At 62.4% G+C, this 56,754-nt stretch carries 47 protein-coding genes (2 of these 47 running past the window's edge); 21 read left to right on the top strand and 26 right to left on the bottom strand.

From position 1 onward, the window contains the following. The 3 genes from ACZ445_RS19150 to ACZ445_RS19140 form a co-directional block, all read right to left on the bottom strand. Window positions 1-82, bottom strand: the beginning of a protein-coding gene (locus tag ACZ445_RS19150; RefSeq protein WP_058423900.1) for a cytochrome b. Its footprint begins 476 nt before the window's first position; only the first 82 of its 558 coding nucleotides appear in the window; the start codon lies at window positions 80-82; its stop codon lies off the left edge, out of view. 114 nt (window positions 83-196) lie between these two features. Further along, window positions 197-1,024, bottom strand: coding sequence for a phosphonoacetaldehyde hydrolase (phnX, locus tag ACZ445_RS19145; protein WP_464707446.1), 828 nt, complete (start codon window positions 1,022-1,024; stop codon window positions 197-199). Continuing rightward, window positions 1,021-2,142 carry a 2-aminoethylphosphonate--pyruvate transaminase gene (locus tag ACZ445_RS19140; protein WP_464707445.1) on the bottom strand — a complete coding sequence of 374 codons (1,122 nt, stop codon included), beginning with the start codon at window positions 2,140-2,142 and terminating at the stop codon, window positions 1,021-1,023. Before ACZ445_RS19140 ends, phnX begins: the two co-directional genes overlap by 4 nt. Before the next feature lie 110 nt (window positions 2,143-2,252). Between ACZ445_RS19140 and ACZ445_RS19135 the strand changes: the two genes are divergently transcribed. After that, window positions 2,253-3,110 carry a LysR substrate-binding domain-containing protein gene (locus ACZ445_RS19135; protein ID WP_464707444.1) on the top strand — a complete coding sequence of 286 codons (858 nt, stop codon included), beginning with the start codon at window positions 2,253-2,255 and terminating at the stop codon, window positions 3,108-3,110. Window positions 3,111-3,210: 100 nt separating this feature from the next. After that, window positions 3,211-3,918 (top strand): YebC/PmpR family DNA-binding transcriptional regulator, encoded by a 708-nt coding sequence (locus ACZ445_RS19130; RefSeq protein ID WP_058423896.1) that lies wholly within the window; start codon window positions 3,211-3,213, stop codon window positions 3,916-3,918. Window positions 3,919-3,961: 43 nt separating this feature from the next. Here the strand turns inward: ACZ445_RS19130 and ACZ445_RS19125 are convergent, their stop codons facing one another. Continuing rightward, a complete protein-coding gene (locus tag ACZ445_RS19125) occupies window positions 3,962-5,263 on the bottom strand; it encodes a protein kinase (RefSeq protein ID WP_310863697.1) in 1,302 nt (433 codons plus the stop codon). 39 nt (window positions 5,264-5,302) lie between these two features. Further along, a complete protein-coding gene (gene zapE / locus ACZ445_RS19120; RefSeq protein WP_310863698.1) occupies window positions 5,303-6,397 on the bottom strand; it encodes a cell division protein ZapE in 1,095 nt (364 codons plus the stop codon). A 215-nt stretch (window positions 6,398-6,612) separates the two neighbouring features. Between zapE and ACZ445_RS19115 the strand changes: the two genes are divergently transcribed. The 7 genes from ACZ445_RS19115 to ACZ445_RS19085 all read left to right on the top strand — a co-directional run bounded on the left by ACZ445_RS19115 (window position 6,613) and on the right by ACZ445_RS19085 (window position 12,912). Further along, window positions 6,613-7,110, top strand: a complete 498-nt coding sequence (locus ACZ445_RS19115; protein WP_445764758.1) for a Csu type fimbrial protein — start codon at window positions 6,613-6,615, stop codon at window positions 7,108-7,110. Beyond that, the gene (locus ACZ445_RS19110) at window positions 7,104-7,646 is read left to right on the top strand and encodes a Csu type fimbrial protein (protein ID WP_179029286.1); all 543 of its coding nucleotides are present in this window, start codon (window positions 7,104-7,106) and stop codon (window positions 7,644-7,646) included. Before ACZ445_RS19115 ends, ACZ445_RS19110 begins: the two co-directional genes overlap by 7 nt. Window positions 7,647-7,664: 18 nt before the next feature. After that, window positions 7,665-8,207, top strand: coding sequence for a Csu type fimbrial protein (locus ACZ445_RS19105; protein ID WP_058423892.1), 543 nt, complete (start codon window positions 7,665-7,667; stop codon window positions 8,205-8,207). A 2-nt stretch (window positions 8,208-8,209) separates the two neighbouring features. Next, window positions 8,210-8,698: a Csu type fimbrial protein gene (locus ACZ445_RS19100; RefSeq protein WP_058423891.1), complete on the top strand. Its 489-nt coding sequence runs from the start codon at window positions 8,210-8,212 to the stop codon at window positions 8,696-8,698. Window positions 8,699-8,723: 25 nt separating this feature from the next. Continuing rightward, window positions 8,724-9,512, top strand: coding sequence for a fimbrial biogenesis chaperone (locus ACZ445_RS19095; RefSeq protein WP_310863700.1), 789 nt, complete (start codon window positions 8,724-8,726; stop codon window positions 9,510-9,512). 71 nt (window positions 9,513-9,583) lie between these two features. Next, the gene (locus ACZ445_RS19090) at window positions 9,584-11,941 is read left to right on the top strand and encodes a fimbria/pilus outer membrane usher protein (protein ID WP_464708632.1); all 2,358 of its coding nucleotides are present in this window, start codon (window positions 9,584-9,586) and stop codon (window positions 11,939-11,941) included. Continuing rightward, window positions 11,938-12,912 carry a Csu type fimbrial protein gene (locus ACZ445_RS19085; RefSeq protein ID WP_464707443.1) on the top strand — a complete coding sequence of 325 codons (975 nt, stop codon included), beginning with the start codon at window positions 11,938-11,940 and terminating at the stop codon, window positions 12,910-12,912. Before ACZ445_RS19090 ends, ACZ445_RS19085 begins: the two co-directional genes overlap by 4 nt. Here the strand turns inward: ACZ445_RS19085 and ACZ445_RS19080 are convergent. After that, a complete protein-coding gene (locus ACZ445_RS19080; protein ID WP_058423888.1) occupies window positions 12,909-13,646 on the bottom strand; it encodes an anti-sigma factor family protein in 738 nt (245 codons plus the stop codon). The genes ACZ445_RS19085 and ACZ445_RS19080 overlap by 4 nt on opposite strands. Continuing rightward, window positions 13,643-14,149, bottom strand: coding sequence for an RNA polymerase sigma factor (locus ACZ445_RS19075; RefSeq protein ID WP_058423887.1), 507 nt, complete (start codon window positions 14,147-14,149; stop codon window positions 13,643-13,645). The genes ACZ445_RS19080 and ACZ445_RS19075 overlap by 4 nt, the downstream gene beginning before the upstream one ends. A gap of 167 nt (window positions 14,150-14,316) precedes the next feature. Here ACZ445_RS19075 and ACZ445_RS19070 point away from each other — a divergent pair, with 167 nt between their 5' ends. Both ACZ445_RS19070 and ACZ445_RS19065 read left to right on the top strand, forming a co-directional pair. After that, complete coding sequence (locus tag ACZ445_RS19070; protein ID WP_464707442.1) at window positions 14,317-15,399, top strand: catalase family peroxidase; 1,083 nt, start codon at window positions 14,317-14,319, stop codon at window positions 15,397-15,399. Next, window positions 15,396-15,935, top strand: a complete 540-nt coding sequence (locus ACZ445_RS19065) for a cytochrome b (protein WP_058423885.1) — start codon at window positions 15,396-15,398, stop codon at window positions 15,933-15,935. Before ACZ445_RS19070 ends, ACZ445_RS19065 begins: the two co-directional genes overlap by 4 nt. Window positions 15,936-15,953: 18 nt before the next feature. Here ACZ445_RS19065 and ACZ445_RS19060 read toward each other — a convergent pair whose 3' ends face one another. Together ACZ445_RS19060 and ACZ445_RS19055 are read right to left on the bottom strand one after the other, a co-directional pair. Continuing rightward, complete coding sequence (locus ACZ445_RS19060; RefSeq protein ID WP_058423884.1) at window positions 15,954-17,105, bottom strand: M14 family metallopeptidase; 1,152 nt, start codon at window positions 17,103-17,105, stop codon at window positions 15,954-15,956. A gap of 467 nt (window positions 17,106-17,572) precedes the next feature. Next, window positions 17,573-17,923 (bottom strand): DUF6124 family protein, encoded by a 351-nt coding sequence (locus ACZ445_RS19055; RefSeq protein WP_058423883.1) that lies wholly within the window; start codon window positions 17,921-17,923, stop codon window positions 17,573-17,575. Between the two features lie 132 nt (window positions 17,924-18,055). Here ACZ445_RS19055 and ACZ445_RS19050 point away from each other — a divergent pair, with 132 nt between their 5' ends. After that, window positions 18,056-18,688, top strand: a complete 633-nt coding sequence (locus tag ACZ445_RS19050; protein ID WP_058423882.1) for a LexA family protein — start codon at window positions 18,056-18,058, stop codon at window positions 18,686-18,688. Here the strand turns inward: ACZ445_RS19050 and ACZ445_RS19045 are convergent. From ACZ445_RS19045 to ACZ445_RS19030, 4 genes are read right to left on the bottom strand one after another with little or no spacing between them, the layout of a single operon-like run. Further along, window positions 18,685-20,610, bottom strand: a complete 1,926-nt coding sequence (locus ACZ445_RS19045; protein ID WP_464707441.1) for an acetyl/propionyl/methylcrotonyl-CoA carboxylase subunit alpha — start codon at window positions 20,608-20,610, stop codon at window positions 18,685-18,687. The genes ACZ445_RS19050 and ACZ445_RS19045 overlap by 4 nt on opposite strands. After that, entirely contained in the window at window positions 20,607-21,413 is an 807-nt protein-coding gene (locus tag ACZ445_RS19040; RefSeq protein WP_058423880.1) for a gamma-carboxygeranoyl-CoA hydratase, read from the bottom strand. Before ACZ445_RS19040 ends, ACZ445_RS19045 begins: the two co-directional genes overlap by 4 nt. A gap of 15 nt (window positions 21,414-21,428) precedes the next feature. Continuing rightward, window positions 21,429-23,036 carry a carboxyl transferase domain-containing protein gene (locus ACZ445_RS19035; protein WP_464707440.1) on the bottom strand — a complete coding sequence of 536 codons (1,608 nt, stop codon included), beginning with the start codon at window positions 23,034-23,036 and terminating at the stop codon, window positions 21,429-21,431. An 11-nt stretch (window positions 23,037-23,047) separates the two neighbouring features. Continuing rightward, window positions 23,048-24,211: an isovaleryl-CoA dehydrogenase gene (locus ACZ445_RS19030; protein WP_310863704.1), complete on the bottom strand. Its 1,164-nt coding sequence runs from the start codon at window positions 24,209-24,211 to the stop codon at window positions 23,048-23,050. A gap of 150 nt (window positions 24,212-24,361) precedes the next feature. On the opposite strand from ACZ445_RS19030, the gene ACZ445_RS19025 reads away from it, so the two are divergent. Then, the gene (locus tag ACZ445_RS19025) at window positions 24,362-25,999 is read left to right on the top strand and encodes an AMP-binding protein (RefSeq protein WP_310863705.1); all 1,638 of its coding nucleotides are present in this window, start codon (window positions 24,362-24,364) and stop codon (window positions 25,997-25,999) included. Window positions 26,000-26,540: 541 nt separating this feature from the next. Here ACZ445_RS19025 and ACZ445_RS19020 read toward each other — a convergent pair. The 3 genes from ACZ445_RS19020 to ACZ445_RS19010 all read right to left on the bottom strand — a co-directional run bounded on the left by ACZ445_RS19020 (window position 26,541) and on the right by ACZ445_RS19010 (window position 28,898). Further along, window positions 26,541-27,440, bottom strand: coding sequence for a hydroxymethylglutaryl-CoA lyase (locus ACZ445_RS19020; RefSeq protein WP_464703982.1), 900 nt, complete (start codon window positions 27,438-27,440; stop codon window positions 26,541-26,543). Window positions 27,441-27,456: 16 nt separating this feature from the next. Further along, window positions 27,457-27,849 carry a MerR family transcriptional regulator gene (locus ACZ445_RS19015; protein WP_058423875.1) on the bottom strand — a complete coding sequence of 131 codons (393 nt, stop codon included), beginning with the start codon at window positions 27,847-27,849 and terminating at the stop codon, window positions 27,457-27,459. Window positions 27,850-27,962: 113 nt separating this feature from the next. After that, window positions 27,963-28,898, bottom strand: a complete 936-nt coding sequence (locus ACZ445_RS19010; RefSeq protein WP_058423874.1) for a LysR family transcriptional regulator — start codon at window positions 28,896-28,898, stop codon at window positions 27,963-27,965. A gap of 151 nt (window positions 28,899-29,049) precedes the next feature. On the opposite strand from ACZ445_RS19010, the gene ACZ445_RS19005 reads away from it, so the two are divergent. Continuing rightward, on the top strand, window positions 29,050-30,279 hold the full coding sequence (locus tag ACZ445_RS19005; RefSeq protein WP_058423873.1) for an acyl-CoA dehydrogenase: 1,230 nt from the start codon (window positions 29,050-29,052) through the stop codon (window positions 30,277-30,279). A 121-nt stretch (window positions 30,280-30,400) separates the two neighbouring features. Here the strand turns inward: ACZ445_RS19005 and ACZ445_RS19000 are convergent, their stop codons facing one another. Together ACZ445_RS19000 and xthA are read right to left on the bottom strand one after the other, a co-directional pair. After that, window positions 30,401-31,732, bottom strand: coding sequence for a substrate-binding domain-containing protein (locus ACZ445_RS19000; protein WP_464707439.1), 1,332 nt, complete (start codon window positions 31,730-31,732; stop codon window positions 30,401-30,403). Between the two features lie 181 nt (window positions 31,733-31,913). Further along, the gene (gene xthA, locus ACZ445_RS18995) at window positions 31,914-32,726 is read right to left on the bottom strand and encodes an exodeoxyribonuclease III (protein ID WP_058423871.1); all 813 of its coding nucleotides are present in this window, start codon (window positions 32,724-32,726) and stop codon (window positions 31,914-31,916) included. Between the two features lie 168 nt (window positions 32,727-32,894). Between xthA and ACZ445_RS18990 the strand changes: the two genes are divergently transcribed. The 3 genes from ACZ445_RS18990 to ACZ445_RS18980 all read left to right on the top strand — a co-directional run bounded on the left by ACZ445_RS18990 (window position 32,895) and on the right by ACZ445_RS18980 (window position 39,008). Continuing rightward, entirely contained in the window at window positions 32,895-33,545 is a 651-nt protein-coding gene (locus tag ACZ445_RS18990) for a GNAT family N-acetyltransferase (RefSeq protein WP_058423870.1), read from the top strand. Between the two features lie 64 nt (window positions 33,546-33,609). After that, the gene (locus tag ACZ445_RS18985; RefSeq protein WP_464703980.1) at window positions 33,610-35,337 is read left to right on the top strand and encodes an autotransporter assembly complex protein TamA; all 1,728 of its coding nucleotides are present in this window, start codon (window positions 33,610-33,612) and stop codon (window positions 35,335-35,337) included. Next, window positions 35,337-39,008 (top strand): translocation/assembly module TamB domain-containing protein, encoded by a 3,672-nt coding sequence (locus ACZ445_RS18980; protein ID WP_179029294.1) that lies wholly within the window; start codon window positions 35,337-35,339, stop codon window positions 39,006-39,008. The genes ACZ445_RS18985 and ACZ445_RS18980 overlap by 1 nt, the downstream gene beginning before the upstream one ends. A 78-nt stretch (window positions 39,009-39,086) precedes the next feature. Here the strand turns inward: ACZ445_RS18980 and ACZ445_RS18975 are convergent, their stop codons facing one another. The 8 genes from ACZ445_RS18975 to ACZ445_RS18940 form a co-directional block, all read right to left on the bottom strand. Further along, window positions 39,087-41,573: a fimbria/pilus outer membrane usher protein gene (locus ACZ445_RS18975; protein WP_058423867.1), complete on the bottom strand. Its 2,487-nt coding sequence runs from the start codon at window positions 41,571-41,573 to the stop codon at window positions 39,087-39,089. 85 nt (window positions 41,574-41,658) lie between these two features. Then, window positions 41,659-42,402 (bottom strand): fimbrial biogenesis chaperone, encoded by a 744-nt coding sequence (locus ACZ445_RS18970; protein WP_058423866.1) that lies wholly within the window; start codon window positions 42,400-42,402, stop codon window positions 41,659-41,661. A gap of 58 nt (window positions 42,403-42,460) precedes the next feature. After that, window positions 42,461-43,051, bottom strand: coding sequence for a fimbrial protein (locus tag ACZ445_RS18965; protein WP_058423865.1), 591 nt, complete (start codon window positions 43,049-43,051; stop codon window positions 42,461-42,463). 84 nt (window positions 43,052-43,135) lie between these two features. Continuing rightward, on the bottom strand, window positions 43,136-43,780 hold the full coding sequence (locus ACZ445_RS18960; RefSeq protein ID WP_058423864.1) for a response regulator: 645 nt from the start codon (window positions 43,778-43,780) through the stop codon (window positions 43,136-43,138). 22 nt (window positions 43,781-43,802) lie between these two features. After that, entirely contained in the window at window positions 43,803-46,961 is a 3,159-nt protein-coding gene (locus tag ACZ445_RS18955) for a hybrid sensor histidine kinase/response regulator (protein ID WP_310863710.1), read from the bottom strand. Between the two features lie 51 nt (window positions 46,962-47,012). After that, complete coding sequence (pvrR, locus tag ACZ445_RS18950) at window positions 47,013-48,200, bottom strand: response regulator cyclic di-GMP phosphodiesterase PvrR (protein ID WP_058423862.1); 1,188 nt, start codon at window positions 48,198-48,200, stop codon at window positions 47,013-47,015. Continuing rightward, window positions 48,187-50,973, bottom strand: a complete 2,787-nt coding sequence (locus ACZ445_RS18945) for an ATP-binding protein (RefSeq protein WP_464707438.1) — start codon at window positions 50,971-50,973, stop codon at window positions 48,187-48,189. The genes pvrR and ACZ445_RS18945 overlap by 14 nt, the downstream gene beginning before the upstream one ends. A 54-nt stretch (window positions 50,974-51,027) precedes the next feature. Then, window positions 51,028-51,894 carry a fimbrial protein gene (locus ACZ445_RS18940; protein WP_259641563.1) on the bottom strand — a complete coding sequence of 289 codons (867 nt, stop codon included), beginning with the start codon at window positions 51,892-51,894 and terminating at the stop codon, window positions 51,028-51,030. Window positions 51,895-52,179: 285 nt separating this feature from the next. Here ACZ445_RS18940 and ACZ445_RS18935 point away from each other — a divergent pair, with 285 nt between their 5' ends. The 4 genes in view from ACZ445_RS18935 to ACZ445_RS18920 are tightly spaced (at most 15 nt apart) and all read left to right on the top strand, a layout consistent with a single transcriptional unit that may run on beyond the window. Then, entirely contained in the window at window positions 52,180-52,653 is a 474-nt protein-coding gene (locus tag ACZ445_RS18935; protein ID WP_058423859.1) for a MarR family winged helix-turn-helix transcriptional regulator, read from the top strand. Then, the gene (locus tag ACZ445_RS18930; protein WP_179040650.1) at window positions 52,650-54,101 is read left to right on the top strand and encodes an efflux transporter outer membrane subunit; all 1,452 of its coding nucleotides are present in this window, start codon (window positions 52,650-52,652) and stop codon (window positions 54,099-54,101) included. The genes ACZ445_RS18935 and ACZ445_RS18930 overlap by 4 nt, the downstream gene beginning before the upstream one ends. A 15-nt stretch (window positions 54,102-54,116) precedes the next feature. After that, the gene (locus ACZ445_RS18925; RefSeq protein ID WP_058423857.1) at window positions 54,117-55,316 is read left to right on the top strand and encodes an HlyD/EmrA/EmrK family protein; all 1,200 of its coding nucleotides are present in this window, start codon (window positions 54,117-54,119) and stop codon (window positions 55,314-55,316) included. Next, window positions 55,316-56,754: the 5' portion of a DHA2 family efflux MFS transporter permease subunit gene (locus ACZ445_RS18920; RefSeq protein ID WP_058423856.1), read on the top strand. Its footprint extends 91 nt past the window's final position; 1,439 of the gene's 1,530 nt are visible here — the first part of the coding sequence; the start codon lies at window positions 55,316-55,318; its stop codon lies off the right edge, out of view. Before ACZ445_RS18925 ends, ACZ445_RS18920 begins: the two co-directional genes overlap by 1 nt.

Raw genomic sequence — 56,754 nt, 5'->3', positions numbered from 1 at the left:
CCACCGCCAGTAGCACTACCATCAACCAGTGCAACGCAATCGACATGGTGCTGTAGCGTGTATCGGAGTTTTTCCACGGCATCGCTGGGTTCCTCACTCATCAGGGCGAACCTCCATTCTTTGGCGATGGAGTGCTTTAACTGTATGCCGGTTTTGAGCGGTTTGCCTTGGGTAAGTGCCGTGATGTTGACCTCTATCAGTCGCTCTGCGGCATTTCCCCACGGGCCAGGCGCGCATTGATGTCGGTGATGACCGCAGGCAGGTCGTTGATGGTGTCGATCAGGTAGTGCGGCCGTGAGCCTGCGAACATGGCTTCGATACGCTTGCGCTCGCTGGCCAGTGTGGCCGCATCCAGGGCGCGGAACTGCTCGTAGGTCAAACCCAGGGCATTACCGGAGCAAGTCAGGGCGACGGTCCACATGCCGGCGCGGCGGCCTTCGAGGATGCCCGGCACGGTGTCGTCGACCTTCACGCACGCCGCCACATCGTCGATGCCCAGCGCGATCACGTTGGCCAGGGCCTGGGCCGGCCATGGGCGACCGTTGGGCACTTCGTCGGTGGCAACTACATGGTCGGCGATATAGCCGTTGGTGGCGGCCAGGGCGACCACCTTGTCCATCACTTGCCTGGGGTAGCCGGAGCACGAACCGATCTTGATGCCTTGCACCCGCAGCCGGGCGATTGTGTCGAGGGCGCCGGGAATCAGCGCCGAGTGTTCGGCGATCTTCTCGATCTGCAACGGCATGAAGCGCTGGTAGATGGCCGTCACGTCATCGTCGGTGGGTGTGCGACCGAAGGCGTTGCGGTAGCGCTCGGCGACTTGCGGTTGATTGCACAGGGTGCGGATGTGGTCCCACTTGCCCATGCCCATCGGGCCACGGGCTTCTTCGATGGAAACTTGCACGTCGAATTCGGCGAAGGCTTCGACAAAGATCTGCGTCGGGGCAAAGGAGCCGAAGTCGACCACGGTGCCGGCCCAATCGAGGATCACGGCTTGCAGGGTGTTGGGGTTTTGATAGTTCATGCGTGTGCTCCAATCGATGAGAGGGTGATACCCATGGCCTGCAGTACGTCAGCGATGGCGCTGACGGCGGCGTGCATGTCGCTCGCGTCGACATGGCCGATGCAGCCCACGCGGAAGGTTTCCACCTGGGTCAATTTGCCCGGATACAGGATGAAACCCTTGGCCTTGACACGCTCGTAGAAGTCCTTGAACTGGTAGTGCGGGTCCTGGGGGGCGTGGAAGGTGACGATGATCGGCGCCTGGATGGCGGCCGGCAGGAAACTGCGCAGGCCCAGCTCGGCCATGCCGTCCAGCAGCGCCTGGCAGTTATTGGCGTAGCGTTGATGACGTGCGGGCAGGCCGCCTTCCTCGGCGTATTGCAGCAGCGCTTCATGCAGGGCCGCCACCACGTGGGTCGGTGGGGTGAAGCGCCATTGGCCGGTCTTGGTCATGTAGCTGTGCTGGTCGAACAGGTCCATCGCCAGGGAGTGGCAGTTGCCTTCGGCGGCGGCCAGCGCCTGTTGGCCGACGAAGACAAAGCCCATGCCCGGCACGCCTTCCAGGCACTTGCCCGAAGCGGCGATCAATGCGTCGAACGGTACTTCGCGGGCGTTGATCGGCAGCGCACCAAAGGAACTCATGGCGTCGACGATCAGGCGCTTGCCGTGGTGTTTCACCACCTGGGCGATCTCGGCCAAGGGGTTGAGAATGCCGGTGCTGGTTTCGCAGTGGATCAGCGCGACGTGGGTAATGGCCTTGTCGGCGTGCAGCAGGCGGTCCACATCGGCGGCGGTGGTGGGTTGGTCCTCGGCGGTTTCGAAGGTGCTGAACGCGCGGCCCAGTACTTCGCAGATTTTCGCCAGGCGCTTGCCATAGGCGCCGTTGATCAGCACCAGCACCTTGCCGTCGCGCGGGACCAGGGTGCCGATGGCGGCTTCGACGGCAAAGGTGCCGCTGCCTTGCAAGGGCACGCAATGGTGGCTGGCGACGCCGTCGATGATTGCCAGCAACTGTTCGCAGACGCTGGCAGTGAGCTGGTTGAAGCGGTCGTCCCATGACCCCCAATCCACCAGCATGGCCTGGCGGGTGCGGTTCGAGGTGGTCAAGGGGCCGGGGGTCAGCAGGATGGGCGTCGTCATTACAAAACCTCGCGAAGCATCGGTTGAATCTACGACGCCTAAATTGCAGTTTGGCTTGTTATCAATCAAATTGTTTGTTGTTATGCGAGCTATCAGTGAGGCCGATAGCTATGAACCTGTTCCAATTGCGCGCATTCGATGCGGTGGCCCGCGAGGGCAGTTTTACCCGTGCCGCTGCGCGGCTGTTCATCAGCCAGCCGGCGGTGACCGGGCACATCAAGGCCCTGGAGGAGTATTACCAGATCCCTTTATTGCGCCGTACGGCAAGACGGGTGGAATTGACCGAGGAAGGCGCGCGCCTGGCGGCCATCACCCGGGCGATCTTCGGTCTGGTGGACGAGGCGCAGAGCCTGCTGGAAGCCAATCGCCAATTGCTCACCGGGCGCCTGGAAGTGGCGGCGGACGGTCCGCACCTGGTGATGCCGATGATCGCCAGCCTGCGTGCGCGCTACCCGGGCATCACCGTGAACCTGCGCCTGGGCAATGCTCAGGAAACCCTGGCGGCGCTGTTGTCCGAGCATGCGGACGTGGCGGTGCTGACCGAGGTCGAGCCGCGCAATGGCCTGCACCTGCAGCCTTTGGCCGAATCGCGGATCTGCGCGCTGGTGCCGGTGGCGCATCCGTGGGCGAGGCAAGCCGAGGGCGTTCAGCTGGAGCAACTGCATGAGGTCATCATGGTGCTGCGCGAACCCGACTCCATCACCCGGCGCACATTTGACGGTGCTTGCCTGGCTGCCGGTGTACAGCCCAAGGTGTTGCTGGAGCTGGACAGTCGCGAGGCGGTGACGGAAGCCGTGGCTGCCGAATTGGGTGTTGGGGTGGTGTCGTCGATGGAGGTCAGCCCCGACCCGCGGGTGTGCGCGGTGCCGATCCAGGGTGATGGCCTGGTGAACCGTCACCTGCTCGGCTGCATGGAACGGCGCCGCGCATTGCGCCTGATCCAGGCGTTTTTCGAGTTGGCGCCCTGACGGTTTTTTGGTGGAACGATGCGTTTTTGCGCTATAAACTCTGCCCCCAAAGCGCCGGCCAGTAGACGTTTCGGCGCGATGGACATAAAGAGAGTGAGTCATGGGCGCACAGTGGAAAGTCAAACATAAAGAAGCGGCAGCCAATGCCAAGGGCAAGATCTTCGGCAAGCTGGTGAAAGAAATCACCATCGCCGCCCGCAATGGCGCCGACACCGCGACCAACGCGCACCTGCGTCTGGTGGTGGAACAGGCCAAAAAGGCCTCGATGCCCAAGGAAACCCTGGACCGCGCCATCAAGAAAGGCGCCGGTCTGCTCGGCGAAACCGTGCAATACCACCGTGTGACCTACGAAGGGTTTGCGCCGCACCAGGTGCCGCTGATCGTCGAATGCGTAACCGATAACATCAACCGCACCGTGGCGGAAATCCGCGTGGCCTTCCGCAAGGGCCAGCTGGGCGCTTCCGGTTCCGTGGCCTGGGATTTCAACCACGTTGGCCTGATCGAAGCTTCGCCGGACAGCCCGGACGCCGATCCGGAAATGGCCGCCATCGAAGCCGGCGCCCAGGATTTCGAAGCAGGTGAAGAAGAGGGCACCACCCTGTTCATCACCGAGACCACCGACCTCGACGCCGTGCAGAAAGCCTTGCCGGAGCAGGGTTTTACCGTGTTGTCGGCCAAGCTCGGCTACCTCTCGAAGAACCCGGTGAGCGGTTTGAGCGATGAGCAGATGGCGGAAGTCGAAGCCTTCCTCGAAGGCCTGGACAACCACGATGACGTGCAGGATATGTTCGTCGGCCTGGCTGGCTGATCCCTCACAATGCGGGAGGGGACTTGCCCCCTCCCGCATCGGATCAGCGAAGTTGGATTGATTCCAGGATCGCTTCGATCTCTTCGAATCCAGGCCGTGCCAGTACCTCGTGCTGACAGCAGTTTTTCTGCAGCTCGACCAATGTGCTGCTCACCTGTTCCTCAACCCGCTCCAGCAATTCCCCCAGCAAAATCCCGAACGCACGCACTTCAATACGCTGCAACGCCCTGGTTTCCAAGGTGTCCGCCGTGGCATGGAACGACGCGGCGCCAAAGTCCCCGAGCAGGCAGTCACCTGCTTCATTCCACAGAATATTGTGGCCATACAGGTCGCCATGGGTGATGCCGTGCCGGTGCAGGTGCGCCGCTACCGAGGCGATACCACGGGCCATGCGCAACGCCACTTCAAGGCTGAACTGGGTGTCCGGTGCGTAGATATCCCGGGTGCACGACGCCAGGCTCGGCAGGGCCGCGAGGTTGCGGTAGCTCGGGTCGATCAGGTCCATCACCAGGGCGGCCTGGTCATCGGGGTGGCCGATCACGCGGCCTTCGACCTTGATCAGGTTGGGGTGCAACCCGGCGGCGATACAGGCCTGCATTTCGTGCAGCGGTGAGCCGTCGCTGGTGATGCTGCCCTTATAGAGCTTGACGGCGACGGGCGTGTTTGAGGGTGTCCACTGTGCTTTGCGGATCACGCCGGACGCGCCTTCGCCCAGTACTTCAGCCAGTTCCAGTTCGGACCAGGGAATGTCCGGCGTGGCGTCTTCACCCGCCACCGTCACTGCCATTTCCACCGGATTACCGGCGTAGGCCAGCCAGGTCAGGCTCGGCAGCGTCAACAGCCACTGCGGCAGGCGCGTGAAGCGGTTGGAGGCGATGCGCAGCAGTTCGAGGTTGTGGCAGTCGGCCAGGCTTTGCGGCAGGTGCGCCAGGTGGTTGCCGGCCAGCATCAGTTTTTGCAGCAAGGGCCGTTCACCCAATGCCTCGGGCAGTGCGCTGATGCGGTTATCGGTCAGGATCAGCCAGCGCAGCAGCGGCGGCAACGCGGCGGCGGGTACGTGGCTGATCTGGTTGGCCTTGAAGCCGATCATGCTCAGGTTGGCGCATTGACCGAGGCAAGCCGGCAGCTCGGTGAACAGGTTGTCCGAGCAGAACAGCACCCGCAGGTGTGGCAGGCGGTGCAGGTCCTCGGGCAGGCTGCGCAGGGCATTGCCGCTGAGGTTGAGGATTTCCAGGGAGTCGGCCAGCTCGAAGATTTCCCGGGGGAATTCGGTCAGCCCGCAGGACAGGTCCAGGCGCGTAATGCCGGCCAATTGGCCGGCCTTGAGTTGGGCGAGGGTATTCATGAACGGCGCGGTCACTCGGCAAGAAGGCGTGAAAGGCGCTCATGATACCGGGTCGGGGGTGTGTTGCGGGGAGGCCTGCTGCAATTGTCCGAGACGGCTGGCGGTGCGGGCCAGGTCGATGGCCTGGCCGCTCAAGGCAACCTCGAGCGGTAATTCGCCGATCAGTACCAGGTGCTTGTCGCGGTCGTAAAGCACATCCACCAGGTTGATAAAGCGCTGCTGCACGGCAATCGGGCAGTTCGCCAGTTGAGGCAGGCCGTCGATGATCCAGTGGTCGTAGTCCTGGCACAGCAGCAGGTAGTCCATCACCGCCGTCAGTTGTTCGCACAGGTCGTTGAAGGTGAAGGCAATGCTGCGCCCTTCATGGTGGCGGCACATCAAGGTCCGATGGCCGACGCCCAGGGGGCGGGGCGGGCTGTCTGCGGCGGGCAGGCCGAGCGCTGCCCGCTGATCCTGGGTGCCCGGCCACACGTAGTGGCCGCAGGTAAAACGTTGCGCGCTCCGGGCCTGGGGCAGGCTGCGAAAGTCCTGAGGCGCGCTGACTTCCAACACCTCCATGCGCGCGGCGATCAGGTCGATCACCGGCTTGAAGCGCTCGTGGTACAGGGGGTTGGGCAGCAACCCTTGCGGCGCATAGTTGGACGTCACCAGCACCAGTACACCGCGCTCGAACAGGGCCTTGAACAGCCGCGTGATCAGCATGGCATCGCCGATATCATGCACGTGGAATTCGTCGAAACACAGCACCCGGCAGCCTGCCAACTGTTCATCGAGCGTCGCGGCCAGGGCATCGTCCTGCGCACGGTGCGTGAACATGCCGCGATGCAGTTGGGCGAAAAAATCATGGAAGTGCACGCGCTGCTTCTCGGCGATCGGCAACGCCTGGAAGAACCCATCCAGCAGCCAGCTTTTGCCGCGACCCACGGGGCCGTGGAGGTACAGGCTGCGGGCGGGCTGGCCGGCGAGCAGTTGCTGGGTTTCCCGGGCCAGGGCGGCAATTGCGCGAGTTTGACCGGTGCTCAGGGTATAACCCTGTTGCTCGGCCTTTTGCTGAAAAAACGCGGAAATGGGCGAAGTGCCAAGGGGCCCGGGCTTTTGGCCGAGCAGGCGACGGATCAGGGAAAGCGCGGCCAATGCAAGTCACTCTGTATTTCGGTGGTCGCTCACTTTAGGGCGCTCGCCGCGTTTTGACCAATAGCGAAGGGCGCTCCCAGCTATCTCGAAAAGGCAACTCGTGAAGGTAATCCTGTCCAGACTGGCAGTTTCTCGCTGAGTGACTAACCTCCTACACAGCAGTCACCCCTGTACAAGGATTTGGGGCAGTGAAGGGACGAGCAGTATTGGCAGTCATGGGCGCGATGCTCTGCAACACGGCTTACGGTGCGCAGCTCCAGGTGGAGGTGCGTATCGACGTGCAGCGCGGCTGCCAGTTGGTGGGCACCACCCGCAGCGCTGGCATCGAGCAACTGGGCATACTGGATTTCGGCAGCGGCTCGCGTCTGGATGACCCGGCCGGGCCCCTGAGTGCGGCGCTGATCAGCCAGCGCCAGCCGCGCCTGGAGTGCAACCCCGACACACCGTACCAGGTCCGCGTCGATGGCGGCCTGCATGGTGGCACCGGCGAAGTGCGCTACCTCAGCGCCACCCCATCGACCAAACCCATTCCCTATCGCATCTATGCCGACGCGGCGCGGCGCGTGCCGTTGCTGGTGGATGTGCCGCTCAGCGGCCGGGTGCCGGACACAGGCTTCGTCGACCTGCCGCTCTATGGTCGCATCGAGCCGCTCAAGGACATCCCCGCCGTCGGCCGCTACACCGACCTGCTCAAGGTCACGGTGACATGGTAAGCCGTTGCCTGGCCCTGGTGGCCATGGGCGGCCTGCTGGTGCTGGCAGAGGACGTGCAGGCGGCTGTCGCCAGCGGGTTTATCCAGGCGCGGCTGGTGATCACCGCCAGTTGCGAAGTGAGCAAAAGCGTGGAGAGCGCGCCGGTCAACCCCACGGGCGGCACGGCGATGCTCGACTTCGGCAGTCAGGGCCCGACCTGGAACAACCCATTGGGTGCTGGCGTCACCGCGGGCGACAAGGCGCCCCTGGCGGTGTCGTGCAACCCCTCGGTCTCGAGCTTCACCGTGACCATCGACGGCGGCACCAACGGCGATGGCACCACCCGACGCCTGAGCAATGGGCGCCAGATGATTCCTTATCGACTGTCCGCCGACCCGCAGGGGCACAGCAGCTATAGCATCGGGCAACAACGCAATTTTGTCGTGGCCAAGGGCACCCAGATACCGATCCCGGTGTTTGGCTCCGTGGTGGCAAATACCAGTGCCTTACCGGCAGGGATCTACACCGACACGTTGACGGTGACACTGGACTGGTAACTCAAGAGGATGAAAACCATGCATGTACTTGTTTCGCGATTGGGTGTGTGTGCGCTGGGCCTGGCAATGGTCTCCAGCCTCAATGCCGCAACTACGGTGACCGGGCAGATCACCTCCAGCCTGATATTGATCGCCAGTTGCCAGGTCAACGGTTCGGGCGCGGCTACCGGCTTGAACTTCGGTAGCTTGAATTTCGGCACCACCAACAGCCTGTTCACCAACGCCGATGCCCAGTTGCTGGGCGGTACGGGTACCGGTGGCGCGTTGTCGATCCTGTGTTCCAGCGGCACTACGCCAGCGGTCAAGGTGCGCGCCGGTGCACATGACGGCGCGTCCCCCGGTGGCAGCCGTGCATTGGCCGACGGTGCGGGCAACTTCGTCCCCTACGATTTCTACACTGACAGCGGCCATTCCGCGCTGCTGGCGATTGACGGTGTGATCACCCTCGCCACCAGCACCGGGGTGGCACAGACCGTCAACCTCTATGGCCGGGCGGTGGGCAAGGCGGGGCTGCCGGCAGGCACCTACACCGACACCGTGGCCGTGGAACTGACGTTCTAGCAATGTGGCTCAGAGCGTTGCTGGCCTGTGGGCTGGCGGTGCCGTTGCCGTTGTCGGCGGTGACCAGCCAGAGTTTCCAGGTGAGCGCGACCATCATCCCGGGCTGCCTGATCGTGGGCGGCAGCTCCAATTATGGTGCGCTGACCTATGGCAGTTATTCGGCCCTGGCTACCAGCACGGTCACGGCGGCGCTGACGGGGGGCGTGACCTTGCAGTGCACGCCGGGGGTGACGCTGAGCATGAGCGTCGACGGTGGGATGCACGGCAGCACCGGGCGTAATTTGCAGCACAGCAGCGGCAGTGCGCAGGTGGCGTATCAGTTGTTTCGGGATGCGGCGTTCAGCCAGAGCCTGGGGATCGGCCAGAACGTCAACGTGGCCTACAGCGATGCGAACAACATCAGCCTGCCGATCTACGGGCGGGTGCAATTGCCGGGCAATCAGCCTGGGGGGACGTACAGCGACACGCTGCAGGTGCAGCTGACGTGGTAAGGCTATCGGTATAAGGAGTGGGGTTATGCGTTCACCATCCCGGCGGTTGTGGGCCGCGGGTATTGCCTTAAGTGCGGTGTGCACGACGGGGCTTGTGCAGGCGGCCAGTTCGGTGCTGATCTGGCCCATCGACCCAGTGCTGGAGGCCGATCAACAGGCGAGCGCGCTGTGGCTGGAAAACCGTGGGACTGAAACCGCGAGCCTGCAGATTCGCGTGTTCGCCTGGAGCCAGCGTGGTTTCGAAGAGCAATACCAGAACCAGCGTGATGTGATCGGCAGCCCGCCCGTCGCGCGGATCGAGCCAGGGCAGAAACAATTGGTACGCCTGACCCGCACCCGTGAAGTTCCACCGGGGCAAGAGTTGGCCTACCGCATCATCATCGATGAAATCCCTTCACCCTTGCAGGTGCCTACGCCGCCGGAAGGCAAGAACACCGCAGCGGCAATCCGCTTTCAGATGCGTTATTCGGTGCCGCTGTTCGCCTACGGTGCGGGCCTGTGGAACAAGGAGGACAGCACGCGCCCGCGTGACCCCAAGGGCGCCGGCAAACCGGACCTGAGCTGGCACAAGGTCACGGTAGCAGGGCGCGACTACATCGAAGTGCGCAACCAGGGCGCTGTGCATGCGCGCCTGACCGATGCCGCATTCAAGCAGGGCGGGCAGACACGCCCCTTGGTGGAAGGCCTGCTGGGCTACGTGCTGCCTGGCGCCAGCATGCGTTGGCCGGTGCCGCCAGCGCTGTCGGCCGACCAGCCGCTGCAGGTCAGGGTCAACGGCGCACCGCAGTTGGAGAGCCTCGCGCCGCAGCGGTAACACGCCGGTAACGGGGCAGGAACGCCCCGGGATTTAAACGGATGGAGATGTCCATTGAAGGACACAACGCCATGGTGAGTCGTGGTCTGGCTCGCAGTCTATGGCTGTCGGTGGTGGGCGGACTGGGCGGCGCAGTGGTGGCGCTTCCGGGCGTGGCTGGCGATCTGCCACCGCCCCCGAGCAGTATGGAGGCTGTCGCCGATGCACAGTTGTTTCTGGAACTGGTGGTCAATCAGATGGACACCGGCCGCGTTATCGCGGTCGATCAACGGGCCGGGCAACTTTATGTGTCGGCCAGCGCGCTGCAGGACGTGGGCATGAAGCTGCCCGGCGAATTGAGCGGCAGCGTGGCGCTGGACAAGATCCCCGGCCTGCACAGCGATTACGACAGCAACGGCCAGCGCCTGCTGCTGGATGTGCCGCCGTCGTGGTTGAAGGAACAATTTATCGGCAACCGCGACACTTACCCGCGCACCCAGGCAATGAGCAGCTTCGGCGCCTTGCTCAACTATGACCTGTATTTCAACGACACTGACGAAGGCGGCAGCTACCTCGCCGCCTGGAACGAAGCGCGGCTGTTCGACCACTGGGGCACCTTGTCCAATACCGGCCAGTACCGCCAGACTTTGGCTGATGGTATCAGCAGCAGTACGTTCAACAACGGCTACCGGCGCTATGACACTACCTGGCGCTTCTCCGATGATGAGCGGCTGCTGACCTACGAAGCCGGTGACGTGATCAGCGGCGCCTTGCCCTGGAGCAGTTCGGTGCGCCTCGGCGGTGTGCAGTTCTCGCGGGACTTCGCGGTGCGTCCGGACCTGGTGACTTACCCCCTGCCGCAATTTGCCGGTGAGGCCGCGGTGCCGTCGTCGGTGGACCTGTTTATCAATGGCTACAAATCCGATAGCGCGCAGTTGCAACCGGGGCCGTACACCCTGACCAACGTGCCGTTTATCAACGGAGCGGGCGAAGCGGTGGTGGTGACGACTGACGCCCTGGGTCGCCAAGTGTCGACCACGGTGCCGTTCTATCTGACCAGCACCCTGTTGCAAAAAGGCCTGACGGATTTTTCGGTGGCCGCCGGCACCTTGCGCCGGGAGTACACCCTGAAAGACTTCGCCTACGGTCCCGGCGTGGCGAGCGGTACCTTTCGTTATGGTTATTCCGACAATGTGACCCTGGAGAGCCACGCCGAAGCGTCGACTGGCCTGACCCTGGGCGGCCTGGGTGGCAACCTGCGGCTGGGCAACCTCGGCGTGCTCAATGCCGCCGTCAGCCAAAGCCGATTTGAAGGGCGCAGCGGCCAGCAACTGAGCCTGGGGTATCAGTACAACAGCACGCGCTATAGCCTGTCCTATCAGCGGGTGGAACGACACGACGAGTACGCCGACCTGACCCTGGTCGACACCGCTTACGCCAGCCTCAGCAAACGCAGCGAGCAGGTGACGCTGAGCCTCAACCTTGAACGCTTTGGCAGCCTGGGCATGGGCTATTTCGACGTGCAGGCGGCGGACGATTCGCGCACGCGGCTGCTCAACCTGAGCTGGAGCAAACCGCTGTGGCGCAATACCAGTTTCTACCTGTCGGCCAACCGCGAGATCGGCGATAGCAATTGGGCGATGCAGGCGCAATTGGTGATTCCGTTCGACCTCAACGGCAGCCTGGCCTTGAGCACCGAGCGCAGCAAGGACGGCGCCAGTCGCCAGCGCCTCAATTACAGCAGCGCGGTGCCCAGCGAGGGCGGGGTGGGCTACAACCTCGGTTATGCCCAGGGTGATGGTGCGGCATATCGGCAGGCCGACCTGACTTGGCGCTTGCAGTCGGTGCAACTGCAGGCCGGCGTGTACGGCAGCAGCGATGCCGAGACGCGCTGGGCGGATGCCAGCGGCTCGTTGGTGTGGATGGGTGGCGACACCTTTGCCGCCAACCGTATCAATGATGCCTTCGTGGTGGTGAGTACCCAGGGTTTCGCGGGTATCCCGGTGCGCTACGAGAATCAGCTGGTGGGCGAAACCGACCGTAATGGGCATCTCCTGGTGCCGTGGAGCAGCGCGTACTACCGCGCCAAGTACGAAATCGATCCGCTGAACTTGCCGCTCAATGTGCAGAGCCCGAATGTGGAACAGCGTGTGTCGGTGCGCCGTGGCAGTGGCTACCTGCTGGAGTTTCCATTGCGCCGGGTACTCGCGGCGAGCGTTACCCTGGTGGACACCCAGCATCAGGAATTGCCCTTGGGCAGCCTGGTGGTGCACGAGCAAAGCAACCAGCAGGCGGTGGTCGGCTGGGACGGCCTGGTGTACCTGGAAAACCTCTCGGCGCAGAACACCTTGCAGGTCACGCTGGGTGAAGGGCGTACGTGCCAGGCGCGATTCGAGGTCAACGAGCAGCAACAAGGCGTGCCGCTGATCGGGCCGTTGGTGTGCCAATGAGACGCGTGGGCTGGCTGTCGCTCCTCGGGCTGGTGTGCTCGGGGCAGGCAATGGCGCTGTGTTCGACGGTGGCGACGGCTCCGGTGAGTTTTGGCTCGGTGAGTTCGATCAACGTACGCACCACGACGCAAAACAGTTCGACCCTCAACGGCGGTTTGAGCTGCACCGCTTCACTGATTGCCCTCGGCACCAGTGACCACTTCTATGCCACGATCACCTCAACCACCAGCGGCATGGTCGGCCCCACGGGCGATGTGATCGGTTATACACTTTATGGCAATAACACCACCACGTTCCCTATTACACGCGGGCTCCAGTTCGATTTCGGCCCCAATGGCATTGCGACAAGCGCGGGGCTTTTGACGGGGCCGGGCAGCAAGAACCTGCCGCTTTACGTGGGCAGTATTACCGGGACCAACGTGGCGGCCGGGGTGTATACCGAAGTCCTCAGCGTTGCATGGACCTGGGATTATTGCATTGGCCTGGGGGTGGGCAACTTGTGCGTATTGCGGGACAAAAACCTGACTCCCCAAGTCAAGCTCCTGACCGTGAGCATGACCGTCACCAATGACTGCCAGATCACCGCGCCCAATATCAGTTTTGGCAGTGCGCCCGTCATCAGCGGGTTCACCGCTGTCACCGGCCAGACCATCAGTGTTTCCTGCACCAAGGGCAGTGCCTACAGCGTGGGCCTGAGCGACGGCCAGAACGCTGTCAGTGTGGGCGGGCGGCGGCGCATGATCTCAGGCACCAATTACCTGGCCTACGACATCTTCAAAAGCGCCGGCACCACGCGCTGGGGCAGCGTGGGCGCGGCGCGGCGCGACAGTTCCAGCGCCGAGGTCAACCCCGGCAATGGCCTGGGTATCGGCAGCCAGGTGTTCAACTACAACGCCAGGATCTACACCGATCAAGCCACACCGCCCGCCGGCACCTACCTCGACAACGTGGTACTCGACGTGGGTTTCTAGAACTTCAACATCGCCGGGGTGGGCTGATCCGCCGGGCTGACCACCGCATAGTTGTAGCCGGCACCGGACCAGTACTGGGCCTGCAAACCATCGGCGCTGCGGCTCCCACGGGGCAGAAAGCCGTTTTCCGGGCCTGGCGGGCGGATGTAGAAGCTGATGCGCCGCCCTTGCGGGTCTTCGTACAGCACCATGGCGGCGGCGCCTTGCTCGGTAGTGAGCAGGCGCCCGCTGACCGGCGTGAAGCCCGACGCGCTCAGGTCAGGCAGGCGGTGGGCCTGGTTGAAGTAGCGGTCGAGCCAGGCCTGCATCGTGCCGCCGCCCTGGCCCTTGTAGTCGGCCGGCATGATGCCGTCCTGGGCAAACAAGCGGAACGCCTGCATTGCATCGGCCATCGGCAGTTGGGCCGGCTGGGTGGCTTCACGAGCGTGCCAGCCACCCAGGCCGCCGAGGCTGACGGCGATCAGCAGCACGGCTGCCGTGGCGAAGTGGCGGCGTGATTGACGCTTGATGCGCTGGCGGATCAACGCCGGGTCCAGGTCCGGGTTGGCCGGTTGCTGCAGGGCACCGCCCAACGCGGCACGCAGCAACTGCGCGTCGTGCTGCCAGGCATGGACCTGGGCTGCGACATCCGGGTGGGCCGCCAGATAGGTTTCAAGGACACGGCGATCACTCTCCAGCAGTTGGTGATCGACGTAGGCATGCAAATCGCGTTCGCTGGGGGGCAGGCTGATCATTTGAGTATCCGCAGGGAAGGGCTGGCAATTTCGCCATCACTGAGTTGACGCAGGGCTTGGCGCGCCCGGGACAGGCGTGACATCACCGTACCGAGGGGCACATCGAGGATCTCGGCGACTTCCTTGTAGCTCAAGCCTTCGACCGAGACCCACAGCAGCAGGGCGCGCTGCTCGGTGTTGAGCTGATCGAAGGCTTGCAGGGTCGACTGGGCGATCACGGTGCGTTCGACCGACGGCTGCGCATCGTCACGCCCGGTAAAGAATTCCAGCATGCGCGCATAACGCCGGGTGCGACGGTGGGCATCGAGGAACTGGCGGTAGAGGATCGAGAACAGCCAGGCACGCAAGTCGCCTTCGACACGTTTATCGGCCCAACTGATGATCGCCCGCTCCAGGGTCGACTGCACCAGGTCGTCGGCGCTGCTGGCGTTACGGGTCAGGGACACGGCAAAGCGCCGCAGCCTGGGGATGAGTTCACGTAACTGTTCGTCGAGTTCATGCATGGGAATCTGGCTGGTCACTACGCTGGGATGAGAGAGACGTGCGCCGTTGAGGGTTATTCCCCGTGCGTGAAAATAAATCCAGGGCCAGGGAATAGAGCCGATCGGCGTTCGTCTTAATGCTCCGACCTTATGTTCACCCCTAAGGCCTTTGGCCCCGGAGTTCCTTCATGGTAGATCACTCATCACCGCCTCGTCCCCCGTTGAGCACCGCGAGCCTGATCGCGCGCCTGGCGGGTATCGGTGCCGTGGTTGCGGTTGTGGCGGGGGCCTTTGCCTACGTCAACGGCACCCTCGACCCACAGCGCCTGCGTCCTAAAACCCTGGTCAACGCGCTGGAAACCAACAATGGCGTGCATCCGGGCTTTCGGCGTAACCATGCCAAAGGCATCTGCGTCGCCGGATATTTCGAGAGCACGCCCCAAGCCCGCACCTATTCCAGTGCCCAAGTGTTCAGCGAGGCCAAGACCCCCGTGATCGGCCGGTTTGCCTTGCCCAGCGGTAACCCTTACGCGCCCGACAGCAGTGTGCCGATCCGCAGTTTTGCCCTGCAGTTCACCCAGGCCAATGGCCAGCAATGGCGCACCGGCATGAACAGCATGCCGGTGTTCCCGGTGGGCACGCCCGAGGCGTTCTACCAGATGCTCAAGGCCGGTGCACCGGAGCCCGCCACCGGCAAGCCGAACCCGGCGAGCATGCCGGCGTTTTTTGCCGCCCACCCCGAGACCGCGCCGTTCCTGGCGTGGGTCAAGACCGCCAAGCCTTCGGCCAGTTATGCGACTGAAACCTACAACGGTATCAACGCGTTTTACCTGGTGGGCGCCGATGGCAAGCGCCAGGCCGTGCGCTGGGGCGTGGTGCCGCAAAGTCAGGATGCGCCGGGCGATGCCGCGCCGGTCGGGAGTGATTTCCTGGAAAAAGACCTGGTGCAGCGCCTGGCCGCCGGGCCGTTGCGCTGGCAGTTGAACATGACCCTGGCCAACCCGGGTGACCCGATGGACGATGCGAGCAAGGCCTGGAGCGGTGAGCATAAAGTTATCAATGCCGGCACCCTGGTGCTGCAAAGCAGCCAGCCGCAGGCGGACGGTGATTGCCGCGACATCAATTTCGACCCGCTGATTCTGCCCAGTGGCATCGAAGCGTCCAATGACCCGTTGCTGGCGGCACGCTCGGCGGCGTATGCCAGTTCCTACCTGCGCCGCGCCGGTGAAGTCGGCCCGTTGCACAGCGCCCCTCAGGAGTCGAAGCCATGAATGCCCAACCACGGTTTTTTGCCCCGCTGGCGCGCCTGCTGCACTGGCTGATGGCGCTGATGATCATCGCCATGCTGTTTATCGGTGCGGGCTTGGCGGCTTCAGTGTCGGAACGGCATGAGTGGTTGATTCACCTGCACAAGCCGCTGGGGATCGCGATTCTGGCTCTGGTGATCGTGCGCCTGGCGGTGCGGTTCTCCACGCGCCAACCGCCGCTGCCCGTCGACCTGCCGTTGTGGCAAGTGTTGGCGGCCAAGGCGTCCCATGTGGTGCTGTATGCCTTGATGCTGGTATTGCCGCTGCTGGGCTGGGCGATGATTTCGGCGGCAGGCGATCCGGTGATGCTCAGCAGTTCGGTGCAGTTGCCAGCGCTGGTGGGCGCGAACGCGCCATTGTTCGCGGTGCTGCGCAAGGCCCATGGTTATCTGGCCTACCTGCTTTTCCTGACGGTGCTGTTGCACCTGGCGGCGGCGTTGTTCCATGGGCTGATCCGCCGCGATGGCGTGTTGCAGAGCATGACCGGCACCAAGGAGTGATGCCGGCGGGAGAGGGCGTCAGCGCAGCACGGTGACGATATCGGCCACCGTGCTCAGCACGTCCTTGCCCAACTGCCTGGAGCGCTCGCCCGACCAGCCGGTCTTCGGGTTGGGCGCGTCGTCGTTGTCCTTGAAGGGCATTTCCAGGGTCAGCGACAGGCAGTCGTATTTCTGGCCGACCGCGTTGCACGCCAGGGTCATGTTGGCTTCGCCCGGCAGGTCGCGGGTGTAGCCGTGGGTGGTCTGGAAGTCACGGGTCAGGGCGCTCAAGTGGCTGCGGAAGTGTTTTTCCAATGCCTCGATACGTGGGGTGTACCCCGGGTTGCCTTCGCAGCCGGCGGTGAAGACGTAGGGGATTTCCTCGTCACCGTGGATATCGAGAAACAGGTCGACGCCGTACTTTTCCATTTGTTGCTGGACGAACAACACTTCCGGGCTGATCTCCTGGCTGGCGCTCTGCCAGGCGCGGTTGAGGTCCTGGCCCATGGCGTTGGTGCGCAGGTGGCCGTGGAAGGCGCCGTCCGGGTTCATATTGGGCACCAGGTACAGGTCGGCGACTTTCAGCAGTTTTTTCAGCTCGTCATCACCGTCCTGTTGCAGGCGTTCGATGATGCCTTCCATGAACCATTCAGCCATGTGCTCGCCGGGATGCTGTTGGGCGATGATCCAGATCTTGCGCCGACCTTCGCCGCCTTTGCCGCGACGCAGCAGTTGGATGTCACGGCCTTCGGCACTTTTACCGGTGACCAGCAATTGGGTGTCGGCGCGGCTCAGGGCCTGTTCGATCAGCCAGTCGTGGCGTTCGCGGCTGTAGGGTTCGAAATAGGCGAACCAGGCGTGCTTCTCGCGGGTTTCCAAACTGATATGCAGGATTTCCCCGTCGAAGCGCGAAGGCACCCGGAACCAATTGATGTGGTCATAGGAGGCCACGGCGTTGTAGCCACTCCACGCGTGTGGGTAGGACGATTTACCCGCGTTGCTCAGGCGAAAGGTGTGGGTATGGCCCACGTGCATGCCTTCGGCCTTGAAGTGGAACCATTGGTAATGATGGCTGCGCGTGTCGGGTTTGATTGCCAGCAGTAACTGATAGGCGTCATGGGCATCCAGTACCTGGATATTGCCACTGTCGAAGTCGGTGCTGATCCTGATGGAGGTCAAGGCCACGGTCATAGTCTGGTTGCCTGAATATGAGTGTTGTGGCGGCTATCTTACACAGGAGTCTGGTAAAGACTGGACGCAAAATTGTTGCGAAGGGGGAGGGGGGGCGTCTTCCTTGACGCCGCAGCAGCTTAGGAACTATGAGATTGATTCTCAAGCGCTATTTCGCAAAGACGTGAGCTAGAGCGGTCGACTGGCTTTCTTTTGGCGATAGTCTTTTGCTACCATGCGCGCCATCAAGCAACACACAGTCTTCATTAGCCTGAAGCCATGCCAGGGAAACTGGCAAAAAAAAGACCCGGCCAAAGAGCCGGGTCAAAAACCGTGATTAGCCTGATGAGGAGATATTCCAAGAGTCCGACCTAAGGTCCCTTGGTCTATCGACTGATCTCGCGATCAGCTGGGTCCAATAATAATCATTATCATTTGCAAGTCAAATGTTTTTATCCGTGAGATAGAAATATTTTTCTTCACGCCTGTCATCCGTTCGCTTGAGCCTCCGGCACCTGCAACGACCGCTCCACCATCGCCTTCGCCATATCGATCAAATACACCACCGAAAACGCCAGGTCACGATGACTGCCCTGATGGCTGCTCGCTGACTCATAGGCCGTGGCCGCGGCGCTGCGCAACAGGTCCGAGGCGTGCACCAGGGCTTCCTCCGGGCTGATGCCTGGCTTGATGGCAAACAGGGCCTCGTCAGGGGCTGATGCCGACATATCTTCTTTCAAGTAAAAGTCCAATGCGCGCTTGGCGGCACCGCTGCTGCGCAGGTCGTGCAGCTCGGTGTCTTCGGGGATTTCAGGCAGCAGATACGGGCTTGTCGTCATAAGGGGCGGTACTCTGGGGTGGGTGTCGAAAACCTTATGCCCGATGATAGTACGTATCGTATTTATGTCGTTTTATGGATTACTACAAACTGTTTATTGCCCTGGAAACTGCGTGACGTATTGTCAGCGCCCATGGATAACTGGATCGCGTTGGTCAGGGCCAACATGGAAGACCGCAAGGTCACGCAAGGTGAACTGGCTGAGCGCCTGGGCATGTCCCAGGGCGGCGTCGGCCATTGGCTCAACAAGCGCCGTGCGCCGAGCCTGGTGGACATGAATCGGGTGTTGGCGGCGCTGGGGCTGGGCTACCTGGAAGTCGCGCTGGATATTCGCGAGCGGGCCGATGAGCCGCCTGCGGAGAAAAACTACAACCCGTATTTCCGCTATCCGGTCAGCGACTGGAAAGGGCTGTGCGAAGTGCGTGAACCGCGACCGCCTTATGGCGCCGCCCGCTTCGAGCTGACGGATTACCACGCCCGGGGCGATGCCTTCTGGCTGCCGGTCACCGGCGACGCCATGACCGCACCCAGTGGCCTGAGCATCAGTGCGGGCATGATGATCCTGGTGGACCCGGCCATTGCCGCCGAGCCCGGTAAACTGGTGGTGGCCCAATGGGCCGGGAGCCGCCAGGCTACTTTTCGCCAGTTGCTGGAGGAGAGCGGCCAGCGTTACCTGGTGCCGCTCAATCCCACCTATCCGAAGCAGTTGCTGACCGACGATTGCCAACTGCTGGGCGTCGTCGTACAGGCCACGGCAAAATTTTAACCCGCCGTTTCAAGCTCCACCAATGTGCAACCTTCGGCAACCATTTCGCCTTCCTGGCAGAACAGTGCCTTGACCACCCCGGCCTGGGGCGCACGGATGCTGTGTTCCATTTTCATGGCTTCCAGCACCACCAGTTGCGTGCCGGCTTCCACCTGTTGGCCCACTTCCACCAGCACCCGTACGATGCTGCCGTTCATCGGGGCCGTCAGGCCACCCTGGTGCGACTGGTTGGCCTCGACTGCGGCAATCGGATCGAACAACGATACGCCACGCATCTCGCCGTCCCAACGCAGATACAGCGTGTGGTCGTGGCGCACCGCCAGATGGCTGCGACGCACGCCCTGTTGTTCGATCAGCAACTGTTCGCCACGCCACTGTGGCGCCTGGGCGGCCAGCGTCACCAGTCGGTCCTGGCCATCGCAGCTCAAATGCAGCGACACCTCGGCAGGCAGTCCGGCGCGAAATCCGTGTCTATTCGCCCACGGTCCCGCACCCGGCGGCAGGCTCTGAATAAAGGCCGCGCCAGCCGCCTGCCAAAACTCATCACTTAGCTCTCCTGAGGCCGGCAGCAACTCATCCTGATAACGCGGAATAAACCCGGTATCCAACTCGGCCGCCGCAAATGCCGGGTGCCCGATAATGCGCCGCAGAAAGCCCAGGTTGGTCTTGAGGCCGCCGATGGCAAATTCATCCAGCATGCCCAGCAGCCGCAGCCGCGCCTGTTCACGGTCCTCGCCCCAGGCAATCAGCTTGCCGAGCATGGGGTCATAGAACGGCGAGACGTTGTCGCCCTGCTCGACACCGCTGTCCACACGGCGCCCTGGCCCCGGTGCGGATTCACGGTACAGCGCCAGGTGCCCGGTGGCGGGCAGGAAGTCATTGGCCGGGTCCTCGGCATACAGCCGCACTTCAATCGCATGGCCGACCAGCGGCACCTGTTCCTGGGTGATCGGCAACGCCTCGCCCTGGGCGACACGAATCTGCCAGGCCACCAGATCCAGGCCGGTAATCGCCTCGGTGACCGGGTGTTCCACCTGCAGTCGCGTGTTCATCTCCATGAAGAAAAACTCACCGCGTGCGTCCAACAAGAATTCCACGGTGCCCGCACCGACATACCCGATGGCCTGGGCCGCACGCACGGCCGCCTCGCCCATGGCCTTGCGTTGTTCAATACTCAACCCCGGTGCCGGCGCTTCCTCGACGACTTTTTGATGGCGACGCTGAATCGAGCAGTCCCGTTCGTTGAGGTACAGGCAATGCCCGTGTTGATCGGCAAACACCTGGATCTCCACATGACGTGGCTTGAGCAGGTATTTCTCCACCAGCATCTGCCCATTGCCGAAAGACGACAGCGCTTCTCGCTGGGCCGAAGCGAGCGCCTCGGCCAACTGGCTGACGTCCTCGACCACCTTCATGCCTTTGCCGCCGCCACCGGCCGTGGCCTTGAGCAATACCGGGTAGCCAATGCGCTCGCAGGCGGCGCGGAAGGTGTCCAGATCCTGGGCTTCGCCGTGATAACCCGGCACCAGGGGCACGCCTGCGGTTTCCATCAGCGCCTTGGCGGCCGACTTGCTGCCCATGGCATCGATGGCGGAGGCGGGTGGTCCGAGAAAGATCAACCCGGCCGCTTCAATCGCACGGGCAAACCCGGCGTTTTCCGACAGAAAACCGTACCCCGGGTGGATCCCCTGGGCGCCACTGGCCTGGGCGGCAGCGATCAGCTTGTCGATTTGCAGGTAACTGTCGGTGGCTTTGCTGCCGCCCAGGTCGACACGAATATCCGCCTCACGGCTGTGGCGAGCATTGCGGTCGATGGCGCTGTGCACGGCCACGGTGGTCAGGCCCATGGCCTTGGCGGTGCGCATCACGCGGCAGGCGATCTCGCCACGGTTGGCCACCAGCAGGGTCGTCAATGTACTCATGAACGCGGCTCCTGGGGCTGCCAGCTCGGTGGACGTTTTTGCAGGAACGCGCGCAAGCCTTCCTGGCCCTCGGCGCTGACCCGGATGCGGGCAATGGCGTTTTCGCAGTAGCGACGCAGCGCCGGGGTGAGGGCACCGTTGCCCACTTCGCGCAACAGGTCTTTGCTGGCACGCATGGCTGCCGGACTGTTGTGCAGCAGGTTAGCGATCCACTGTTCGACCTGATGGTCCATCTCGCCGATCGGATAGCTTTCCGCCAGCAAGCCGATGTCGCGCGCTCGCTGGCCGCCAAAGCGTTCGGCGGTCAGGGCATAGCGCCGTGCCGCGCGTTCGCCGATGGCTTGCACCACGAACGGGCTGATCACCGCCGGCGCCAGGCCGATGCGCACTTCCGACAGGCAGAACTGCGCATCATCGGCGCCAATCGCCATGTCGCAGCAACTGATCAAGCCCAGTGCGCCGCCGTAGGCCGCGCCTTGCACCACCGCCAGGGTCGGGATTTTCAGTTTGGCCAGGTTGTACATCAGCTCCGCGAGCTCGCGGGCATCGTCCAGGTTGGTGTGGTAGTCCAGCTCGGCCGACTGTTGCATCCAGGCCAGGTCGGCGCCGGCGCTGAAGTGCTTGCCGCGCCCGCGCAGGACCAGGAAGCGCAGGGACGGATCGCCTTGTACCCGGTCGAGGGCGATGATCAGTTCGCGGATCATCTCGGCGTTGAATGCGTTGTTCTTGGCTTCACGACTGAGCCACAGCGTGGCAAAGCCACGAGGGTCGGTGATCAGTTCGAGGGTGTTGAAATCGCTCATGGGGTACAGCTCCATTTACATGCGGAACACGCCGAAGCGGCTCGGCTCGATGGGGGCATTCAGCGACGCGGACAAGGCCAGCGCCAGCACGTCACGGGTCTGCAACGGGTCGATCACACCGTCGTCCCACAGGCGTGCGCTGGAGTAGTAGGGGTGGCCCTGGGTTTCGTACTGGTCGAGGATCGGCTGCTTGATCGCCGCCTCTTCCTCGGCGCTGAACCCTGTGCCGGCGCGCTCAGCCTGCTCGCGCTTGACCTGCACCAGCACACCCGCCGCCTGGTCAGCGCCCATCACGCCAATGCGTGCGTTCGGCCACATCCACAAAAACCGCGGGTCATAGGCGCGGCCACACATGCCGTAGTTGCCGGCACCAAAGCTGCCGCCGATGATCACCGTGAACTTCGGCACCTTGGCACAGGCTACGGCGGTGACCAGCTTGGCGCCGTGCTTGGCGATGCCGCCGGCTTCGTACTTCTGGCCGACCATGAAACCGGTGATGTTCTGCAGGAACAGCAGCGGAATACCGCGCTGGCAGGCCAGCTCGATAAAATGCGCGCCTTTTTGCGCGGCTTCGGCAAACAGAATCCCGTTGTTGGCCAGGATCGCAATCGGGTAGCCGTGCAGGTGGGCAAAGCCGCACACCAGGGTGGTGCCGAACAGCGCCTTGAACTCATCGAACACCGAACCGTCCACCAGCCGTGCAATGACTTCGCGCACATCAAACGGCTGCTTGGCGTCGGCGGGGATCACGCCGTACAACTCTTCACTGCTGTACAGCGGAGCCACCGCCGAACGTTGCAGCAACTGGCCTTGTTTGCGCCAGTTGAGGTTCGCCACGCTGCGCCGGGCCAGCGCCAGTGCATGCTCATCGCTGTCGGCATAGTGATCGGCCACGCCGGAGATCTTGCAGTGCACATCGGCACCGCCGAGGTCTTCGGCTGTCACCACTTCACCGGTGGCGGCCTTCACCAGCGGTGGGCCGGCAAGGAAGATAGTGGCATGGTTGCGCACCATGATTGCTTCGTCGGCCATGGCTGGCACATAGGCGCCACCGGCGGTGCACGAGCCCATCACCACCGCGATCTGCGGGATGCCCTGGGCGCTCATGTTGGCCTGGTTGAAGAAGATTCGCCCGAAGTGCTCACGGTCGGGAAACACTTCGTCCTGGCGCGGCAGGTTGGCGCCGCCGGAGTCCACCAGGTAGATGCACGGCAGGCGGTTCTGCTCGGCGATGGTCTGGGCGCGCAGGTGTTTTTTGACGGTGAGTGGGTAGTAGGAGCCGCCTTTCACCGTGGCGTCGTTGGCGACGATCATGCATTCGACGCCTTCCACACGGCCGATCCCGGCAATCACCCCGGCGGCCGGCACGTCTTCGCCGTACACCTGATAGGCGGCCAACTGGCTGAGTTCAAGGAACGGCGAGCCCGGATCGAGCAGGCGATTGATACGCTCGCGCGGCAGCAACTTGCCGCGTGAGGTGTGCCGCTCCTGTGCCTTGGCGCCGCCGCCTTGCTGCACGTGGGCGAGCAGGGTGTGCAGGGCGTCGACCTGTTGGCGCATCGCCGCGCTGTTGGCAGCAAATTCTGCCGAACGCGGGTTGAGCTGGGTATGCAGAGTGGCCATGGTGCGCTCCTTCAGCGGGTTTCGTTGAAGAGTTCGCGACCGATCAACATCCGCCGGATCTCACTGGTGCCGGCGCCGATCTCATACAGCTTGGCGTCGCGCAGCAGGCGCCCGGCGGGGAATTCATTGATGTAGCCATTGCCGCCGAGAATCTGGATGGCTTCGAGGGCCATTTGCGTGGCGCGTTCGGCACTGTAGAGGATCACCCCGGCGGCATCCTTGCGCGTGGTCTCGCCACGCTCGCACGCCTGGGCCACCGCGTAGAGGTAGGCGCGGCTGGCATTGAGCTGGGTGTACATGTCGGCAACCTTGCCCTGGATCAGCTGGAATTCGCCGATGCTCTGGCCGAACTGCTTGCGGTCGTGGATGTAGGGCACGATCAGGTCCATGCACGCCTGCATGATGCCGGTGGGGCCGCCGGAGAGCACCACGCGTTCATAGTCGAGTCCGCTCATCAGCACTTTGACGCCGCCGTTGAGCACGCCGAGGATGTTTTCTTCCGGTACTTCCACGTCATCGAAAAACAGCTCGCAGGTGTTGGAACCGCGCATGCCCAGCTTGTCGAACTTGTTGCTGCGGCTGAAGCCTTTCCAGTCGCGCTCGACGATAAACGCGGTGATGCCGTGGGGGCCCTTTTCCAGGTCGGTCTTGGCGTAGATCACATAGGTGCTGGCGTCGGGGCCATTGGTGATCCAGGTCTTGCTGCCGTTGAGTACGTAATGATCGCCGCGTTTATCGGCACGCAGCTTCATCGAGACCACATCGGAACCGGCGTTCGGTTCGCTCATGGCCAGTGCGCCGACGTGTTCGCCGCTGACGAGTTTGGGCAGGTACTTGAGTTTCTGTGTGTGACTGCCGTTGCGGTTGATCTGGTTCACACACAGGTTGGAGTGCGCGCCGTAGGACAGCGCCACCGAGGCCGAGCCGCGGCTGATCTCTTCCATGGCCACCACGTGGGCCAGGTAGCCCAGGCCGGCGCCGCCGTATTCCTCCGGCACGGTGATGCCCAGCAGGCCCATGTCGCCGAACTTGCGCCACAGGTCGGCGGGGAACAGGTTGTCGATGTCGATCTGCGCCGCACGGGGCGCGATTTCCTTACCCACAAAGGACTGCACCTGGTCGCGCAGCATGTCGATGGTTTCACCGAGGGCGAAGTTCAGGGACGGGTAACTCATGGACAGGCACCTTAATGTGAGCATTGTTGTTGTGTGGATGGGGCGCCAGGGAAGGGCGCTCACCTTTACGTTAACGTAAGCTTGCGTTACGGCGCTGTCAATCGTAGTTTACGTATACGTCAACCTACAAAAAAGACAACAGGGGTCGTTATGGATCAACCGAATCAGAGCTACAGCCGTGGCTCACAGGACAAGACCTTGCTGGCCATGACGATTGGCCAAGCCTTTGACCGAACCGTCGCGCAGTTTCCCGATGGCGAGGCCCTGGTGGTGCGCCATCAACAACGCCGCTACACCTGGCGGCAGTTGGCCGAGACGGTGGATTTGCATGCCCGTGCCTTTCTTGCCCTCGGCATGCAGACCGGCGACCGCCTGGGCATCTGGGCGCCCAATTGCGCCGAGTGGTGCATCAGCCAGATTGCCAGCGCCAAACTCGGGGTGATCCTGGTCAACATCAACCCGGCCTATCGCAGCAGCGAGTTGGACTACGTGCTCAAGCAGTCCGGTTGCCAGTGGCTGGTCTGTGCCGGCTCATTCAAGAGCTCCGATTACCACGCCATGCTGCACGAGCTGAAACCAGACGTGCGCGGCCTCATCAGCCTCGATCCTAACCCGCCCACAGGGTTCATGCCCTGGTCGCAACTGGCCGCGCTCGGGGCTGGCGTCCCGACTGAACAGTTGCACAGCCGGCAAGCCAGCCTGCATTTCGACCAGCCGGTGAATATCCAGTACACGTCCGGCACCACCGGCTTTCCCAAGGGCGCTACCCTCAGTCACCACAACATCCTCAACAATGGCTATATGGTCGGCGAAAGCCTGGGCCTCACCGCGCAAGACCGCCTGGTGATCCCGGTGCCGCTGTATCACTGCTTCGGCATGGTCATGGGCAACCTGGGCTGCATCACCCATGGCACCACGATGATCTATCCGAACGACGGCTTCGACCCGCTGCTGACCCTCACCACCGTCGCCGAAGAACGCGCCACCGGTCTTTACGGCGTTCCCACGATGTTCATCGCGATGCTCGATCATCCACAGTTGGGCGACTTTGACCTGTCTACGCTGCGCACCGGCATCATGGCTGGCGCAACGTGTCCCATCGAGGTGATGCGCCGGGTCATCAGCGAACTGCACATGCGCGAGGTCCAGATTGCCTACGGCATGACCGAGACCAGCCCGGTGTCGCTGCAAACCGGAGCGGACGACGACCTGGAGCGCCGCGTGACTACTGTCGGGCGCACCCAGCCACAGCTGGAAAACAAGATCATCGACGCCGATGGCAACACGCTCGCGCGCGGTGAAATCGGCGAACTGTGCACCCGTGGCTACAGCGTGATGCTCGGCTACTGGAACAACCCCGACGCCACCCGCGAGGCCATCGACGACGCCGGCTGGATGCACACCGGCGACCTGGCGAGCATGGATGCCCAGGGTTACGTATGCATCGCCGGGCGCAATAAGGACATGATCATTCGTGGCGGCGAGAACGTGTACCCGCGAGAGTTGGAGGAGTTTTTCTTCACCCACCCGGCGGTGGCGGATGTGCAGGTCATCGGCATTCCGGATGCGCGCTACGGTGAAGCCATTGTCGCCTGGATCAAGTTCCACCCCGGCCATGTCGCCAATGAGCTGGAGCTGCAAGCCTGGTGCAAGGGCCGCATCGCGCACTTCAAGACGCCCAGGCACTTCAAGTTCGTGAAGGAGTTTCCGATGACGGTAACGGGCAAGATCCAGAAATTCCGCATGCGCGAGATTTCCATGCAAGAGTTGGGGGCAGGGCAGGAATAAATCCCTGAAAGCACAAAGGGGACCCGAGGGTCCCCTTTAATTTGTCGTTGCGTGCTCTTTTTTTATTATTGAGGGGCGGTCTATTGTTGTTTTTGGCAACCGTTACCCTTTACCGCTGTTTTTGGCGACCCCCATCCGGGGTCAAGAGCAAACGTATTTTTTTGAGCGCTGATCTGCTTCTTCGTGATGATCCAACCAGTGGGCAGCTACCTGAGGTAGTTTTATTTTTCTCTGACCGGTTGCGGGTTTCGGCATGCCGTACCCTGCGAAGCACATCTTCTCCAAAAAAATCTGTTAGCTGCGTCTCTGCCGTGTTGTTTTTGTTATATCAGAGTCGTTTCGTCTTATTTTTATTAGGTTTGGCGCTTTTTATTCTTGTTATGTCATAGAGATAGCAGAAGCCGTGCCAACTTTTAAAATCCCTTTAAAATCAATGATTTGGTTTTTGTGTAGGGTTTGGCCTACGGCAAATACGACAAAATATGTTCCCGTGTTACTCGATGTGTAGGCGTGCGGTAACACATTGTCACGGCTAAGCTACTCAACCGGCGTTACGCGCCTTTGCCACGCGCGACCCTGTCGGCCGGCCCAGCACACGGCTGATCTGCTGGCCCGCGCCAATCAATGCCTCAAGGTCGATACCGGTCTCGATACCCAGGCCGTTGAGCAGGTACAGCACGTCTTCGGTGGCGACGTTACCGCTGGCACCCTTGGCATAAGGGCAGCCGCCGAGGCCCGCGATAGAGCTGTCGAACACCGTGATGCCTTCCAGCAGGCTGGCGTAGATATTCGCGATGGCCTGGCCATAGGTGTCATGGAAGTGCCCGGCGAGCTTGTCCCGTGGCACCTGCGCCCCGACCACCTCGAACAGCCGCCGCGTGGCGCCCGCCGTACCGGTACCGATAGTGTCGCCGAGGGACACCTCATAGCAGCCCATGGCATACAACTCCCGCGCCACCGCCGCGACCTGTTCCGGCGCGATCTCGCCTTCATACGGGCACCCCAGCACGCACGACACATAGCCGCGCACGCTGACCCCGTGCTGCCTGGCCGACGCCATGATCGGCGCAAAGCGCTCCAGGCTTTCACTGATGGAACAATTGATATTGCGCTGGGAAAACGCCTCGGACGCGGCGGCAAACACCGCTACCTCCTTGACGCCGGCCGCGAGCGCGTCCTCGAACCCGCGCAGGTTCGGTGCCAGCGCACCATAAGTCACACCGGGCTTGCGCTGGATCTGCGCAAACACCTCGGCGGACCCGGCCATCTGCGGCACCCACTTGGGCGAGACGAAACTGCCGACCTCGATATAACGCAAGCCGGCAGCGCTGAGGGCATCCACCAAGCGGACCTTGTCCGCCACGCTGATGGGTTGGGCTTCGTTCTGCAAACCGTCGCGCGGGCCGACTTCCACCAGGCGTACGTGTGAGGGGAGGGACATTGCGGTTACCTTCTGATCAGTGGTCGACCTGGCGCAGGGTGTGGGCCAGGGCCTGGGTGCAGCGCTCTTCGGCGGTGTCCAGTTCCAGCTTCATCTGTTCGATATCCAGTAGTTGCTGTTCCAACTGCTCACGGCGCTCGGCGATTTTCGCCAGCATGCTGTTGAGTTGGACGTGGTTGCCGCTGGTGGGGTCGTAGAGTTCGATCAGCTCGCGGCATTCGGCCAGGGAAAAACCGATGCGCTTGCCCCGCAGGATCAGCTTGAGGCTGACCTTGTCGCGGGCCGAGTAGATGCGCTCCTGGCCCCGGCGTTCCGGGGCCAGCAGGCCTTGTTCTTCATAGAAGCGAATGGCGCGGGTGGTGATGTCGAGCTCGCGGGCGAGGTCGGAGATGCTGTAGGTGGTGCTCATGTGGGCGCTCAAGAAGGTCTTGGCGTTAAGCTACTGTCAGGTTGACGTAAACGTCAAGGGTCGCTGCGTGACCCATCGGGGGCAAGCCCCCTCCCACAGGGCGCTCGCCAACCTCACGCCTGTTGTTTATCCAGCTTCTTCTCATGGGCGGTGACCTGCTGGCACAACTCAATCATCTGCTCGCGCATCCAGCGGTTGGCCGGGTCCTGGTCGGTGCTTTCGTGCCAGTACAGGTGGGTTTCCACCGGCGGCACGTCGTTGACCGGCAGGTTGAACCAGTGCAGTTCATGGCGGCGGGCGAAGCGTTCTGGCACGGTCATGACCATGTCGGTCTGCTGCAGCACCTGCGAGGCCATCAGGTAATGTTGGGAGCGCAGGGCGATCTTGCGCTGGATGCCCATCTTGCCCAGCGCCAGGTCCACATGACCCAGACCGTTGCGCCGGCTGGAAATATGGATATGGGTCAGCGACAGGTAGTCATCCAGCGTGAACTTGTCTTTGCTGGCCATGGGATGGCCCTTGCGCATGGCACACACGTAGCGGTCTTCCATCAGCTTCACGTGGCGCACCTGCGGGTCGGTGTTCAGCGGCGCATCCACGGCAAAGTCCAGGCGCCCGGCGGCCAGCTCCTTGGTGGTTTCGCGGCGCTTGGACAGGAAACTCTCGATCACCACCGTGGGCGCCAGGCGGCGCAGGCGCTGGAACAATGGCGGCAGGATCACCGCCTCGGTAAGGTCGGTCATGCTGATGCGGTAGGTCTTGGCCGCCTGCTGCGGGTTGAAGATGCGGCTTTCCTGCACCGACACCCGCAGCAATGACAGCGCATTGCGCACCGGGCCGATGATGTTCTGCGCCATCGGCGTCGGCACCATGCCCTGGGCGGTGCGCACGAACAGCGGGTCGTTGAAGGTCTCGCGCAGGCGCGCCAGCGCGTTGGACACCGCCGGCTGGGTGATGCCGACAATCTGCCCGGCGCGGGTCAGATTGGCTTCGGTGTAGATCGCGTCAAAGACGATAAACAGGTTGAGGTCGACCTTGCTCAGATTCATTTCGCAGCGCTCTTATTGTTAGGTGGCCATACGTCGATCATATATCGGTGATGAATGTTAATACACGCCGAGAATAGGCTAGGTAAATTATCAACGCTGTTCTAGCATCGATTGCATGACCTAAACAACCTCTCAGAGAAGGGAGCTGCTCATGGATTTCGCCTATTCGCCCAAGGTTCAGGAACTGCGTGAACGCGTCACTGCGTTTATGGACGCTTACGTTTACCCGGCCGAGCCGGTGTTCGAACGCCAGGTCAGTGAAGGCGACCGCTGGCAGCCCACCGCAATCATGGAAGAGCTGAAAGCCAAGGCGAAAGCTGAAGGCCTATGGAACCTGTTCCTGCCCGAATCCGAACTGGGCGCCGGCCTCACCAACCTCGAATACGCGCCACTGGCCGAAATCATGGGCCGTTCCCTGCTGGGCCCGGAGCCGTTCAACTGCTCCGCCCCCGACACCGGCAACATGGAAGTGCTGGTGCGCTACGCCAATGAAGAACAGAAACAGCGCTGGCTGGCGCCGCTGCTGCGCGGCGAGATCCGCTCGGCGTTCGCCATGACCGAGCCGGACGTGGCTTCTTCCGACGCTACCAACATGGCCGCCCGTGCCGAACGCCAGGGCGATGAGTGGGTGATCAACGGCAAGAAATGGTGGACCTCCGGCGCCTGCGACCCGCGCTGCAAGATCCTGATCTTCATGGGCCTGAGCAACCCGGATGCACCGCGCCACCAGCAGCACTCGATGATCCTGGTGCCAGTGGACACCCCCGGTGTGAAGATCGTGCGCCCGCTGCCGGTGTTCGGCTACGACGATGCACCCCACGGTCACGCCGAAGTGCTGTTCGACAACGTCCGCGTGCCCTATGAAAACGTCCTGCTCGGCGAGGGGCGTGGCTTTGAAATCGCCCAGGGCCGCCTTGGCCCAGGCCGTATCCACCATTGCATGCGCTCCATCGGCATGGCCGAGCGCGCGTTGGAATTGATGTGCAAACGCTCGGTCAGCCGTACCGCGTTCGGCAAACCGCTGGCGCGACTTGGCGGCAACATCGACAAGATTGCCGACTCACGCATGGAGATCGATATGGCGCGCCTGCTGACCTTGAAGGCGGCGTACATGATGGACACCGTAGGCAACAAAGTGGCGAAAAGCGAAATCGCGCAGATCAAGGTGGTGGCGCCGAACGTGGCCTTGAAGGTGATCGACCGCGCGATCCAGATTCACGGCGGCGCCGGCGTTTCCAACGACTTCCCGCTGGCCTACATGTACGCCATGCAACGCACCCTGCGCCTGGCGGACGGCCCGGACGAAGTGCACCGCGCGGCCATCGGCAAGTTCGAGATTGGCAAGTACGTGCCTAAAGAGTTGATGCGCAGCGGGCAGTAACAGCGGGTCGCCTGCATCGGGGGCAAGCCCCCTCCCACACTTGAATGTGTTCACAGATCAAAATGTGGGAGGGGGCTTGCCCCCGATGAGGCCGGATCAGGCAATGAAGCTCCATCAGCCCTCAGTAAACCCAAACCTCCACCCGCCGATTCTTGATCCGCCCCTCATCCGCCGTATTCGCCGCCACCGGCATCTGCGCACCAAACCCGCGGATATCGCGCAGCACCACGGCGTTCTTGACCAACTCCCGACGCACCGCCATCGCCCGCAACTTTGACAGCAATGCGGCGCGCTGCGGGTCATCCTTGGCATCGCCAAAGCCCACCAGCGTCACCTGCTTATTTAACTTGTCGTGGTTTTTCAGATAGGCCACCACCCGCTGCAGATCCTGGCGCGCCTTGTTGTCGAGGCTGGCGCTGCCTTCTTCAAAGCGAAAATTCACCGTCAGGCGCTGGGCGTCGCGGGCGATACCCTGATAGTCATCGGGCATCGACGGGCGCGGCTCCACGGCGATCGCCTGCACCTGCTGCGCAATAAACCCGTTGGCGGCCACAATCGCCTGGCCCTTGGTGCCCTGGGTAAAGTCCACCAGTGCCTTGGCCCACGGGTTACGCCCGGACGGCGGCAGGTAGAAAAACAACCGGCGTGACAGCGGGTAATCTTCGGTAGCAATCAGGCTGTTGAGCGGCAACATCGGCTGTGAATCGCCATCCACAATCGCCACCGCCTTGGCCTGGCGCACGTAGGGCAGGCCGATAAAGCCGATGCCCTGCGGGTCGTGGCTGACCGCATCGGACAGCTGCTCGCTGGACTCGAAACGCTTGGCACCCGAGGCAAGCGGCTTGCCACGCAAACGCAATACCAGTTCCTTGAACGTATCGTAGGTGCCGGATTGATCATCCCGTGCGTACACATGGATAGGCCCGCCGATGCCGCCCACGGCCTCCCAGGTACTGATGTCACCATTGAAAATCTGCGCCAGTTGCTCGGTATTCAGTGTGTTCAAAGGGTTCTGCGGGTGGAGAATGATGGCCAGGCCGTCGATGGCTATCACTTGTTCGGCTTCGGGGCTTTTCAGGTCGCCCAGGGGTTCCAGGTCGACCAGTTCACTGTCCTTGATCGGGCGAGACGAGGCGGCCAGATCGGCGCTGGTTTTTTTCAGCGCTGTGAACCCGGTGCTCGAACCGTGGGCCGCGACCTCGATGGTCATGGTCTTGCCCTGGCGCGTCTTGCCGATCACACGCTGTTCATTGGCGCCTTCGCCCGGTTCGCTGTGCACTCCCTGCAAGCCCTGATGCTCCATCAGCCCCTTGACCAGTGCCGGACCCAACGCCGCGCCAATGGTATTGGAGCCCTGGATGCGCAGTGCTGGGCCTTGATCAGGAACGGGCAGGGGGGCGGAAACGGCGAAGAGGGGAAAAACGGTCAGCAGTAACAGAACGCGCAGCCTCATGCCGGCACCTTCTCAAGCCAAAGGGAGTGCCGCGAGAATAAGTCAGGCACGTTGCATAAATATGACGGATGCACCGCAAGGCTAAATGTGGGAGGGGGCTTGCCCCCGATAGCGGCGTGTCAGCTATAAATGGGCTGACTGACCCACCGTCATCGGGGCAAGCCCCTCCCACAGGGTGTGATCAGTTCAATTCAAGCCAGATCGGCGCATGGTCAGACGGTTTTTCCAAACCGCGCAGCTCGTAATCCACCCCGGCATCCTTGACCCGCGCCAGCAGGCCATTGGAGGCGAGGATTACGTCAATGCGCAGCCCACGCTTGGGCTCGTCTTCAAAGCCGCGGCTGCGGTAGTCGAACCAGCTGAAGCGGTCGGCCACGTTCGGGTTGAGGTGGCGGAAGCTGTCCACCAGGCCCCAGTTTTTCAGACGGGCCATCCATTCGCGTTCTTCCGGCAGGAAGCTGCACTTGCCGGTCTTGAGCCAACGCTTGGCGTTGTCGGCGCCGATGCCGATGTCGCAGTCTTCCGGGGAAATGTTCACATCGCCCATCACCACCAGCGCCTGGTCGTTGCTGAACTGGCTTTCCAGCAGTTGCTGCAGGTCTTCGTAGAAGCGCTGCTTGGCCGGGAACTTGGTGGGATGGTCACGGCTTTCGCCCTGAGGGAAGTAGCCGTTCATGATGGTCACCGGGTGGCCGTTCTCGTCGGCGAAGGTGCCCCATATAAAGCGGCGCTGGGCGTCTTCTTCGTCACTGGCAAAGCCTTTGTGCACGCTCAGGGCTTCCTTGCGCGACAGCAGGGCCACGCCGTAGTGGCCTTTTTGCCCATGGTAGTACACGTGATAGCCAAGGGCCTGTACCTCGGCCAGCGGGAATTGGTCATCGTGGACTTTGGTTTCCTGCAGGCCGATCACGTCGGGCTGGTGCTTTTCAATCAGCGCCGCCAACTGATGTGGGCGGGCGCGCAGCCCGTTGATATTGAAGGAGACGATTTTCATGGTCGGCAGTCCGGTCTGGCAAAAGGGCGATGCTAGCGGACAAGTCGGACGGGGGCCAGCGTGGCGGTAGGGCAGATGCACTGCTAATGTCTGGGAACGACTCGTGCTGTGTAGGTTCGTACCCATAAGAACGCTGCCTTTTGAGCCGCGCCCAGGGAGATTGACGGTATGCCGGACACTACAACTGCAATTGCTGAAATTCGCCTGCTCAACAGCGGCTATTCCCGTGAGGCCCGTTCTCTGTTGTACCAGGCCTATCGGCATGAGCCGACCTTCGCCTACATCTTCGAAGCCGAGCGTCCCGGTTATGAACAACGGGTGCGCGCCACCGTGCGCGAGTTGGTCAAGCAGCACTTCTTTCAGAAACTGCCGGCGATTGGTCTGTTCGTCAATGACCGCCTGATCGGCATCGCGCTGATCGCGCCACCGCAGCGGCGCCTGGGCATTACCGAGAGCTGGGCCTGGCAACTGCGCATGTGGCTGAGTACTGGCGTGCGTGGTACACGGCGTTACCTCGACTACCACCACGCGGTGCTCGCGTGCCTGCCCAGTGAGTCGGTGCATGTACTGCCGTTGCTCGGCATCCACCCGCAATTCCAGGGCAAGCATTACGGCGAGCAGTTACTGGAAGCCGTGCACAATTGGTGTGCCGAAGACCCGCATTCGTCCGGTGTGGTGCTGGACACGGGGAATTCACGTTATCTGGAGTTCTATAAACGCCAGGGCTACGAGGAAATCGGTGAAGTGGCGGTAGGCCCGGTCCTGGAGCATGTGTTTTTCCATCCGAATCCGCAGTCGTTACATGCTGCAACGGCTTAATCCAGAATTATTCAGATAAATCCGAGTTCAAAGAGTCTCCCTTGCTCGTGTAGCATCCGCGCCTATGAAGTTTCCAGGAAGATTTACCAGCGGCTTGATTCTGCTGTTCACAAGCTGCGGCGCGTTGGCGCAAAGCGAACTGGACGTGCGGATCAAACCCTCAAACGACGCGTTGAAAGCCAATATCGAAGGCTATATCGGCGGGGTGGGCGATCGTGATGAAGAGGCCTTGCTGCGGTTCAGCCGTGGCGCCGAGGAGCAGGCGCGCAAAGCCGCCCAGGCCCTTGGCTTCTATCAACCACAGATCGACAGTGAGGTGAAAGGCGGCAAGAACCCGCGCCTGATCCTCACCATCGACCCCGGCGAACCGGTGCATTTGCGCAACGTGACCATTCGGGTCGACGGCCCTGCCGCAGACCTCAAGACGTTTCGCGTGCCCGTCAGCAACGACCTCAAGGCCGGCGCCGTGCTCAACCACGGCCATTACGAAGACGCCAAGCGCCTGATCCAGAACCAGGCCTCGCGCTATGGCTTTTTCAGTGGGCGCTTCACCCGCCAGAAACTCGCGGTAGACCCCAAGGCCGGTGTCGCCGATATCGAACTCGTCTACGACAGCGGTCCGCGTTACGCGTTGGGCAAGGTCAGCTTTGCCGGCGACACGCCGTTTGACGAAGAACTGCTGCAACGCATGGTGCCGTTCAAAAGCGGCGCGCCTTACGATTCCGAACTGATCGCCGAACTCAACCAGAACCTGCAAGCCAGTGGTTTTTTTGAAGGCGTGCGGGTGGATGCCGCCCCGGCGGCTTCAACCAATGACATCATCCCGGTGGCCGTGCGCCTGGAGACCCGCAAGCCACGCACCATGGGGCTGGGCCTGGGTTTCTCCACCGACGTCGGCCCGCGCGGCAAAGCCAACTGGACCCGCCACTGGGTCAACCCCCAGGGCCATAGCTACGGTTGGGAAGCCGAGCTGTCGGCGCCGCGGCAGAACGTCGGCCTGTGGTACGACATTCCGCTGGACCCACCGCTCACCGACAAACTGCGCTTCGCTGGTGGCTATCAGAACGAAGAAATCGCCAACACCGACACCCTGAGTAAATTGCTCACCGTGGGCCCCGAGTGGCACAGCAAGCTGCCCAGCGGCTGGACCCGGGTGATTTCGCTCAAGTACCAGCGTGAAGAATATCGCCTGGGCAATGACTCCGGCCTGAGTAATCTGGTGATGCCAGGGATCAGCTACTCCTACCTGCGCAGTGACAACCGTATCGACCCGCACAACGGCTACCGTCTGCAATTCGACACCAAAGTCGCCAAGGAAGGCCTGGGCTCCGATACCAACCTGCTTTACGGCACGGCCATGGTCAAAGGCCTGACCACGCTGTGGGACAACCATCGCTTCCTGGCCCGTGCGCAGGTGGGCGGCAGTGCCACCAACGGCTATAACTCGGTGCCGCCGTCGCTACGTTTCTTTGCCGGTGGCGACCAGAGCGTGCGCGGCTACGAGTACCAGACGCTGTCGCCGGAGAACGATCGCGGCGACCGCATCGGTGGCCGCTACATGGTAGCCCTGAGCGCCGAGTATCAATATTCCATCGCCGAGAAATGGCGGATCGCGACCTTCATTGACCAGGGCAATTCCTTCAATAATCTGGACCTGCCCAGCCTGAAAACCGGCGTCGGCGTCGGTATCCGCTGGGTGTCGCCGGTCGGCCCGATCCGTCTGGACCTGGCCCATGCCCTGGAAGACCCGGGCGGCGTTCGATTGCACTTTTCCATGGGGCCTGAGCTGTGATGCGTGGTGTGAAAATAGCGGGGCTGGCCGTGGTGGCCAGCCTTGCCGTGTTGTTGCTGGCCCTGTGGGCGGTGCTGGGCACCCAGGCGGGCAGCCGCTGGGCGTTGGCCCGCGTGCCGGGTTTGACCCTGGAGAATTTCCAGGGGCGTTTGGGTGGCCAGTGGAGCGCCGACCATCTGCTGTGGCAGCAGGACAGCAGCCGTGTCGAACTCCAGGCGCCCAAGCTGGATTGGTCGCCGGCGTGCCTGTTGCGCATGACCCTGTGCATCAATCAACTGGATGTCGAGCAAGTCAGCCTGCAATTTCCCCCTAGCACCGAGCAGAGCAGCGGCCCGATCGAGCTACCCGACCTGAAGCTGCCGCTGGCCATCCAGTTGGGCGACGTTCGCGTCGGCAGCCTGTTGTTCAACGGCAGCGAAGAACTCAAGGGCCTGCAACTGGCGGCGCATTGGACGGCTGCGGGCATGCAGATTGACTCCGTGCACCTGCAACGCGATGGCCTGGTGCTGGACCTTTCCGGCTTACTGCAACCCGCCGGCGACTGGCCGTTGAGCGCCAGCGGTAACTTGAGCCTGCCTTACGCGCCCGGTGGTGAGCAGTGGACGGTTGGCCTCAAAGTCGAAGGCGACTTGCTCAAGACCCTTACCCTCAACGGCGATAGCCACGGCTACCTGGACGGCAGCCTGCTGGCGGAGTTGCAACCGCTGGCGGAAGATCTGCCGGGGCAAGTGCTGATCAAGTCCGATGCGTTCAAACCGGATGCCGGTTTGCCGGACACCCTGCAACTCAATGAGCTGGTGCTCCTGGCCAAGGGCGACCTGAAAACCGGTTATGTGCTCTCGGGCAAGGCGTCACTGCCTGCCGAAAAGAGCCCGGTAAGCCTGTTGTTACTGGGGCGCGTGGATGCCAAAGGGGCGCAGATCGAAAAACTCGACCTGTATGGCGACGACAAGCAAAGCCTCAAGCTCAGCGCCAACCTGGACTGGCAGCGAGGCTTCGGCGCCGACGCCAAGGTCGACTGGCTGGACTTCCCCTGGCATCGCCTGTATCCCGTCATCGACGAGCCCCAAGTGGCGCTGCATACCTTCAATGGCGAGGTCTCCTACAAAGATGGCAACTACCTGGGCAATCTCAAGGCCGACCTCGACGGCCCGGCAGGCAAGTTCAACGTGGTCACGCCGTTCAGTGGCGACCTCAAGCAAATCTTTCTGCCCGAGCTGAAACTCACAGCCGGCCAGGGCAAGGCCGAGGGCCACCTGAACCTGCAATTTGCCGATGGCATTGCCTGGGACACGGCACTCGACCTGTCGGCGCTGAACCCGGCGTACTGGGTCGCCGAATTGCCCGGCACCCTGGCCGGGCCGCTGCGCAGCAAGGGCGAGTTCAAGCACGAGCAGCTCAAGCTGAATGCCGACCTCGACCTCAAGGGCCGCCTGCGCGGGCAAACCGCCGTGCTGGCCGCCAAGGCCGAAGGCGCGGGCGAGCAATGGACCCTGGCCAACCTGGATATCCGCCTGGGCGACAACCGCATCAACGGCAGCGGCAGCCTGCAACAACGCCTGGCCGGGCAGATCGACATCAAGCTGGCGCGCCTGGCCCAGTTGTGGCCGCAGTTGCGTGGGCAGGTCAACGGCCGACTCAATGTGGCTGGCAGCCTCAAGGCGCCCCAAGGCAAACTCGACCTCAAGGGTCAGCAACTGGCGTTTGCCGATAACCGCCTGCAAATCCTCACCCTCGACGCCAGCCTCGACAGTGCGCAGCGGGCCAATATTGACCTGAAAGGCAGCGGTATCCAATCCGGCGAGACCCAGGTCGGCACCCTGACCGCCAGTGCCCAGGGCGATATCAAGAACCAGAAGGTCCAGCTCGACCTCGCCGGCCCGCTGGTCAAGCTGGCCCTGGCATTGGACGGGAACCTCGACAAAGGCAACTGGCGCGGGCGCCTGGCCAGCGGCGATGTCCAAGCCGGTGGCCAGGACTGGAAGCTGCAAGCCCCGGCCAGGATCGAACGCATGGCTGATGGCAGGCTGACCTTTGCCGCGCACTGCTGGGTGTCCGGGCCGGCCAGCCTGTGCGGCGAAGACCAGCGCCTGATGCCGGAGCCGAAGCTGCGTTACCACCTCAAGCAATTCCCCATCGACAGCCTGGCGGCGTTCCTGCCCAAGGATTTCGCCTGGCAGGGCAAGCTCAATGCCGACCTGCAACTGGACCTGCCGGCCAGCGGCCCCAAGGGCGTCGTCATGGTGGATGCCAGCGGCGGCACCTTGCGCGTCAAGGACAAGGACCAGTGGCTGGATTTCCCCTACAACACCCTGAAACTGGAAACCACCCTCAACCCCAAGCGCATCGACACGCAGCTCAACTTCCAGGGCGGCAAGCTCGGCGAGCTGCTGTTGCAGGCGCAGATCAACCCGTTACCCAAGAACAAACCGATTACCGGCAACTTCAGCCTGGTCGGCCTCGACCTTGCCGTGGCACGGCCGTTTGTGCCGATGGTGGAGAAACTCACCGGCAAGCTCAACGGCAACGGCCGTCTCTCAGGTGGCCTGCTGGCGCCCCAGGTCAACGGCAACGTCAACCTGGTGGGCGGCGAGATCTCCGGGCCGGAACTGCCCATCAGCCTGGAAGGCCTGAATGTGCAGGCGCTGATTGCCGGCGAAAGCGTGCAGCTCAACGGCGCCTGGCACAGTGGCAAGGCCGGGCAGGGTAGCCTCAAGGGTCAGGTCGACTGGGGCAAGGCGCTGGTGGTGGACCTCAGTTTGCAAGGCTCGCAGTTGCCGGTCACGGTCGAACCTTACGCGGTGCTGGAAGTGGCGCCAGACCTGAAAATCAGCCTGAAGAACGACAAGCTGGCCATCGCCGGCAACGTGCATATCCCACGCGGCGATATCACCGTGCGCGAGCTGCCGCCGTCGACGGTCAAAGTCTCGGATGACACGGTGATCATCGGTAGCCAGACCGAGGAGGGCAAACCACCGATGGCCATGGCGATGGATATCAACGTGGTGGTGGGCGAAGACAAACTCAACTTCTCCGGCTTCGGCCTCACCGCCAAGGTCCAGGGCCAGGTGCACATCGGCGACAACCTCGACACTCGGGGCGAGCTGTGGCTCAACGATGGCCGCTACCGCGCCTACGGCCAGAAGCTGGATGTGCGGCGTGCGCGGCTGTTGTTTGCCGGGCCGCTGGACCAGCCATTCCTGGATATCGAAGCGATTCGCAAGACGGGCGATGTGGTCGCCGGTATCCGCCTCAGTGGCAGCGCGGAACAGCCCTCCACGCAAATCTTTTCCGAACCGGCCATGAGCCAGGAACAGGCGCTGTCCTACCTGGTGCTGGGGCGTCCGCTGAGCACCACCGGTGAAGACAACAACATGCTGGCCCAGGCGGCGCTGGGCCTGGGCTTGATGGGCAGTGCGGGGGTCACCTCGGACCTGGCGAAGAACCTGGGCATCCAGGACTTCGAACTCGACACCCAGGGCAGCGGCAATAACACCGCCGTGGTGGCCAGCGGCAAGATCACCGAGAAACTCAGCCTGCGTTATGGGGTAGGGGTGTTCGAACCGGCCAGCACCATTGCCTTGCGCTACCTGTTGAGCAAGAAGGTGTACCTGGAAGTGGCGAGCGGCGTGGCCAGCTCCCTGGATATCTTCTACAAACGCGATTTCTAAGCCACACAGGGACAAAAATGTGGGAGGGGCGGTGCGACGATTCGACTTGCCCCCTCCCACATGGGTTCTCTGGTGTTTTTAGCGTTGTGGCAAGCAGGTCAGGTCTACCTGCTCATAGTTCAGTGCCTTGTTGCGCTCGCCCAGCGTATACGGCGCCTGGCAGTGCTGGTCACCCCACTTGATCAGCAGCGTACCGGCATCCTCTTCGATCAATGCCAATGCCTTGCCACTAGGGTCGGACATCGCGATCTGCTTGCCCGCAACACTCTCCAGTGACGCACCAAACGGGATAGGTTGGTGATGCGCGTCGAACAATGCGAACTGCACACGCCGCCCGCTCTTGCTGGTATAGCGGGCCACTACCACGGCCCCACGACGAGGCACGACCTGCTGGGTGGCGTTATCGATTTCAATGTCAGCGCCCAGGTCACGGGTGTCCAGGCTGATCCAGTTCACCCGGTAGGGTTGCGCATTGGGGATCACCGCATAGCCGTTACGGCCGGTCTTTGCCCCGGAGAAGCTGCCGATCTTCACACCCTGCACGCCGTCGACGTGCGCCAGCGCAAAGGTCTCGCCCACGGTCTGGCCCAAGTTGATACCGCCTGCGTGGGCCACCACCGACCCCGCCACGTTGAGGTTCTGCGCGCTGTACCCACGGCCCTGGCTGTAGCCGCCGCTGATGTCCATCAGCGAGGTGCGGGTACTGAGGTTGGCCGAGCCGGTGCTGCCGCCTGTGCTGCTGTTACCGCCTTGCAATGAGTAATAGGTGTCGCTGTTTTCGGTCAGGTAGCCGTTGACGCCCAGTTGCGTGGTGTCGCTGCCTTTCTGCGTGCTGGCCGACATAAAGGCCCTCGGCGCGCGGGGCTTTGAGCCCAGCGGAAAGGATACGGACAGGTTGATCAGCGTGTCGTTGTTCGACGCCCCGTAGTTGCCCACGTCCTTGGTATGCGTGGCGCTGAGGTTGTAACTCACGTCGCCCCAGTAGTTGCTGTAGCCCGCCGACAGGCTTTGCGAGCCGCCGCGTCCCCAGTAGCGCTGGTCGCTGGCATTCACATAGACACTGCCGAACTGCTGGTTGCGGCCCAGGCTCTGGTTGATGGTCAGGTCGGTGCGGGTCTTGGAGTTGCCGGTGCGTTTCTGCCCCTCATTGCTGAGTTCCTCGACGTGGTCGGTGAGGGTGCGATAGCCCTCGGTCGAATACCGATAGGCCGCCAGGGTGAAGTTGGTGTCGGTGCCGGTAAAGGTCTTGGCATACAAGGCGCGCACGCTGTTACCCGTGACCTGCTGGCCGAAGGTGCGGCTGACGGAGTGGGTCATGTCCAGCGATACCGCGCCGATCGACGTGTTGCGTCCTGCCCCCACGGACAACGCCTGGAAGTCCTGCGTGGCCTGGACGCCGACGATCCCCGACAGGTTGCTGCTGATGCCATAGGCCAGGGTGCTGCTGACAAACTGCGGTTTTTCTTGCCCATCGTCGTTGCTGTTGTACTGGCCGGCGGAGAGGCTGTATTTCAACTGACCTTCGCGCACCATGATCGGCAGGCTGGAAAACGCTTGCACCGTGACCCGGCGACGGCCGTCAGCCTCTATCACCGTCACTTCCAGGTCGCCGTTGGAGCCGCTGGGGTAAATGTCGCTGATCTCGAACGGGCCAGGTGGCACGTTGGCGGTGTAGAGGATGTAATTGTTCTGGCGGATTTCCACCGTGGCGCTCGATTGCGCAATGCCACGGATGATCGGCGCATAGCCACGCTCACTGTCAGCGCGCATGCCGTCGTCGGAGGCCAGCTTGAGGCCGCGATAGCGCACGCTGTCGAACAGGTCGGTGTCCGAGAAAATATCCCCGGCACTGAACTGGCCCTTCAAGGCAGTCACGTCATGTTGCAGGTAGGTGCGGTTGCTCTTGAACGTACTGGGGCGGTCGGTGCTGCTGTTGAAGTTCGACTCGTTGCGCAGGCGCCACGCGCCCAGGTTGATGCCGTTGCGCAGGCCCAGGTTGTTCGAGAGCGTGGTATCGGCATCGGTGCTGTTACGGTTGCTGCTCAGTTGGTAGTTGACGAACGCTGCGGGCACGCCTTCGTCCCACAGCGCAGGGTCGACGTAGCCACGCCGACCACGTTCCATGGCGCGTTGCGGCACGCTGACCAACAGACGCAGGCGCGGTACGTCATAGCGCACGCTGGCATGCTCGATCAAGGCGGGCAGGTCCAGGCAGGCATTCGGGTCGGTATCGACGAGCTTGCCGCTGGCCTGTAATGCGCCGATATCGACGCCCACTTGCTGCAGCATCTCCAGGGTCAGGCAGGCCTCGACCTTGCCGTTTTGCGGGTTGCGGCGAAAGTCGATATCGCGCCGACCCACCAGGGTTTCATTACCGTACAGGTCAACCCGGTAATTGCCAGGCAGTACGCTGCTGCTGGCGAGCAGCGTGTGCAAGTCGACGTCAGCCGCCGCACCTTGCAAAAACGAAGTATTGAATTGTTCGTCGCCATCGGCCTGGCACACTGAAGTGAAGCCCAGGGCAATCAATAACGGCGCCAATCCATCGCGCTTGAATAAAAACATGCAGGAACCCTATATCACCTCCGATACGAACTAACGGAGCGAAGAGAAATACAGTGAAAGTGCGGCTGCGCGAACGGCAGGCGCGTTATGGTGATTCTGTGTTCACACGGGCTGAAGTTGGCGCGCCGTTAACCAGTTGTGCGGAATAACGATCTTGCGCGCCATAGTCATTAATGCTGCCGAATATCAAGCGTGCCGGCTGGCTGGGATTAAGTTGTTTAAGGTTGAACTCTTTTAGTTCGCCCGGCGCAATCATTAGCGAATCGAACGGGTGTTCACTGACGGCACCGGCTTGCAGGGTAATGTCGGCAATCGACACGTGATAAACCCCCGGGTTGGTGACCCGCAGCACATGCTTGCCGTCGTGTTCGGCCAACTGCCAAAGCAATTCGGTCGGTGCCAGGTAAGCGTTGTTGTTCAAGCCGGCGGGGCGAAAGAACACCTTGATGCGCTGGCGCACCGCAAGCTGCAAGGTGTTCTGGGTTTTCGATGCCTTGGGGACTTCCTGTACGTTGAGCCACACCACCGACTCCCGGTCGGTGGGCAGGCCCGCGCCGGCATAAATCACCCGCAACAGCTGTTGCTCATTGGCCGTGACCCGCGCCAGCGGTGGGGTCACGGCAAACGGCACTGTGCTGTCAGTGTCGGTATCGACCCAGGACTGGATCAGCACGTCTTCACCGTTGTTACGCACCGTGATACCGGCTTCTTTATGCTGGCCGTCGAACACCAGCCGTGTGCTGCTCAACGAAATGCCGGCCGTGGCCTGGCTGACCGCGAACAGGCCCAGCAGGCCCGCGCAGAGGGACAGAGAATGACGAAATAACATGATGGCTACCGCTACGTTCGAAGAGTGTGCGAGGCCCGAAGGCCCCGCGACGCTGGGGTTATTCGTATTGCAGGGTGAACGGCAGGGTGGCATCGCCGCGACCGGCTACGGCAGTCGCAGCGTCGGCTGTGGTGACGTAGGCGGCCGAGAATTTCAGCGTGGTGTTGCTGTCCTGCAAGGTGTTTTCGATCTTCGCTGTGGTCGGCGAGCTCAGGTCGATCAACGCACCGTTGCTGTCCAGCAGGGCGATACCGACGTTCTTGGCGGCGCCCAGGCCGTCGATCAGCTTCAGCACTTTGGTGCCGGCGACGATGCCCGAACCTGCGCCTTTGGTCGGTTCGAAGATCATTGCCACCTTGGTGCCGGCGTTGCAGCTGATCTTCATGTCGAAGTTCTCGGCGCTCAGGGTACCGCTGCCTTTTGGCGCGGTCGCGGTGCCCATGTCCTTGATCGACACTTCGCCCATGTTGATCGAGATGGTTTTGTTCAGGCCAATCCCTTCAACGGAACAGGCATCATTGTTGATACTGCCGGTGAAACTAATGGTGCCGCTGCCAGCTTTGGTTGGCGCGGTGGGTTCACCGGCGGCAAATGCATTAACTGCGGCAAATACCGACAGAGCCAAGAGTGCGCGAGAGAGCTGTTTCATGTTGTTTTTCCATGCTTGGGGTTAAAACAACACAATAAGGCGCAGGCTTTGGGTGGGACATCAGACGATCCCTAGAAGGGGGTGTTAGTTAAACAAGTTGCGCTCTATGCAATAAGCCAGCAAGTCCTGGTCACTGCTGACTTCCAACTTGCGCATGGCCGCGACTTTTTGCGTGCTGATGGTTTTGGCGCTGCGGTTCAACCCACGGGCAATTTCGTTGACGCTTTGCCCGGAGACAAACAGCCTTAGAATCTCGTGCTCCTTGGGCGACAGCCGGGTGAAGCGCTGGTCGAGGTCGAACGATTCCAGCACCGAGGTCGGCTGTGGCCCTTTGCTGCGAATCGGGTTGCCCCGTGCGATGGCCTTGAGCGCAGCCTGGATCTCCACGTGCAGCTGGTTTTTCTGGATCACGGCGAGGACGCCCATCTCCTGCAACCGCGTGAGGATCAGCGGGTTGGAGATCATGGTCAGCACCAGCACGCGCACTTTGGGAAAGTGCCGCACCAAGTACTCCACCAGCTTCAGGCCATCGCCGTAGGGCGAGTCCGCCGGCATGTTGAAATCGGTGATCACCAGGTCCACCTCGGTGCTTTCCAGCAACTTCACCAGTTCATTGGAGCACACGGCTTCGCCCACCACGCGAAAGCGCTCATCGCGCTCGACCAGTTCCCGCACCCCGACCAGCACGATGGGGTGATCGTCTGCGATGACTACGTTGAGGGTTTCCATGGGTTTTTTATCCAGAGTGAAGTTATTCAAGAGTGTCGAGCAATGCGCTGAGCCGCGCCAGGTGCTGTCGCACTTCCAAGGCCAAGGCCGGCGTGACGGCCATGCCGGTCAGGCGCAGTTCCAGCGCGACAAAGGTGCTGGCCAGGTCACCGAGCTGCACCGCGCCCAGGGCGCCGGCCATGCTGTGCAGTTGTTGCGCCGCGCCATTGGCGTCCTGGTTGTCCAGCGCGGTCAAGGTGGTCTGTACGTCCTGGCGCAGTGTGGTGACAAACAGCTCACGCATCCTGGGCGACAACGGCGGCATCTCGACGACAGCCGGCATTTCGATCTTGCAGTGCTGTTCCAACTGCGCCCGCAAGGCGGCCAGGCTCAGCGGCTTGACCATCCACGCGTTCATGCCAACGGCGGCGCAGTGCTCGCCTTCTTCGCGCAGGGCATTGGCGGTCACCCCGATGATCGGCAGCGTGGCGTCCTGTCGGCGCAAGGCTTCGGTCAGTTGGTAACCGTTCATCACCGGCATATTCACATCGGTCAGCACCAGGTCGAAGCGCCCCGGCAACCACTGTGTCAGCGCCTGTTCGCCGTTGGCCGCCACCACCACCTGGCAACCCAGGGCTTCCAATTGTTCTTTGATAATGGCCGCGTTGATTACATTGTCTTCGGCCACCAGCACCTGCAGGTTGAGTGGCTGCGCCTTGGCGGACGGTGCCCGGTGTGGGCCGTTTTCGGCGCCATGCTGCGCCCGGTGGATCGCCCAGGCAATGGCACGCACATTGTCGGCGTCGACGCTCCAGTCGGGACCACACGGTTGCGCCGGGTCAGGCCCGCCCGCCGAGGCGATGATGCGCGTCCCGGACCACGTCAGGTCCTGGGCGAAATCCACCAGCAGTGCGTTGGCCGGCATCTCGGCTGACAGCGCACGGCTGGAAAGCCCCAGGCGATTGAGCCAGTTGATCAGGTGCTGCGCCCGTTCGGGTTCCTGTGCCCGTACATAGACAGGCGGCAGGCCGGGGCCGAACGTCGGGCAATCGGCCAGGCTGCCGGGAACGACCTGCAATGCGACCTGCAAGGTAAAGCTGCTGCCCAGGCCGGGTTCACTCACCACATTCAGCTGGCCGTGCATCAGCTCGCACAGCCATTTGCAGATCGCCAGGCCCAGGCCGGCACCGGCCTGGCTGGTGGCATCTTCGGCCTGGTAGAACGGGTCGAACAGCTGGTGTTGCTGCGCCTGGGAAATCCCTACGCCGGAATCGCTGACCTGCCATTGCAGGCTCACCTGATCATCGCTGGTTTGCAGGACACGCAGACGCAGCACCACGCGGCCGTAATCGGTGAATTTGATCGCGTTGCTCAGCAGGTTGTTGAGGATCTGGCGGATACGCTGCGGGTCGCCGCGCAGTCGGTCCGGCAGGTTCGCGTCGATGCAGGCATACAACTGCAAGCCCTTGGTGCGGGCGAAGGCGCTGTAGGTACGCACGCTGTCTTCGGTCAGTTCCAGCGGGCAGAAGTCGTGGAGTTCGAGGGTCATTTGCCCGGCTTCGATCTTCGACACATCCAGCACATCGCTGATCAGTTGGAACAGGGACGTGGAGGAGCGCTGGATGGTCTGCAGGTAATCCTGCTGGCGTGGCGCGAGGGAGGTCAGGCCGAGCAGCTCCAGGGTGCCCAGCACGCCATACAGCGGTGTGCGGATTTCATGGCTCATGGTCGCGAGGAAGCGGCTCTTGGCCTGGTTCGCCGCATCGGCCGCCTGGCGTGCTTCTTTCAGGGCGGCGGCATCTTCGATGTGCCGGGTGACATCGTGCACCGCGCACAACCACGCGTCCTGGCCCTGGTATCGCGTGGGCACGAACGCCACGTGCAGGTGGCGGCCGTCACTTTCAAGGTCGGCCTGGCCCGGCGTGGTGCGCGGTTGCTGTTTGAGCAAGTCGAATAATGCGCGGGCGTCCCGCCATTGTTGGGCACGCTGGTTTTGCAGGAGGACCTGATGATCGCTGCGGCGGATCACGCACAGGCCGGTGGGCGCGGTGTCGATGACCGCGCGGCTGAACGCCTCGCTCTCGGCGATGCTCGCGTGGGCCTGATGGGCGGGCAACACCACCCGCGCCGTGTACCAGCGATTGAACGCACGGCCGCAACCCAGCATCGCCAGCACCACGGCCAGCAGACACAGCAATGGCCACAGCGCGTAGTCGAGGAAGCGTTGCAGGCTGATCACGTAGATCGCCGTCCACGCCTGCTCGCCCTGGCTGGTGAGTTTGAACACCAGGCCGTCACGGGTGATGTTCACACCTTCGTTCAACACCTGGCCAGGCTTCACTGCACCGGTCAGGACAACTCCGGCAGGGGTGATCAAGGTGAAGTTGTCGTAGATCGACCACTGCATCAAGCGCTCGATGTTATTGACCTTGGCCAGGTCCAGCAGCGAGGCCACCACTACCCAGGTGTTGGCGCCGTCGATGGTCAGCGCGGTCGAGGCCAGGTTGATGTCGACATAGCCCAGCAGCACGGGCGCAGCGTTGTCATCGGGCGTGGGGTCGTAGGGTTCCCAGTGCACCTGATGATCCGCCAGCGACGAATTCTGTGCGTGCAGGCGCTCGTTCAACTGGGTCAGCACGTCCAGCAGCGCGCCGACCGGCACCTGGCCGCCATCGCGCAGCCGGCCGGTGGCGGGCACGCTGATGTCGAAGTTGTCCGGGCCGTTGATCACCATCATCTGGGGCGACTGATAGTGGGAGGCGGCCCAGAACGCGCTGTAGTAAGCCGACAAGTAGGTGCCGAGGGCGAAGACCTTGGGGTATTGGGCGGGGGTGATCTTGTCCGGGTTGATTTTCAAACTGTAGGGCAGGGCAAACGGCAGCCCGCGACCCTCATAGATATTCGGTCCTTCTTCGGGCAGCGGCTTTTGCACAACGGGTGGGAGCAGGGCCGAAGGGTTGAGTTCGCCCTGGAGGCTACCCCGCGAAACATCGCGCAGGAAGGCTTCCTGCTCGTGGATATTTTCCATCAGCCGGGCGAAGTGGAATTGCAGGGTTTCATGCTGCTCCTTGACCATGCGCTGCACCCCCAGGTAGCTGATACCCAGCAGCAGCACCGCCAATGCGCCCAGTACCAGCAAGCCTTTGTTCAGGCGCAGTGAACTGCTGGTGAGTTTCTCCAGGAAGGCATTGGGGTGATGCATGACGCGGTGACCTCGCAAGCTAACGGTGTTGTTCCACACCCGGCAGCCGGGTCAATAGGCGCTCGCCGGCCCGTCGTGGGTCAGCAATTGCTGGAACTGATCCGCAGAGACGGCGTGGGAGATCAGGAAACCCTGGACCTGAGTGCAGTCGATCTTACGCAACAGCGCAAGTTCTTGCGCGGTTTCTACACCCTCGGCCACCACGATCAAGCCCAATTGACGCCCCAGGCTGACGATGCTGGTGAGAGCCTGGGCCAATTCTTCGTTGGCGTTGCAGCCCTGCACCAGTGCACGGTCGATCTTTACCTCGGTGAACGGTGCCGACACCAGGTTCATGTACGAGCTGTAGCCCTTGCCGAAATCGTCCTGGGACAAGCCGAACCCCTTGATGCGCAAGCGGCAGGCGCCGGCGTAGAAATTGCTGATGTCATCGGGCACCGAGCACTCCATCAGCTCGAAGCACAGGCGTGCAGGCAAACCCTGGTGTTCGAGCACGAACGCGAGGATACGGTCGGGCAGGTCATGGCTGTTGAGCAAGTGCGTGGGCAGGTTGATCGACACCGGGATGTCATAGCCGTGTTGGCGCCACGTGGCTTGGGCGGCCATCGCCTGTTTCAACACGCACCACAACAGACGTTCTTCCAGGTGGCAGGCGATCAATGCCGGCAGGAACACGCCGGGTAGCAACAGGCCATGCTCGGGGTGCACCCAGCGCACCAAGGCTTCGGCCGCGACGATGCGGCCATTGTTCAGGGCTTTCTTGGGTTGGAACCAGGCGTGCAGCTCACCGTTGTCCAGGGCGTTCATCAGGCTTTGGCAATCGATGCCGGGCTGGGTCTGGGCCGGTGCGACCTGGCGCAGCGCCTGCAACTGGTCGATCAGGCAGCGCAGGGCGGCGGCATTCACCGGCTTGGAAATCAACCCGATCACCTTCACTTGCAGGTTGCTCGCCACCAGGCTCGCGCCCATCAGCATGCGGCGTGATGCGGCACTCATGATCGCCAGCGCGGGCCGCGAAGGTTGAGCGGCCAGGCTCTGGATAAATTGCACGCCGTCCATGCCAGGCATCAGCAAGTCAGTGAGCACCAGGTCGAAGTCGCGTTGTTTCAGGCAGGCCAGCGCGGCTTCACCGTCCCTGGCGCAGACCACGTCAAAATCGCCCAACTCGCTGAACAGGTTCTGCAAATACAGGTGCTGAAACGGGTGGTCTTCAACGATCAAAATGCTACAGGGCTTCATGGGTGGCTCGTGCGTAGGGAGCCAGGGCAGTGAACAAGGCTCGCAGAGTGAAGGGTTTGACCAGGCAGTGATTCATGCCGGCCGCCAGGCACAAGGCATCTTCACCGCGCAGGGCGTTGGCGGTGGCGCCGATGATCGGGGTGTTGCAGCCCAGGCGCCGCAGGGCTTCGGCCAGTTCGTAGCCATTGAGCCTGGGCATGTTGACGTCGGTAAGGACGACGCCGAAGGCGCCTTCGTGCCAGCGCGACAAGGCCTCTTCGCCATCGCTGGCCAATTCCACGGTGCAGCCGAGTTCTTCAAGCTGGTCGCGCAGGATCAACTGGTTGATCACATTGTCTTCGGCCACCAGGATATGCAGGTGCAAGGGGTGCAGGTCGCGCCGTTCGCAACGTGCCTGGGCCGGCGCGGCCTGGCCGTTCTGGGCGTGGCGAACCGCCTGGTGGATCGCGTTCAGGTCGTTGAGGTTGACCTGCCAGCCCTCTTCGGTGAACTGCGGCTCGTGGGCGCCATCGATGCTGGCGAGGACCCGTGGGCCGTGCCAGGGCGTGTCCAGGCTGCGCTCAACCAGTTCCAGCAGCACCGCGGGTGGGGCCAGCTCGGCGCTGGACGGCGGGCCGACCTGCGCGCGGGCGCCCCAGCGCCTCAGCCAGCCGCAGAGGCTGTCGGCCAGTTCGCGCACAGGCGAGAGCACATACACCACCTCCTGCGCCAACGGCGCCAGCAGCGACGGCGCGATGCCAGTGGGTTGCTCCAGCGGTACGGTCAGGGAAAAGCTGCTGCCCAGCCCCGGCTCGCTGACCATGCGCAGGGTGCCGTTCATCAAGTGGGTCAGGCGCAGGCAAATGGGCAGGCCGAGGCCGGTGCCGGCGATCACATGGGGGTTGCCTTCGGTCTGGTAGAACGGCTCGAAGATCAGCGCCTGGTCTTCCTGGGCGATGCCTTTACCGGTGTCCGAGACTTGCCATTGCAGGCACGCCCGTTCGCCTTCACGGCTGAGCTTTTTGACCCGCAGTACCACGCGTCCGGAGTCGGTGAACTTGACCGCGTTGCTCAGCAGGTTGTTGAGGATCTGGCGCAGGCGGCTGGCGTCACCGATCAGGCGCGGCGGCAATTGCGGGTCGAGGCACGCATACAGCTGCAAGCCCTTGCTCTGCGCCGCTGCGGCGTAACCCTGCACCACTTCCTGCACCAGGCTGGGCACACAGAACTCGCTCAACTCCAGGGCCAATTGACCGGCTTCGATCTTTGACACGTCGAGCACATCACAAATCAATTGCAGTAGCGTCGCCGAGGAACCTTCGATGGCATGCAGGTAGCTTTTCTGCTGGGCATCCAGGCGGGTCCGGGCGAGCAACTCCAAGGTGCCGAGCACGCCGTACAGCGGCGTGCGGATTTCGTGGCTCATGGTCGCCAGGAACAACGTCTTGGCTTCGTTGGCGGCATCGGCAGATTGGCGCGCCTGTTCCAGCGCCGCCTCGATCTGGGTGCGTGCGCTGATATCACTGAAGGCGCAGAGCAACACGTCTTCCCCCTTGTAGCGGGTGGGTGCACAGCTCAGGTACAGGTGGCGACCGTCGGCAGCCTCGAAGTAGTCGGTGAGACAGGGGGCGTCGGGGTCGAAGGCATCACGAATCCAGCCCGGCCCCAGTTCTGCACCGGCCTGGCCGAGCCATTGTTGGGCCAGGGTGTTTTCCAGTACCACTTCGCCGTCGGTGCGCCGCAGCACGCACAGGGCCACGGGGGCGGTCTGGATCACGTCGCGGCTGAACAGCTCGCTTTCCACCAGCGCCTGGATGCGATGGATGGCGGGGGTGATGAAGCGGTGTTCCAGGCGGCGGGTCAGCAGGCCCACCAGGCTGATGGTCAGCAGGCAGAACAGCAGGGCGCCGAGCATCTGCGGCCATAGCGCCCAGAGCACGGCGCGCAGGTCGATGGAGTAGGTGAGCTGCCAGTCCGACGACTTCAGCTGTTTGCGCAACACCAATTGCTCGGGCAGCCAGCCGTCGCCGACAAAGCCGAAGAAGTCCTGCTGGCGCAAGTGCGGCAGGTTCTGCCCGGGCGGCGGGTTGCGGCTGTTGCTGAACAGAGGCATGCCCTGGGCATTGAACATGGTGAACTCGCCGGCGCTGTGGTCGCTCAAGGCGTTGGAGACTTCACGGTCATCCATCTCCAGGCCGAGCCAGCCGGAGTTCAGGTCGCGTTCATCCAGGCGGATAAAAATGTACAGCTGCGAATGGCCGCCGTCGGTGTGGGTCAGCCAGAGTTCCTGCAGGGTTTTCTGCTGCTTGAGGGCATTGAGTTGCGCCAGCATGGACGCGGGAAAGTCGGCGGCCGCGGGACCCGCATCGTATAGCCGCAGCACCTGGGCATCGGTGCCGACATACAGCAGGTTGAGTTGCTTGGTCTTCAGGAAGTCACGCATGCGCTGGGTCAGCCAGATGCTCCATTGCTTGCCCGGGATTTTGCCGAGCAACAGGCGGATTTCCTCATCGTTGACTGGCAGGTTCGATTCGGCCTTGCGTGTAGCCGACAGGCTGAGGCTTTCCAGCAGGGCTTCACGGGTGGTGAAAAAGGTATGGGCCTCGGCGATGGCGCTGCTCATGTAGCTGCGGCGCTGGGAGATCTCGTTGTTGAACGTAAACAGCAGGAAGCTGTACACGCCGCCCAGCATGCCCACCAGCAGCACCAGCGCAAAAATGCGCAACAGGCGGCGGGCGGCGTGGGGCGTGGACAGGACGGGGCTGATCTGGTGGAGATAGTTCTTTAATCGCATCCCGGCACTCTAGGGGTGGCCGGGTGTAGGAAAAATCAGACGATTCTTAGTTTGCTACAGGTAGTTCACGATGAAGGTGACTTCGGTGTTGGCACTGCCAGCCTCGACGTTGCCGGTGGGCAGGCGGTAATACGAGGCCGACAAGGGGATCTTGAAACTGGTGCCCGTGGTGGTGAAACCGCTGTACGTGTAGGCCGTATCCAGCGCGATGGGTTGCCCGGCATCATTCATCAATTGCAGGCCGATGCCTTTGGCGGTGGAGCCGCCGTTGAGCGCCACCACACCTCTGGCCGCGTCGATGACAGGCGTGGTGGCCTTGAGCGAATAGGTGACTTTATTGATACCGGTCTGGCACTGGTTCAGGCCGATGTTGAAGCGGACGGTGCGAGGGGTTGCGCCTGCGTCGCGAAATTCCCAGAGCTGATAGTCGTCACCCATGGCGACGGGGACGGAAGGGGTCTGGCAGGAGGCGGCGTTCAGCACCAGAGGGTTGGTCAGGTTGTACTTGCTGATGAACAGCTCATCGGCTTTCAAGTTGCCCAGGTTTCCGGCCGCTATCTTGACCTGTGGCGCCAGCGTGCCTGACTTGACGATTTCCAGGCGCACCGAGCCTGCGGCGATGCCGTAATTATTGACTGGTTTGAGCGTGAAAGGAGACCCCTCGTAGCGGCTCAGCGCGTCGATCCAGATCCGGAACGAAAGTCCGGTCTTGCCGATAGGATAGGTCGAGCCGCTGGTAACCGAGCCCAGCGCAGGGTTCATCACCAGGCCGTATTGAAAAGAGGTCGTGCATTTCCATTCGTTTCGAACCGATTGCACGGTGTCCTGGTAAATCACGGTGCCGTCGGGCGTATCAGCGGGAACCGTCAGGCTGCCATTGGCCAGGCTTGCGCCGAAATTAAGGGTTTCGTTGGTGTTCATGATAAGTGTGCAATTAGCCGCATAGGCGGCTGGTGCGCCCGCCAGGGTGAAGACCGCGAGGCAAGCAAACTGTTTTAAGGAAGTCATGGGAAAGGGAGTGTCGACTGGCCAAAAGGCTACGCAGATTACTCAGCGAAGGCGTCACACCCTATCAGGCAATCCTTAGAACCCCATCACTCATCCGCCAACTACCAAGCAAGCTAATAATTCCATTTGACATTCGCTGCCTAAGCAGTAACATCTTGTCATACATTCACTGCCTAGGCAGTAATAAGGTGACTTCCAATGCCCCACTTCACCCCTGACAGCTTTCGCAACTGCCACCTCGGCCTGCTCCTGGGCCGGGCGGCGCTGCTCAAGGACCGCATTATCGACACCCATATGGAGCCGCACGGCGTGACCGCTGCGCAGTTCAAGGTGTTGATCATCATCGCCCAGTTCGACGTGGATACCCCGGCGGAACTGTGCCGCAACCTGTCCCTGGACAGCGGTTCCATGACCCGCATGCTCGACCGTCTGGAACAAAAGGGATTGCTGGCACGCCAGCGTTCCGAGCAGGACCGGCGCCAGGTGCGCCTGGTGCTCACCGAAGACGGCCAGCGCCTGGCGGACATGCTGCCGCACATCGGCGCCCAGTCGATGAACGAGTTGGCCGGCGCCCTGGAGCCCGGCGAGCTGCAGACGCTGGAGCGGATTCTCAAGAAAATTCTGGTAGCTGCCGGTGACGCCATCGTCATCCAGCGGGTAGGTAAAGAATGAACAGACGCGCACTTAGCCTGGTGCTGGTGGCCATGAGCATGGCCGGTTGCGCCAACTACAGCGGCCTCGACACCCAAGGCAAACGCCTCGACGCCGGCACATTGCAAACCGGTAAAACCTTGAGCGGCGTGACCCTGTCGAGCGCTGCCTGGCCGACCGCCGATTGGTGGAAAAGCCTCGGTGACCCGCAACTCGACGGCCTGATCCAGGAAGCTCTGCATAACAGCCCCGACATGCAAGTGGCCAGCGCCCGTGCCCACCAGGCCGAAGCCGCCGCCTACGCCGCCGACGCAGCGCGCATGCCGACCCTGGATGCCAGCGCCGGTGTCACCCGCTCACGCCTGGCGAAAGACCAGGACCCACGCGGGCAGGGCGATGCCTACTCGACCGTGCGCAATATCGGCGCCAGCTTCAACTACACCTTCGATCTCTGGGGCGGCCAGCGCGCTGCCTGGGAAGCCGCGTTGGGCGAAGCGCGTGCCGCCCAGGTCGACCAGCAGGCCGCACGCCTGACCCTGGCCGCCAACGTGGCCAAGGCCTACAGCGACCTGGGCCAGGCCCATATCGTGCGCGACCTGGCCAGCGACGACCTCAAGCGCACCCGGCAGATGCTCGACCTGGGCAAGCGCCGGCTTAACTCGGGCATCGACAGCCAGTACCAGTACCAGCAGACCGAAAGCCTGGAAGCCAGCTCCCAGTCGCAATTGATCGACGCAGAGAAACAACTGCAAAGCGCAAAAATCGCCCTGGCGGTCTTGCTCGGCAAAGGCCCGGACCGTGGCAATGAACTGGCCCGGCCCAATGTGCTGAAACCCAGCGCAGTCGCCGTGCCCTCGGTGCTGCCGGCCGAGCTGCTGGGCCGCCGCCCGGACCTGATCGCCGCACGCTGGCGGGTCGAATCGGCGGGCCGCAACATCGACGCCAGCAAGACGCGCTTCTACCCCAACCTCAACCTGAGCGCGAGCGCCGGGGCCGAGTCGTTGCTGGGCGATGCGATGTTTGGCTCGGCCAGCCGCTTCTTCAACATTGCGCCGACGATCTCGCTGCCGATCTTCGACGGCGGCCGCCTGCGTGCCGACCTCGACGCCCGCGACGCCGACTACGACCTGGCGGTGGCGCAATACAACAAAACCCTGGTGCAAGCCTTGGGCGATATCGGCAACACCCTTTCGCAACTGCGCGACACCGGCCGGCAGATCCAGGCCCAGCAACATGCCGCGGACATTGCCCAGCAGTCCTACGACACCGGGGTGCAGCGCTACAGCTCCGGGATCGGTAACTACCTGGATGTGCTCAGCATCGAGCAGCAATTGCTGCAGGCCCAGCGTCAGCTGGCAACCCTGAATGCTGCGCAGATCGATCTGTCGATTCAACTGATGCAGGCCCTGGGCGGCGGCTACAGCGCCGACAACGTGGCAGCGACCACCCCCGCCACACGCACGGAATAATTTGAGGTATTTGTCATGGCCACTGCCGAAAACACCAACGCAACCGAACAACCCAAAGACACCAACCCACGCAAACGCAAAGTGATGCTGATCGGCCTGGCGCTGGTCGTCATCCTTGCTGTGGTCGGCGTGTGGGGCTGGTATGAGCTCTACGGCCGCTTCAGCGAAAGCACGGACGACGCCTACGTGAACGGCAACGTGGTGGAAATCACCCCGCTGGTCACCGGCACCGTGGTCAGCATCGGCGCCGACGATGGCGACCTGGTCCACGAGGGCCAGGTGCTGATCAACTTCGACCCGAACGACGCCGCCGTCGGCCTGCAAAGTGCCCAGGCCAACCTGGCCCGCACCGTGCGCCAGGTGCGCGGCCTGTACAGCAACGTCGACGGCATGAAGGCCCAGGTCAATGCGCAGAAAGCCGATGTGCAGACCGCCCAGGACAACTTTAACCGGCGTAAAACCCTGGCCCAGGGCGGGGCGATTTCCCAGGAAGAACTGTCCCATGCCCGTGACAGCCTGACTGCCGCGAAAAACGCCCTGACCAACCTTGAGCAACAACTCAAAACCACCAACGCGCTGGTGGATGACACCGTGATCAGCTCCCACCCGGATGTGCAGGCCGCTGCCGCGCAACTGCGCCAGGCCTACTTGGCCAATGCGCGCAGCACCTTGATCGCACCGGTCACCGGCTATGTGGCCAAGCGCACCGTACAACTGGGCCAGCGCGTACAACCAGGCACCGCATTAATGGCGGTGATCCCGCTGAACCAGCTGTGGATCGACGCCAACTTCAAGGAAACCCAACTGCGTGACATGCGCATCGGCCAGCCGGTGGACATCGAATCGGACATCTACGGCAGCGACGTGAAATTCAGCGGCACCATCGACAGCCTCGGCGCCGGTACCGGCAGCGCGTTTGCCCTGCTGCCGGCGCAGAACGCCACGGGGAACTGGATCAAGATCGTGCAACGGGTGCCGGTGCGTATCCACATCAACGCCGAAGAACTGGCCAAGCACCCGCTGCGTGTGGGCTTGAGCACCCTGGTCAAGGTCGACCTGCATGACCAGAGCGGCCCGGTCCTGGCGCAACAGGCGCCGCAGAAGGCCTCGTTCAGCACCAACGTGTATGACCGCCAACTTGCCGAGGCCGACGCCATGATCACCCAGTTGATCCATGACAACAGCCTCGCCGCGCCCAAGGCTGTGCAACGCTGATGAGCAATAACGCCTCCTTCACGCCACCCAGCCTGTTGATGGCCACTATTGGCCTGTCGCTGGCGACCTTTATGCAGGTGCTCGATACCACCATCGCCAACGTGGCGTTGCCGACCATTTCCGGCAACCTGGGCGTGAGTTCGGAGCAGGGCACCTGGGTCATCACCTCGTTTGCGGTGAGCAACGCGATTGCGTTGCCGCTGACCGGTTGGCTGAGCCGGCGGTTTGGCGAGGTGAAGCTGTTCTTGTGGGCGACGATGCTGTTTGTGCTGGCCTCGTTCCTGTGTGGTATTTCCACGTCGATGCCCGAGCTGATCGCCTTCCGCGTCATACAAGGCCTGGTGGCCGGGCCGTTGTACCCGATGACCCAGACGTTGCTGATCGCCGTCTACCCGCCGGCGAGGCGCGGCATGGCCCTGGCGTTGCTGGCGATGGTCACGGTGGTGGCGCCGATTGCCGGGCCGATCCTCGGCGGCTGGATCACCGACAGCTACAGTTGGCCGTGGATCTTCTTCATCAACGTGCCCATCGGTATCTTTGCGGTGATGGTGGTGCGTTCGCAGTTGAAGAAACGTCCGGTGCAGACCAGTTATCAGCCGATGGACTACGTTGGGTTGCTGAGCTTGATCGTCGGCGTGGGCGCCTTGCAGATCATTCTCGACAAGGGCAATGACCTGGACTGGTTCGAATCCAACTTCATTATTGTCGGCGCGGCGATTTCGGTGATTGCCCTGGCGGTGTTCATCATCTGGGAGCTCACCGACAAACACCCGGTGGTCAACCTGAAGCTGTTTGCCTACCGCAACTTCCGCATCGGCACCATCGTGTTGATCCTGGGGTACGCGGGTTTCTTTGGCATCAACCTGATCCTGCCGCAGTGGTTGCAGACCCAGATGGGCTACACCGCGACCTGGGCGGGCCTGGCGGTGGCGCCGATTGGTATTTTGCCGGTGCTGATGTCGCCGTTCGTGGGCAAGTACGCGCACAAGTTCGACCTGCGCCTGCTGGCGGGCCTGGCCTTCCTGGCGATTGGCTTGAGCTGCTTCATGCGCGCGGGCTTCACCAATGAGGTGGACTTCCAGCACATCGCCCTGGTGCAGCTGTTCATGGGGATCGGCGTGGCGCTGTTCTTCATGCCGACCTTGAGCATATTGATGTCCGACCTGCCGCCGCACCAGATTGCCGACGGCGCGGGCCTGGCCACGTTCCTGCGCACCCTGGGCGGCAGCTTCGCGGCGTCGCTGACCACCTGGATCTGGATTCGCCGGGCGGACCAGCACCATGCCTACATGAGCGAGAACATGACCACCTACGACTCGGCGACCCGCGATGCCTTGCAGGCGCTGGGCGGGGCAGGGCAGAAGGCCTATACGCAGTTGGACCAGATCCTCACCAGCCAGGCGTACATGATGTCCACTGTGGATTACTTCACGTTGCT

It is taken from the genome of Pseudomonas allii (genome assembly GCF_055380095.1).
The sequence above is the reverse complement of the archived record's forward strand: the minus strand, read 5'-3'. Positions and strand labels throughout refer to the sequence as shown.

What these genes read in the sequence shown, in the direction of transcription:
- phnX (WP_464707446.1), bottom strand. Translation starts at nt 1,024, where the DNA reads ATGAACTATCAAAACCCCAACACCCTGCAAGCCGTGATCCTCGATTGG.
- ACZ445_RS19140 (WP_464707445.1), bottom strand. Translation starts at nt 2,142, where the DNA reads ATGACGACGCCCATCCTGCTGACCCCCGGCCCCTTGACCACCTCGAAC.
- ACZ445_RS19135 (WP_464707444.1), top strand. Translation starts at nt 2,253, where the DNA reads ATGAACCTGTTCCAATTGCGCGCATTCGATGCGGTGGCCCGCGAGGGC.
- ACZ445_RS19130 (WP_058423896.1), top strand. Translation starts at nt 3,211, where the DNA reads ATGGGCGCACAGTGGAAAGTCAAACATAAAGAAGCGGCAGCCAATGCC.
- ACZ445_RS19125 (WP_310863697.1), bottom strand. Translation starts at nt 5,263, where the DNA reads ATGAATACCCTCGCCCAACTCAAGGCCGGCCAATTGGCCGGCATTACG.
- ACZ445_RS19115 (WP_445764758.1), top strand. Translation starts at nt 6,613, where the DNA reads ATGGGCGCGATGCTCTGCAACACGGCTTACGGTGCGCAGCTCCAGGTG.
- ACZ445_RS19110 (WP_179029286.1), top strand. Translation starts at nt 7,104, where the DNA reads ATGGTAAGCCGTTGCCTGGCCCTGGTGGCCATGGGCGGCCTGCTGGTG.
- ACZ445_RS19105 (WP_058423892.1), top strand. Translation starts at nt 7,665, where the DNA reads ATGCATGTACTTGTTTCGCGATTGGGTGTGTGTGCGCTGGGCCTGGCA.
- ACZ445_RS19100 (WP_058423891.1), top strand. Translation starts at nt 8,210, where the DNA reads ATGTGGCTCAGAGCGTTGCTGGCCTGTGGGCTGGCGGTGCCGTTGCCG.
- ACZ445_RS19095 (WP_310863700.1), top strand. Translation starts at nt 8,724, where the DNA reads ATGCGTTCACCATCCCGGCGGTTGTGGGCCGCGGGTATTGCCTTAAGT.
- ACZ445_RS19090 (WP_464708632.1), top strand. Translation starts at nt 9,584, where the DNA reads ATGGTGAGTCGTGGTCTGGCTCGCAGTCTATGGCTGTCGGTGGTGGGC.
- ACZ445_RS19085 (WP_464707443.1), top strand. Translation starts at nt 11,938, where the DNA reads ATGAGACGCGTGGGCTGGCTGTCGCTCCTCGGGCTGGTGTGCTCGGGG.
- ACZ445_RS19080 (WP_058423888.1), bottom strand. Translation starts at nt 13,646, where the DNA reads ATGATCAGCCTGCCCCCCAGCGAACGCGATTTGCATGCCTACGTCGAT.
- ACZ445_RS19075 (WP_058423887.1), bottom strand. Translation starts at nt 14,149, where the DNA reads ATGCATGAACTCGACGAACAGTTACGTGAACTCATCCCCAGGCTGCGG.
- ACZ445_RS19070 (WP_464707442.1), top strand. Translation starts at nt 14,317, where the DNA reads ATGGTAGATCACTCATCACCGCCTCGTCCCCCGTTGAGCACCGCGAGC.
- ACZ445_RS19065 (WP_058423885.1), top strand. Translation starts at nt 15,396, where the DNA reads ATGAATGCCCAACCACGGTTTTTTGCCCCGCTGGCGCGCCTGCTGCAC.
- ACZ445_RS19060 (WP_058423884.1), bottom strand. Translation starts at nt 17,105, where the DNA reads ATGACCGTGGCCTTGACCTCCATCAGGATCAGCACCGACTTCGACAGT.
- ACZ445_RS19055 (WP_058423883.1), bottom strand. Translation starts at nt 17,923, where the DNA reads ATGACGACAAGCCCGTATCTGCTGCCTGAAATCCCCGAAGACACCGAG.
- ACZ445_RS19050 (WP_058423882.1), top strand. Translation starts at nt 18,056, where the DNA reads ATGGATAACTGGATCGCGTTGGTCAGGGCCAACATGGAAGACCGCAAG.
- ACZ445_RS19045 (WP_464707441.1), bottom strand. Translation starts at nt 20,610, where the DNA reads ATGAGTACATTGACGACCCTGCTGGTGGCCAACCGTGGCGAGATCGCC.
- ACZ445_RS19040 (WP_058423880.1), bottom strand. Translation starts at nt 21,413, where the DNA reads ATGAGCGATTTCAACACCCTCGAACTGATCACCGACCCTCGTGGCTTT.
- ACZ445_RS19035 (WP_464707440.1), bottom strand. Translation starts at nt 23,036, where the DNA reads ATGGCCACTCTGCATACCCAGCTCAACCCGCGTTCGGCAGAATTTGCT.
- ACZ445_RS19030 (WP_310863704.1), bottom strand. Translation starts at nt 24,211, where the DNA reads ATGAGTTACCCGTCCCTGAACTTCGCCCTCGGTGAAACCATCGACATG.
- ACZ445_RS19025 (WP_310863705.1), top strand. Translation starts at nt 24,362, where the DNA reads ATGGATCAACCGAATCAGAGCTACAGCCGTGGCTCACAGGACAAGACC.
- ACZ445_RS19020 (WP_464703982.1), bottom strand. Translation starts at nt 27,440, where the DNA reads ATGTCCCTCCCCTCACACGTACGCCTGGTGGAAGTCGGCCCGCGCGAC.
- ACZ445_RS19015 (WP_058423875.1), bottom strand. Translation starts at nt 27,849, where the DNA reads ATGAGCACCACCTACAGCATCTCCGACCTCGCCCGCGAGCTCGACATC.
- ACZ445_RS19010 (WP_058423874.1), bottom strand. Translation starts at nt 28,898, where the DNA reads ATGAATCTGAGCAAGGTCGACCTCAACCTGTTTATCGTCTTTGACGCG.
- ACZ445_RS19005 (WP_058423873.1), top strand. Translation starts at nt 29,050, where the DNA reads ATGGATTTCGCCTATTCGCCCAAGGTTCAGGAACTGCGTGAACGCGTC.
- ACZ445_RS19000 (WP_464707439.1), bottom strand. Translation starts at nt 31,732, where the DNA reads ATGAGGCTGCGCGTTCTGTTACTGCTGACCGTTTTTCCCCTCTTCGCC.
- xthA (WP_058423871.1), bottom strand. Translation starts at nt 32,726, where the DNA reads ATGAAAATCGTCTCCTTCAATATCAACGGGCTGCGCGCCCGCCCACAT.
- ACZ445_RS18990 (WP_058423870.1), top strand. Translation starts at nt 32,895, where the DNA reads ATGCCGGACACTACAACTGCAATTGCTGAAATTCGCCTGCTCAACAGC.
- ACZ445_RS18985 (WP_464703980.1), top strand. Translation starts at nt 33,610, where the DNA reads ATGAAGTTTCCAGGAAGATTTACCAGCGGCTTGATTCTGCTGTTCACA.
- ACZ445_RS18980 (WP_179029294.1), top strand. Translation starts at nt 35,337, where the DNA reads ATGCGTGGTGTGAAAATAGCGGGGCTGGCCGTGGTGGCCAGCCTTGCC.
- ACZ445_RS18975 (WP_058423867.1), bottom strand. Translation starts at nt 41,573, where the DNA reads ATGTTTTTATTCAAGCGCGATGGATTGGCGCCGTTATTGATTGCCCTG.
- ACZ445_RS18970 (WP_058423866.1), bottom strand. Translation starts at nt 42,402, where the DNA reads ATGTTATTTCGTCATTCTCTGTCCCTCTGCGCGGGCCTGCTGGGCCTG.
- ACZ445_RS18965 (WP_058423865.1), bottom strand. Translation starts at nt 43,051, where the DNA reads ATGAAACAGCTCTCTCGCGCACTCTTGGCTCTGTCGGTATTTGCCGCA.
- ACZ445_RS18960 (WP_058423864.1), bottom strand. Translation starts at nt 43,780, where the DNA reads ATGGAAACCCTCAACGTAGTCATCGCAGACGATCACCCCATCGTGCTG.
- ACZ445_RS18955 (WP_310863710.1), bottom strand. Translation starts at nt 46,961, where the DNA reads ATGCATCACCCCAATGCCTTCCTGGAGAAACTCACCAGCAGTTCACTG.
- pvrR (WP_058423862.1), bottom strand. Translation starts at nt 48,200, where the DNA reads ATGAAGCCCTGTAGCATTTTGATCGTTGAAGACCACCCGTTTCAGCAC.
- ACZ445_RS18945 (WP_464707438.1), bottom strand. Translation starts at nt 50,973, where the DNA reads ATGCGATTAAAGAACTATCTCCACCAGATCAGCCCCGTCCTGTCCACG.
- ACZ445_RS18940 (WP_259641563.1), bottom strand. Translation starts at nt 51,894, where the DNA reads ATGAACACCAACGAAACCCTTAATTTCGGCGCAAGCCTGGCCAATGGC.
- ACZ445_RS18935 (WP_058423859.1), top strand. Translation starts at nt 52,180, where the DNA reads ATGCCCCACTTCACCCCTGACAGCTTTCGCAACTGCCACCTCGGCCTG.
- ACZ445_RS18930 (WP_179040650.1), top strand. Translation starts at nt 52,650, where the DNA reads ATGAACAGACGCGCACTTAGCCTGGTGCTGGTGGCCATGAGCATGGCC.
- ACZ445_RS18925 (WP_058423857.1), top strand. Translation starts at nt 54,117, where the DNA reads ATGGCCACTGCCGAAAACACCAACGCAACCGAACAACCCAAAGACACC.